This is a genomic window from Serratia sp. H402Y, assembly GCF_051172415.1.
GTDB classification, from domain to species: domain Bacteria; phylum Pseudomonadota; class Gammaproteobacteria; order Enterobacterales; family Enterobacteriaceae; genus Serratia; species Serratia ureilytica.
Window position 1 is genome coordinate 662,910 of record NZ_JBPIYZ010000001.1, and the last position, 57,671, is coordinate 720,580.

General features: G+C 51.9%; 43 protein-coding genes (2 of these 43 cut by a window edge). 27 read left to right on the plus strand and 16 right to left on the minus strand.

Translation table 11 applies throughout. From position 1 onward, the window contains the following. The 4 genes from galS to mglC all read left to right on the plus strand — a co-directional run. Nucleotides 1–887: the 3' portion of an HTH-type transcriptional regulator GalS gene (gene galS / locus ACSBQS_RS03420; RefSeq protein ID WP_042784038.1), read on the plus strand. The gene continues 151 nt to the left of window position 1, outside the view; 887 of the gene's 1,038 nt are visible here — the last part of the coding sequence; its start codon lies off the left edge, out of view; its stop codon occupies nucleotides 885–887. A gap of 265 nt (nucleotides 888–1,152) precedes the next feature. Beyond that, complete coding sequence (mglB, locus tag ACSBQS_RS03425) at nucleotides 1,153–2,145, plus strand: galactose/glucose ABC transporter substrate-binding protein MglB (RefSeq protein ID WP_033650594.1); 993 nt, start codon at nucleotides 1,153–1,155, stop codon at nucleotides 2,143–2,145. A gap of 99 nt (nucleotides 2,146–2,244) precedes the next feature. Then, on the plus strand, nucleotides 2,245–3,753 hold the full coding sequence (mglA, locus tag ACSBQS_RS03430; protein ID WP_004938959.1) for a galactose/methyl galactoside ABC transporter ATP-binding protein MglA: 1,509 nt from the start codon (nucleotides 2,245–2,247) through the stop codon (nucleotides 3,751–3,753). A gap of 11 nt (nucleotides 3,754–3,764) precedes the next feature. Next, entirely contained in the window at nucleotides 3,765–4,775 is a 1,011-nt protein-coding gene (gene mglC / locus ACSBQS_RS03435) for a galactose/methyl galactoside ABC transporter permease MglC (protein WP_033642445.1), read from the plus strand. 844 nt (nucleotides 4,776–5,619) lie between these two features. Here the strand turns inward: mglC and sanA are convergent. From sanA to metG, 14 genes are all read right to left on the minus strand, one after another. Beyond that, entirely contained in the window at nucleotides 5,620–6,363 is a 744-nt protein-coding gene (gene sanA, locus ACSBQS_RS03440; protein WP_004938948.1) for an outer membrane permeability protein SanA, read from the minus strand. Between the two features lie 169 nt (nucleotides 6,364–6,532). Beyond that, entirely contained in the window at nucleotides 6,533–8,230 is a 1,698-nt protein-coding gene (locus ACSBQS_RS03445; RefSeq protein ID WP_434989661.1) for an NAD-dependent malic enzyme, read from the minus strand. Nucleotides 8,231–8,451: 221 nt separating this feature from the next. Further along, complete coding sequence (gene cdd, locus ACSBQS_RS03450; protein ID WP_033650596.1) at nucleotides 8,452–9,336, minus strand: cytidine deaminase; 885 nt, start codon at nucleotides 9,334–9,336, stop codon at nucleotides 8,452–8,454. 137 nt (nucleotides 9,337–9,473) lie between these two features. Beyond that, nucleotides 9,474–10,169 (minus strand): CidB/LrgB family autolysis modulator, encoded by a 696-nt coding sequence (locus ACSBQS_RS03455; RefSeq protein ID WP_033642447.1) that lies wholly within the window; start codon nucleotides 10,167–10,169, stop codon nucleotides 9,474–9,476. Then, nucleotides 10,166–10,573 carry a CidA/LrgA family protein gene (locus ACSBQS_RS03460; RefSeq protein ID WP_033642448.1) on the minus strand — a complete coding sequence of 136 codons (408 nt, stop codon included), beginning with the start codon at nucleotides 10,571–10,573 and terminating at the stop codon, nucleotides 10,166–10,168. Before ACSBQS_RS03460 ends, ACSBQS_RS03455 begins: the two co-directional genes overlap by 4 nt. Nucleotides 10,574–10,767: 194 nt before the next feature. Then, complete coding sequence (locus ACSBQS_RS03465; protein WP_172698272.1) at nucleotides 10,768–11,961, minus strand: hypothetical protein; 1,194 nt, start codon at nucleotides 11,959–11,961, stop codon at nucleotides 10,768–10,770. A 186-nt stretch (nucleotides 11,962–12,147) separates the two neighbouring features. After that, nucleotides 12,148–13,311, minus strand: a complete 1,164-nt coding sequence (locus ACSBQS_RS03470; protein ID WP_047025003.1) for an acyltransferase family protein — start codon at nucleotides 13,309–13,311, stop codon at nucleotides 12,148–12,150. Nucleotides 13,312–13,421: 110 nt separating this feature from the next. Beyond that, nucleotides 13,422–15,587, minus strand: a complete 2,166-nt coding sequence (gene wzc / locus ACSBQS_RS03475; RefSeq protein ID WP_047025045.1) for a tyrosine-protein kinase Wzc — start codon at nucleotides 15,585–15,587, stop codon at nucleotides 13,422–13,424. 12 nt (nucleotides 15,588–15,599) lie between these two features. Continuing rightward, the gene (locus ACSBQS_RS03480) at nucleotides 15,600–16,034 is read right to left on the minus strand and encodes a protein-tyrosine-phosphatase (RefSeq protein WP_047025002.1); all 435 of its coding nucleotides are present in this window, start codon (nucleotides 16,032–16,034) and stop codon (nucleotides 15,600–15,602) included. Between the two features lie 8 nt (nucleotides 16,035–16,042). Continuing rightward, the gene (locus tag ACSBQS_RS03485; protein WP_047025001.1) at nucleotides 16,043–17,179 is read right to left on the minus strand and encodes a polysaccharide export protein; all 1,137 of its coding nucleotides are present in this window, start codon (nucleotides 17,177–17,179) and stop codon (nucleotides 16,043–16,045) included. A gap of 210 nt (nucleotides 17,180–17,389) precedes the next feature. Beyond that, nucleotides 17,390–18,292: a UTP--glucose-1-phosphate uridylyltransferase gene (locus ACSBQS_RS03490; protein WP_047025000.1), complete on the minus strand. Its 903-nt coding sequence runs from the start codon at nucleotides 18,290–18,292 to the stop codon at nucleotides 17,390–17,392. A 569-nt stretch (nucleotides 18,293–18,861) separates the two neighbouring features. Further along, a complete protein-coding gene (locus tag ACSBQS_RS03495) occupies nucleotides 18,862–20,073 on the minus strand; it encodes an MFS transporter (protein ID WP_047024999.1) in 1,212 nt (403 codons plus the stop codon). Between the two features lie 131 nt (nucleotides 20,074–20,204). Beyond that, nucleotides 20,205–21,272 carry a sugar ABC transporter substrate-binding protein gene (locus ACSBQS_RS03500; protein WP_434989665.1) on the minus strand — a complete coding sequence of 356 codons (1,068 nt, stop codon included), beginning with the start codon at nucleotides 21,270–21,272 and terminating at the stop codon, nucleotides 20,205–20,207. Nucleotides 21,273–21,496: 224 nt separating this feature from the next. Further along, entirely contained in the window at nucleotides 21,497–23,524 is a 2,028-nt protein-coding gene (metG, locus tag ACSBQS_RS03505; RefSeq protein ID WP_072628014.1) for a methionine--tRNA ligase, read from the minus strand. A gap of 159 nt (nucleotides 23,525–23,683) precedes the next feature. Here metG and apbC point away from each other — a divergent pair, with 159 nt between their 5' ends. Continuing rightward, nucleotides 23,684–24,796: an iron-sulfur cluster carrier protein ApbC gene (gene apbC / locus ACSBQS_RS03510; RefSeq protein ID WP_033650602.1), complete on the plus strand. Its 1,113-nt coding sequence runs from the start codon at nucleotides 23,684–23,686 to the stop codon at nucleotides 24,794–24,796. A 45-nt stretch (nucleotides 24,797–24,841) separates the two neighbouring features. Here the strand turns inward: apbC and ACSBQS_RS03515 are convergent, their stop codons facing one another. Further along, complete coding sequence (locus ACSBQS_RS03515; RefSeq protein ID WP_197666932.1) at nucleotides 24,842–25,471, minus strand: phosphatase PAP2 family protein; 630 nt, start codon at nucleotides 25,469–25,471, stop codon at nucleotides 24,842–24,844. Nucleotides 25,472–25,703: 232 nt separating this feature from the next. Between ACSBQS_RS03515 and udk the strand changes: the two genes are divergently transcribed. From udk to dcuC, 4 genes are all read left to right on the plus strand, one after another. Beyond that, nucleotides 25,704–26,345 carry a uridine kinase gene (gene udk / locus ACSBQS_RS03520; protein ID WP_033642454.1) on the plus strand — a complete coding sequence of 214 codons (642 nt, stop codon included), beginning with the start codon at nucleotides 25,704–25,706 and terminating at the stop codon, nucleotides 26,343–26,345. 125 nt (nucleotides 26,346–26,470) lie between these two features. After that, on the plus strand, nucleotides 26,471–27,052 hold the full coding sequence (gene dcd, locus ACSBQS_RS03525) for a dCTP deaminase (protein ID WP_019454407.1): 582 nt from the start codon (nucleotides 26,471–26,473) through the stop codon (nucleotides 27,050–27,052). A gap of 44 nt (nucleotides 27,053–27,096) precedes the next feature. Beyond that, nucleotides 27,097–28,929, plus strand: a complete 1,833-nt coding sequence (asmA, locus tag ACSBQS_RS03530) for an outer membrane assembly protein AsmA (protein WP_046686709.1) — start codon at nucleotides 27,097–27,099, stop codon at nucleotides 28,927–28,929. 173 nt (nucleotides 28,930–29,102) lie between these two features. Next, on the plus strand, nucleotides 29,103–30,455 hold the full coding sequence (gene dcuC / locus ACSBQS_RS03535; protein WP_033642456.1) for an anaerobic C4-dicarboxylate transporter DcuC: 1,353 nt from the start codon (nucleotides 29,103–29,105) through the stop codon (nucleotides 30,453–30,455). 31 nt (nucleotides 30,456–30,486) lie between these two features. On the opposite strand, the gene ACSBQS_RS03540 is transcribed toward dcuC, so the two are convergent. Further along, on the minus strand, nucleotides 30,487–32,070 hold the full coding sequence (locus ACSBQS_RS03540) for a TerC family protein (RefSeq protein ID WP_046686711.1): 1,584 nt from the start codon (nucleotides 32,068–32,070) through the stop codon (nucleotides 30,487–30,489). 637 nt (nucleotides 32,071–32,707) lie between these two features. Here ACSBQS_RS03540 and galU point away from each other — a divergent pair. The 18 genes from galU to rfbD form a co-directional block, all read left to right on the plus strand. Continuing rightward, nucleotides 32,708–33,610 carry a UTP--glucose-1-phosphate uridylyltransferase GalU gene (gene galU / locus ACSBQS_RS03545; RefSeq protein WP_047024994.1) on the plus strand — a complete coding sequence of 301 codons (903 nt, stop codon included), beginning with the start codon at nucleotides 32,708–32,710 and terminating at the stop codon, nucleotides 33,608–33,610. Between the two features lie 74 nt (nucleotides 33,611–33,684). Then, complete coding sequence (locus tag ACSBQS_RS03550; RefSeq protein WP_047024993.1) at nucleotides 33,685–34,797, plus strand: glycosyltransferase; 1,113 nt, start codon at nucleotides 33,685–33,687, stop codon at nucleotides 34,795–34,797. A 55-nt stretch (nucleotides 34,798–34,852) separates the two neighbouring features. Further along, complete coding sequence (locus tag ACSBQS_RS03555) at nucleotides 34,853–36,295, plus strand: lipopolysaccharide biosynthesis protein (protein WP_047024992.1); 1,443 nt, start codon at nucleotides 34,853–34,855, stop codon at nucleotides 36,293–36,295. 44 nt (nucleotides 36,296–36,339) lie between these two features. Then, a complete protein-coding gene (locus ACSBQS_RS03560) occupies nucleotides 36,340–37,404 on the plus strand; it encodes a glycosyltransferase (RefSeq protein WP_434989671.1) in 1,065 nt (354 codons plus the stop codon). Between the two features lie 58 nt (nucleotides 37,405–37,462). Next, nucleotides 37,463–38,512, plus strand: a complete 1,050-nt coding sequence (locus ACSBQS_RS03565) for a glycosyltransferase family 4 protein (protein ID WP_434990858.1) — start codon at nucleotides 37,463–37,465, stop codon at nucleotides 38,510–38,512. Nucleotides 38,513–38,538: 26 nt separating this feature from the next. Then, nucleotides 38,539–39,840: a cellulase family glycosylhydrolase gene (locus ACSBQS_RS03570; protein WP_047024991.1), complete on the plus strand. Its 1,302-nt coding sequence runs from the start codon at nucleotides 38,539–38,541 to the stop codon at nucleotides 39,838–39,840. Nucleotides 39,841–39,876: 36 nt separating this feature from the next. Then, on the plus strand, nucleotides 39,877–40,950 hold the full coding sequence (locus ACSBQS_RS03575; protein ID WP_232092649.1) for a glycosyltransferase: 1,074 nt from the start codon (nucleotides 39,877–39,879) through the stop codon (nucleotides 40,948–40,950). Between the two features lie 153 nt (nucleotides 40,951–41,103). Then, nucleotides 41,104–42,498: an undecaprenyl-phosphate glucose phosphotransferase gene (wcaJ, locus tag ACSBQS_RS03580; protein ID WP_047024989.1), complete on the plus strand. Its 1,395-nt coding sequence runs from the start codon at nucleotides 41,104–41,106 to the stop codon at nucleotides 42,496–42,498. Nucleotides 42,499–42,580: 82 nt separating this feature from the next. Further along, entirely contained in the window at nucleotides 42,581–43,591 is a 1,011-nt protein-coding gene (locus ACSBQS_RS03585) for an acyltransferase (RefSeq protein ID WP_047024988.1), read from the plus strand. Nucleotides 43,592–44,205: 614 nt separating this feature from the next. Continuing rightward, complete coding sequence (locus ACSBQS_RS03590; RefSeq protein WP_342163026.1) at nucleotides 44,206–47,208, plus strand: beta strand repeat-containing protein; 3,003 nt, start codon at nucleotides 44,206–44,208, stop codon at nucleotides 47,206–47,208. Nucleotides 47,209–47,588: 380 nt separating this feature from the next. Next, the gene (locus tag ACSBQS_RS03595) at nucleotides 47,589–49,355 is read left to right on the plus strand and encodes a type I secretion system permease/ATPase (protein WP_033650615.1); all 1,767 of its coding nucleotides are present in this window, start codon (nucleotides 47,589–47,591) and stop codon (nucleotides 49,353–49,355) included. A 54-nt stretch (nucleotides 49,356–49,409) separates the two neighbouring features. Continuing rightward, nucleotides 49,410–50,741: an HlyD family type I secretion periplasmic adaptor subunit gene (locus ACSBQS_RS03600; RefSeq protein ID WP_042784051.1), complete on the plus strand. Its 1,332-nt coding sequence runs from the start codon at nucleotides 49,410–49,412 to the stop codon at nucleotides 50,739–50,741. Between the two features lie 2 nt (nucleotides 50,742–50,743). Beyond that, on the plus strand, nucleotides 50,744–52,120 hold the full coding sequence (locus tag ACSBQS_RS03605; protein WP_033650617.1) for a TolC family outer membrane protein: 1,377 nt from the start codon (nucleotides 50,744–50,746) through the stop codon (nucleotides 52,118–52,120). Nucleotides 52,121–52,394: 274 nt separating this feature from the next. Continuing rightward, nucleotides 52,395–53,819, plus strand: a complete 1,425-nt coding sequence (locus ACSBQS_RS03610; RefSeq protein WP_047024986.1) for a mannose-1-phosphate guanylyltransferase/mannose-6-phosphate isomerase — start codon at nucleotides 52,395–52,397, stop codon at nucleotides 53,817–53,819. 14 nt (nucleotides 53,820–53,833) lie between these two features. Continuing rightward, entirely contained in the window at nucleotides 53,834–55,207 is a 1,374-nt protein-coding gene (cpsG, locus tag ACSBQS_RS03615) for a phosphomannomutase CpsG (RefSeq protein WP_047024985.1), read from the plus strand. A 190-nt stretch (nucleotides 55,208–55,397) separates the two neighbouring features. Then, entirely contained in the window at nucleotides 55,398–56,411 is a 1,014-nt protein-coding gene (gene galE / locus ACSBQS_RS03620) for a UDP-glucose 4-epimerase GalE (protein WP_033642475.1), read from the plus strand. A gap of 662 nt (nucleotides 56,412–57,073) precedes the next feature. Then, nucleotides 57,074–57,607, plus strand: a complete 534-nt coding sequence (gene rfbC, locus ACSBQS_RS03625) for a dTDP-4-dehydrorhamnose 3,5-epimerase (protein WP_033642476.1) — start codon at nucleotides 57,074–57,076, stop codon at nucleotides 57,605–57,607. Beyond that, nucleotides 57,607–57,671: the beginning of a dTDP-4-dehydrorhamnose reductase gene (rfbD, locus tag ACSBQS_RS03630; RefSeq protein ID WP_033642477.1), read on the plus strand. The gene runs 814 nt beyond the window's last position; only the first 65 of its 879 coding nucleotides appear in the window; the start codon lies at nucleotides 57,607–57,609; the stop codon falls past the right edge of the window. The genes rfbC and rfbD overlap by 1 nt, the downstream gene beginning before the upstream one ends.

Consider the following 57,671-nt stretch of genomic DNA (forward strand, 5'->3'; position numbering starts at 1 on the left):
GCCCCAACGCCAATGCACAGGCGCTGGCGACCCAAAGCAGCGATACGCTGGGCGTGGTGGTGATGGACGTGTCCGATCCGTTCTTCGGCGCGCTGGTGAAAGCGGTAGACACGGTGGCGCAGAAACACCACAAGTATCTGCTGATCGGCAACAGCTATCATCAGGCGGACAAAGAGCGCCATGCGATCGAAGTGCTGATCCGTCAGCGCTGTAACGCCCTGATTGTTCACGCCAAAGCCTTGAGCGACGCCGAACTGATCGGCTTTCTGGAGCAGGTGCCGGGCATGGTGCTGATCAATCGGATTATCCCCGGCTATGAGCCGCGCTGCGTTGGGCTGGACAACGTCAGTGGCGCTGACATGGCGATGCGTCTTCTGCTCTCGCAGGGCCATCGGCGCATCGGTTATCTGGGCTCCAATCACCCGATCGAAGACGGGCCGCTGCGTCAGCAAGGCTATGCGCAGGCGATGGCCGCCGCCGGGCTGGCGACGCCCGACAGCTGGCGCGCGTACGGTTCGCCGGATCTGCAGGGCGGCGAGGCGGCGATGGTCGAGCTGCTGGGGCGCAACTTACAGCTGAGCGCGGTGTTTGCCTACAACGACGCCATGGCCGCCGGCGCCATGGCGGTGCTGAAAGAAAACGGTATCACGGTGCCGCAGCATTTCTCGCTGATCGGCTTCGACGACATTCCCATCGCGCGCTACACCAGCCCCAAACTCACCACGGTGCGTTACCCGATCGTTTCGATGGCCACGTTGGCGACCGAGCTGGCATTACAGGGCGCAGCAGGCCTGGCGGAGCCGCAGGCGAGCCATCTGTTCATGCCGACGCTGGTGCGGCGCCATTCTGTCGCCCCCTGGCAAAGTGAGGCGACGGTCACTCTCTGACGATTTAATCTTGTGTAACCGTTTTCAATCTGTGAGAAAATTCACAGAATATTAACATCACGCCGTCTATGCTCTAGGCGTTTTCAGGCGCAAAGGCCCTTGCCGCTGTAACCGTTTATCTCGCGCTGACACAGCATTTCTCGGAAATAACAAGATCCACGGACGACAGGTGTTGAGTGGAAATCGCCTGGCCTGGGGTGCGCGCACTGCCGGTGACCATTGGCTCAAAGACGAGTAATACCCTACACAGAACCGGAGATTGACAATGAATAAGAAGGTTTTCACCCTGGCCGCCATGGCCGCTGCCATGATGTTTGGCGCCGCAGCCCATGCTGATACCCGTATTGGCGTCACGATTTACAAATACGACGACAACTTCATGTCGGTGGTGCGCAAAGCGATCGAGAAAGACGCCAAGGCTTCACCGGACGTTACCCTGTTGATGAATGACTCGCAGAACGACCAGTCCAAACAGAACGATCAGATCGACGTGCTGCTGGCCAAGGGCGTGAAAGCGCTGGCGATCAACCTGGTCGACCCGGCCGCGGCGCCGGTGGTTATCGATAAGGCGCGCGCAAACGATATCCCGGTGGTGTTCTACAACAAAGAACCTTCCCGCAAAGCGCTGGACAGCTATGACAAGGCGTATTACGTCGGCACCGATTCCAAAGAGTCCGGCGTGATCCAGGGCGAACTGATCGCCAAACACTGGAAAGCCAATCCGGCCTGGGATCTGAACAAAGACGGCCAGATCCAATTCGTGCTGCTGAAGGGCGAGCCGGGCCACCCGGATGCCGAAGCGCGCACCACCTACGTGGTGAAAACGCTGAACGAGAAAGGCATCAAGACCCAACAGCTGCAGTTGGATACCGCGATGTGGGATACCGCGCAGGCGAAAGACAAGATGGACGCCTGGCTCTCCGGCCCGAACGCCAACAAGATCGAAGTGGTGATCGCCAACAACGACGCCATGGCGATGGGCGCGGTGGAAGCGCTGAAAGCGCACAACAAGACCAGTATTCCGGTGTTCGGCGTGGATGCGCTGCCTGAAGCGCTGGCGCTGGTGAAATCCGGCGCGATGGCGGGCACGGTGCTGAATGACGCCGACAATCAGGCGAAGGCCACCTTCGAGCTGGCGAAAAACCTGGCGGCGGGCAAACCGGCCACCGAAGGCACCCAATATAAAATCGAAAATAAAGTCGTGCGTATCCCTTACGTCGGCGTAGATAAAGACAACCTGTCTCAGTTCATTAAATAAGAATTGAGATCCCGCTAAGACCCCGCCTGCGGCGCCAACACCAGGGATACCGCCGGCGGGGATGTTTACGACTGCAAGATCGTTAAGCCAGGTGTATTTATGGCCGATAGCTCACGCGAATTTTTGCTGGAAATGACGGATATTTGTAAGTCATTTCCCGGCGTCAAAGCCTTGGACAATGTCAATTTACGCGTCCGTCCGCACTCCATTCACGCCCTGATGGGGGAGAACGGCGCGGGGAAATCGACGTTGTTGAAATGCCTGTTCGGCATTTACAAAAAAGACAGCGGCAGCATTGTATTTCAGGGCCGGGAAATCGACTTCAAGAGCTCGAAGGAAGCGCTGGAGCACGGCGTTTCCATGGTGCATCAGGAGCTGAACCTGGTGCTGCAGCGCACCGTGATGGACAACATGTGGCTGGGACGCTACCCGACCAAAGGCCTGTTCGTCGATCAGGACAAGATGTTCAAAGACACTCAGGCGATCTTCGACGAGCTGGATATCGACATCAACCCACGCGAAAAGGTGGGAAACCTGTCGGTGTCGCAGATGCAGATGATCGAGATCGCCAAAGCGTTTTCCTATGACGCCAAGATCGTCATCATGGACGAACCGACCTCTTCGTTGACGGAGAAAGAGGTCAATCACCTGTTCACCATCATCCGCAAGCTGAAAGAGCGCGGCTGCGGCATCGTCTATATCTCGCACAAGATGGAAGAGATCTTCCAGCTGTGCGACGAGATAACGGTGCTGCGCGACGGCCAGTGGATCGCCACCCAGCCGCTGGAAGGGCTGGATATGGACAAGATCATCGCCATGATGGTCGGCCGCTCGCTGAGCCAGCGTTTCCCCGACAGGCAGAACACGCCGGGTGAGGTGATCCTCGAGGTGAAGAACCTGACGTCGCTGCGCCAGCCTTCGATCCGCGATGTGTCCTTCGATCTGCACCAGGGCGAGATCCTCGGCATCGCCGGGCTGGTGGGCGCCAAGCGCACCGACATCGTCGAGACGCTGTTCGGCATTCGCGAGAAGGTGGCGGGCACTATCAAGCTGCACGGCAAGGCGATCGACAACCACAGCGCCAACGAAGCGATTAACCACGGTTTCGCGCTGGTGACCGAAGAGCGGCGATCCACCGGGATTTACGCCTACCTCGACGTGGGTTTCAACTCGCTGATCTCCAACATCCGCAATTATAAAAACAAGCTCGGCCTGCTGGACAACGCGCGGATGAAGAGCGACACCCAGTGGGTGATCGACGCCATGCGGGTGAAAACGCCGGGGCATCACACCCATATCGGCTCGCTGTCCGGCGGCAATCAGCAAAAGGTGATCATCGGCCGCTGGCTGCTGACGCAACCGGAAATCCTGATGCTGGATGAACCGACGCGCGGCATCGACGTGGGCGCCAAGTTCGAGATCTATCAGCTGATGACCGAGCTGGCGAAGAAGGGCAAGGGGATTATTATCGTCTCGTCCGAAATGCCGGAGCTTTTGGGGATCACCGACCGTATTTTGGTGATGAGCAATGGTCAGGTTGCGGGCATCGTTAATACCAAGCAGACCTCGCAAAATGAAATCTTACGTCTCGCCTCCCTGCACCTTTAAGGATTCGAATTATGAACGCGCTAAATAAAAAAACCTTATTTACCTATTTCAAGGAAGGCGGCATTTACGTGGTGTTGCTGGTGCTGTTGGCCATCATCATCATTCAGGACCCCACTTTCCTCAGCCTGATGAACCTGAGCAATATCCTGACGCAGTCTTCGGTGCGCATCATCATCGCGCTGGGCGTGGCGGGATTGATCGTGACCCAGGGCACCGACCTGTCCGCCGGGCGGCAGGTGGGGCTGGCGGCGGTGGTGGCGGCCACGCTGCTGCAGTCGATGGATAACGTCAACAAAGTGTTCCCGCACATGGAAACCTGGTCGATTCCCGTGGTTATCCTGCTGGTGTGTGCGGTCGGCGCGGTGATCGGCCTGGTTAACGGCCTGATTATCGCCTACCTCAACGTGACGCCGTTCATCACCACGTTGGGCACCATGATCATCGTCTACGGCATCAACTCGCTGTATTACGATTCGGTCGGCGCGTCGCCGGTCGCCGGCTTCGATCCGAAGTTCTCCACTTTTGCCCAAGGCTTCTTGCGCTTCGGCGACTTCAAGCTGTCGTACATCACCTTCTATGCGCTGATTGCCATCATTTTCGTCTGGATCTTGTGGACCAAGACCCGCTTCGGCAAGAACATCTTCGCCATCGGCGGCAACCCGGAAGCGGCCAAAGTGTCCGGCGTGAATGTGCCGCTGAACCTGATCATGATCTATGCGCTGTCCGGCGTGTTCTATGCCTTCGGCGGCTTGCTGGAAGCGGGGCGCATCGGCAGCGCCACCAACAACCTCGGCTTTATGTATGAGCTGGACGCCATCGCCGCCTGCGTGGTGGGGGGGGTCTCGTTTGCCGGCGGGGTGGGTACGGTGTGGGGCGTGGTGACCGGGGTGATCATCTTTACCGTCATCAACTACGGCCTGACCTATATCGGCATCAACCCGTACTGGCAGTACATCATCAAGGGCAGCATCATCATCTTCGCCGTGGCGCTGGACTCGTTGAAATACGCCAAGAAGAAGTAGATCTACCGCAGCAGAGACGACAAGGCCGGCCTATTGCCTAATGCTGGTCAGTTAGCGTTTTTTTGAAATACTCGAGTCGTTTTCGGTCGATAAATGAGAGGTGCATCATGAGGCTCCAGCACCTCGACCGAGCCAGGGGCCGAAGGCGCGGCCCCTGGCAACCCGCGCCTTTGCCCTATCAGACGGTTGGCTTTGCCAACTGCCCTCTCTCCGCCATAGCGCATTGAGGCCGGTTGCGACAGGCGTCCCTGCCTGTCTCACCTGAAACCGCCGTCCATGGCGGTTTCGCCTAATGCGCTATGCCTGCGTTCGGCGTCTTCAAGGGCGTCCAATACCGTGCTCATCTCCGATTTCTCTTCTCTGTCATAACCTCATAAGGGACAGGTTGCCCGGTAGCTGCCAGTTCGGGTGTTGACCTTAGGCGCGCATCACCGGCTGCCGAGCAAGACGGCATTGTCAGGGGCAACCGGCCAGGGAAGGCCGGTTGAGGCGAGACTAACAGGGACGTTTGTCGCAGCCGACCCGCCCGACAATGCAGACGCGGCGAGGACAAATCTGCCGGGAGCATATTTGAACGTGCTTGCAGCGGCCCCGAAGGGGCGAGGCCCAGGGTGGGCCGAGTAATTTCCGCACAGCGGACAGACGGTGTTAAGCAAGGGCGCGGGTGGAGGGGCCGCGCCTTCGGCCCCTCCAATTGCCGTTCATTGTAGTAACAGAGAAATTCGGGGGATTTACGGCAATTCATCCTGCACGTCACGTAAAGAGACTGGATAAAAAATACCAGTCAGGCTTAAGTGACCGGTATTAGGCCTATTTTTCCGGCTTTTTTTGGGCGTTTGCCGCGTCAGGGCTGTTTGGCTTTCTGCTTCTCTTCTTTCAGCTTGTGCTCCAGCTCCACCAACTGTTCCGGCGAGACGGCGGGATAACCCTGGGCGTCTTCCGGCACGGTGTGCATGGCGGAGATCGGGATCAGCGGGCCGAGGAAGCGCGGCTCGCGCTTGAGGATGTACAGATCGGTCAGCGCGCCCAGACGGGCGAAGATCTCGCGGGCGCGCACCGTCATCATGTCCTTTGGCGACGGCACCGCGTAACACTGCGCCTGAATGCCCATGTGCAGGGCGATAAACAGCGCGCGTTCGCAGTGGAAGCGCTGGGTGATGATGATGAAATCGTTGGTGTCGAACACCTTGCGGGTGCGCACGATGGAATCCAGGGTGCGGAAGCCGGCGTAATCCAGCACGATATCGCTCGGCGCCACGCCGGCGGCGATCAGATCGCGGCGCATGGTCATCGGTTCGTTATAGCTTTGCTGGGCATTGTCGCCGCTCAGCAGCAGGTATTTCACCTTGCCGCTGTTATAAGCGTTGATCGCTCCCTGAATGCGGTAACGGTAATACTGGTTGATCACGCCGGTGCGATAATACTTGGCGGTGCCGAGCACTACGCCGACCTGGCGATGCGGCAATTCCTGCAGTTCGTCGTAGACGTAAGGCGCGGTTTTCCAGCTGATCCAGCGATCGAGCGCAATAGCCGAGCCCATCAACACCGCAATGATGATGAACAGGCTGATTATCAGGCGTTTCCACATGTTGTTGCCTTACGCGCGCCGGGCTGAAAAAGATGGATCAAGGCTACTTTACCTGACCGACCGACGCAAGACGCGAACCGCCTGAAGCACGCGCGTCGCCGCATTTTTCGGCGGTTTTGCCGCACAAAAAAGCCCGGCGAAGCCGGGCTGGGTCATTTCAGCGCGTCAATCAGAACGAGGTGCGCTTATAGCTGCGGTACTGCGGCCGCCAGAAGTTGTGCTCGATGGCTTTCGACAGTGCGTCTTCGGAGGTGACGATCGCCACACCCTGCAGCTGGGCGGCTTTGCCCACTTCCATGGCGATGCACTTGGATACGCCCTGAATATCGTCGATATTCGGCAGCAGCGCGCCGTGGCCGTCGGTCGCCAGCGGCGAACAATCCGCCAGCGCGCGGCTGGCGGCCATCAGCATGGCGTCGGTGACGCGGGTGGCGCCGGAGGCCAGCACGCCCAAACCGATGCCCGGGAAGATGTAGGAGTTGTTGCACTGAGCAATCGGGTACAACTGCTCTTTGAAGCTTACCGGCGCAAACGGGCTGCCGGTCGCGACCAGGGCGGCGCCGTCGGTCCAGTTGATGATGTCTTCCGGACGGGCTTCCACGCGTGAGGTCGGGTTGGACAGCGGCATCACGATAGGGCGTTCGCAGTGCTTGTGCATCTCGCGGATCAGCTCTTCGGTAAACAGCCCCGGCTGGCCGGAAACGCCGATCAGAATGGTCGGCTTGGCGTTGCGCACCACGTCCAGCAGCGAGATGGCGTCGCTGGCGGTTTCCCAACCGGCCAGGTTGTCGCTCTTCTGCACCAGCTTGCTCTGGAAGTCGAGCAGGTTCGGCAGTTTGTCGGTCAGCAGGCCGAAACGGTCAACCATGAATACGCGGGCGCGCGCTTCGTCTTCGCTCAACCCCTCGGACTTCATCTGCGCGATGATCTGCTCGGCGATGCCGCAGCCGGCGGAACCGGCGCCGAGGAAGGTGACGGTCTGATCGCGCAGCTGGCTGCCGGCGGCGCGGCTGGCGGCGATCAGGCTGCCGAGGGTGACCGCGGCGGTGCCCTGGATGTCGTCGTTAAAGCAGCAGATCTCGTCGCGGTAGCGGTTCAGCAGCGGGGTGGCGTTGTTCTGCGCGAAGTCTTCGAACTGCAGCAGCACGTTCGGCCAGCGGCGTTTAACCGCCTGAATAAACTCTTCGACGAAGGCGTGGTATTCCTCGCCGGAGATGCGCGGATGGCGCCAGCCCATGTACAGCGGATCGTTGAGGCGCTGCGGGTTGTTGGTGCCGACGTCCAACACTACCGGCAGGGTATAGGCCGGGCTGATGCCGCCGCAGGCGGTATACAGCGACAGCTTGCCGATGGGAATGCCCATGCCGCCGATGCCCTGGTCGCCCAGGCCGAGAATGCGTTCGCCGTCGGTCACCACGATCACCTTGACGTTCTGCTTGGTGGCGTTTTGCAGCATGTCATCGATGCGATCGCGGTTCGGGTAGGAGATGAACAGCCCGCGCGCGCGGCGGTAGATATCGGAGAAGTGCTCACAGGCCTCGCCGACGGTCGGGGTGTAGATGATTGGCATCATCTCGCTCAGGTGCGAGTCCAGCAGGCGATAGAACAGGGTTTCGTTGGTGTCCTGGATGTTGCGCAGGTAGATGTGCTTATCGTTATCGTTCTTGAAATCCTGATACTGACGGTAGGCGCGTTCCACCTGTTCTTCGATGGTCTCCACCGCTTCCGGCAGCAGGCCGTGCAGGTTGAAGTGGCTACGTTCTTCCTCGGTGAAAGCGCTGCCTTTGTTCAGCAGCGGAAATTCCAGCAGAATCGGGCCGGCGTAAGGGATGTAGAGCGGGCGTTTGCTTTCGTATTCTAGTTCCATCAGTTTTACTCTTCACGTATCAGATAACTGTATTGCCGACGATCCTAAAAGATAAAGAGAAGATGTACAGCATTTGTTGCCCGATGATGAACCAGGTTGGCGTAATTATCGACAATCAAATGATTTTTTAACTAAAGAAAGTGTCTCTGGCGGCGTCGGGGCATTGTATTTGGCGGGCGGTGCTGTTAACGGCGGAACCGGATGGCCCCGCCGTCGTGCGCTTAGAAGGCGGCGCGGCTGACGTTTTGGCAACCCAGCGCCGCCAGAGTGACGCGGGTGGCATCCCACTGGCTGATGCTCGCGTCCTGCGGTTCGGCCAGGACGGCGCGACGGATAGCCCGGCAGTCGCCGCCGGAGAGGTTCAGCAGGATCAGCGCGGCCTGCAGCGGTGGCAGACTCGGGTTAAAAGCGGCGTTTTCCGCATAGCGGCCGGCGTAGAGGCTGCCGTCTGCCGTTTCCAGCGCCACGCCGCTGTGGGCGTTGCTGTACGGCGCATGGCTCCGGTTGGCCGCCGCCAGCGCCGCTTGCGTCAGCGCATCGTTCAGCGGCAGTTGATGCCCGTGATTGACCTCGTCCATGAGCAGTGAAGCGACATCCAGATCTTTCGGGCCGAAGGCGTCCGGCAGATAGTCCGCCAGCGTGGCCGGCGCGCGGCCAGGCAAACGGATTTGCAGCGCGCCGCCGCTGTTCAGCTCATTCATAAACTGGCGGCAGTGGCCGCACGGCGTATAGTTGACGGTGATCGAGGCCAGCGCTTTTTCGCCGCGCAGCCAGGCGTGAGTCACTGCGCTTTGTTCCGCATGTACGGATTGCTGCAGCGGCGCGCCGCTGAATTCCATATTGGCGCCGAAATAGAGATTGCCGCTTTGCCCGCGCGCGATGGCGCCGACGTGGAAATGCGATATCGGGGTTAACGAGCAGGCCGCCGCCAGCGGCAGCAGCGCGAATGCCAGCGCGTCATCGTCCAACCCGCAACCTGAGCGGATCGCCGCCGCTTGCTCGGCCGTGAACATCGCCGGAAAGTCGGACGCGTCCAGATAGGGCTGCAGGGCGGATTGCAGTGTCGCGGGCAGTGCGCTGAAAGCGGTGTGAAAACGCGGATGCATGGAAGGTCTCTCTACAGGTTAACGGGATCACATTCTAGGCAGGCCAGAGACATTAAAGTGTGATCAATATCTCTTAAATGATGAAATCAATGCAATAAAAGGCGTAAATGCGAGATGTATCGCAAGTTTCATCCTGATCAACCGAACAGATGCAACAGCACCGGAAACACAAACGGCGCCAGCAGCGAGGTGATGATGCCGCAGATCACCAGCGCCAGCGAGCCGAAGGCGCCCTCCTGATAGTCCATCTCCGCGCAGCGCGCAGTACCCAGCGCGTGGGAAGCCGTGCCCATCGCCAGGCCACGCGCCGAGGGGGTCGTGATTTTCAACAGGTTGAACAGCGTGTGGCCGAACACGGCGCCGAGGATGCCGACGAAAATAACGCAAACCGCACTGATCGCCGGAATGCCGCCGAGCGAGTCCGCGACGGCCATCGCGATCGGCGTAGTGACCGATTTCGGCAAGATAGAGGCGGCGATTTCCGGCGTGGCGCCCAACCACAGGGCGATGGCGCCGCCGCTGATCATGGCGGTCAGGCTGCCGATGAAGCACACCGTGATAATCGACTTCCAGCGTGCGCGGATTTGGTGCAACTGCTCATACAGCGGGAAGGCCAGCGCGACGACCGCCGGCTGCAGCAGATCGTTGAGGATCCTGCTGCCCTGGAAGTAGCGCTCATAGGAAATGCCGCTGAGCAGCAGCAGCGGGATGATCACCGCCATGGACACCAGCAGCGGATTGAGCAGCGGCATGTTCAACTTGCGCGCCAGCCAGCGCGCGGCGAAATAGACCGCCAGCGTCAGCGGCAGCGACCACCAGATTTCGTGGATCATGAGTTGCCCTCCGTGTCGTCGGGCTTGCCGGCAATGCGCCGCTCGCGGTGAAAATAGTGTGAGGTATAGCCGACCACCACCAGCACCATCAGCGTGCTGATCAGGCAAGAAATGACCAGCGGGCCCAGATGCGCGACGATCTGGTCGTAATATTTCATCACGCCGACGCCGATCGGCACGAACAGCAGCACCATGTAGCGGATCAGCAAATGACAGCCGGGTTTAACCCATTTGGCCGGCAGGATCTGGGTGGAGAGCAGCGCGAACAGCAAGAGCATGCCGATGATGCTGCCGGGAATGGCGAAAGGCAGCAGCGCCGCCACTGCGTTGCCGACGAACAGACACAGGTAGATGAGGAGCAGGGCCCTGAGGTATTTCCAGCACAGTGTGAGCACGTTGGCCATTGTCTTTTCCCGTTTAACCGATGTATTCATCATACAATTAAGTTCGGCAGTGTGCTATAGCTCACAAAAAATCATGACATAGGGGCAGTGCAGCGTGCAGCGAGGGGGATAGGGAAGGATGGGAGCAAACCAGCAACCCTCTGCATGAATTATTCATAAAAAGAATGTTGCTGGTTTGTAAAAAAAAGACAATCTCAATAGGATAGATGTTCCGTATCTGCGGAATTATGGGTACGTTGCTCGTCCAAAGACTTTCTATGAAGTACAAATGGAATGGCGACGAACAGTATTAACAGGATGTTGTTCGGGAAGTTGCCAAGTCCAAGGTTATAGAACAGCTCAATAGTCAGCGTAAAGAACACAAAATACCTGGCGCCGAAAATGTCAAAACGCTTGATCTTGTACAATTTGAATTGCAAGTAGACCATCAGAGCAAGATAAGTGAAGAAGCCAACAAATCCATAGTTACTGACCATATAGATATAGGCGCTATCAATAGGTATTGCCTGTATTCCATAGAGTGACTTATCCAGACCGAAGGTACCATTCAGCCCCAAGCCTGCACCGAAAAGAATTTTTCCTGTTGAGTCCAGATCTGAGAGGATCTTTAAATGCTCCCAGACGCGCAGATAAATTGAGTTGTATGCCGCATTTTCATTATATTTTCTGACAATCTCATAGACATCATAGCTATGCGTTGAGTAACAGAACATTGAGAATATAACGAGCCCCATGAAGAATACGATAATGCCCGACGTTTTTCTGAATAGAAACTCAATCACTTTAGTCAGCAAATATACCAATGCAGCTAGAATGGCTGTTTTATATGTTGTGCAGATGATAGCAATCATAAATAGCGGTGAGAAGAACAATGGCCAACGCTTACCTGCGAATAACTTCCGTGCTTCGAATGACACGACCAGGCAGAAAAACATGAGCACGCCGGACATGGTGAAAGCAAGCTGGAACCCGATGGCCCGAATATTGCCTTCAGTCGAGTTTAACCGAACACCGCTGTCACTGCCCCATTCACCGGCACTTAAGCCAAGTAGCCCCATGAAAGAATCTGGGAAAAGTTGCTGAAGGATAATCGCAATGGCATTGAGCCCGCCCAGGAAAAACATCATCTTGGCAACGCTTATGCAAAGCGTTTCAAGATCCTGTAGGGATTGTTTAGATAAAATGATCAATACTGCGATTAAAAAAAGCATAGGCAGTACATCAAACTTCAACTGATAAAAAACAATAAAATTTTTACTGTTAAAATTTGTCGCAATAGTGAGAATCGCAAAGATGAGAATAGCTAGAAGTATTATTGTTGGTATGATTGATTTGGCACTAATTCGGCCACCAGAGTAGCAAATGGCAACGATCAACATTAAGGCCATGAACGCTTCCTTCCAAAGCTTCAGTATGGCCATGTTTAACATTACGGATGCTAAACTCACGACACCCGAAAAGAATGAGATAAATAAAAAAAGCAGTAAAAACCTGTTTGGAAGATATGTTCGCATTATTTTCATTGCAAAGCTCTGCGCATGAATATCTAATATTCTGTTTCAATTCAGTGAAAATTACTGAGTGGACTGCTCGTTAGTTTCATTTTGCACTGTGCGATTTATTTGGTATTTCTTTCCATATCGTATGGATCTTTTTTCGATGCTATCGTAAGACAGTTTCGATACGAATAGAATGACGGCGAGAGAACAAAGAACAAGGATATTGTTAATCGTAGTATTGCCTAAGTTTATATATCTTATTGGGTTTCCGTACGGGTTCGCCTGAGAGTAGCTTAGTTCAACACCCAATAGTTTTGATAGTATCATTGCGCTACTGACCATCAGGAAAATGATCGCTGCGTGAGTCATGTAAATGGAAAATGAGTGCTTCCCCAAATTTTGGAAGAATGTCGACTTTAATAATGACGAGAAAATGCCAAATTCACCAGAGAAAATAATAATAGCCAGACCATACAGTACACTGACGGTAACACCTTTGTTTTCGACAGGTAAAGTCATACAGAAGAAACAGGCAAGGACGATGGCCATTTCCAATAGAGATGCAACATATTTGTTGATATTTATGTTGGCTATTTTTGAATGAATAAAATAAATGAGCGAGCCAAAGAAGAAGCAAGAGATACCGCGGAATGCATCATCTTTAAGCAACAGGTTATGACTCAGCAAAGAGTAAAAACCCCATATTGACAGCAGTGCGAATAGCGCGATTGCGATAATTTTTCTGTCATTGCTGAAGAAGAGGATCCCACCAAAAACAAGATAAAGGTAATACTCTACACTGATACTCCATGACGGGTAATTAAAGGAGAGACTTTCGGCAGTAGGAATCCAAGATTGCAGCAGCAACAGATTAGGAATGAATTCTGTTGGCGCACTAAGTTCCGTAAATGCCGGCTTATTAAAGTAAAACCCATAGTTTTGAGCTGCTAGTTTCCCAAACTCGAAAAGAAGGAATACGAGTAGCATAATAATGTGCAGCGGAAAAAGTCTAAAACTGCGGCTGATGACGAAATTAGTCAGAGTGACTTTGTTGAAATCTCGGTTAAAATAACTGTGAGTTAATACAAAACCGCTAAGGATAAAGAAGAATTCAACCATATAGGTGGAATTTCTGAATATAGCCCATTCAGTAATGCTGCCCGTGACATTCAGATGATGTAGAGCCACACAAAGCGCGCATATACCCCTAAAACTATCCAAAACAGTATATCTTTTCATCAACACTCCGAAGTGAGCTGGGGCTCTATTAATAATTATCTATTTTGCTCTGTGCGGGATAAATGAAAATTGCACCCGGAATATGTAATTCACGGGTGCATAATAGACTATCAGCTATTGTTTTTGTAACTGTAGTTATAGTATCCGTAGCCGCCGTAATAGCTGCTGGCGCGCTTTTCGATGGCATTGAGAATGACGCCGCGAGTATCGATTCCATTCTGTTGGAAACGGTTGATACTGACTTCAATTTCTTTAGCGGTATTGACGCCAAAGCGCGCTACCATCAGGACAGTACCCGCCATGCGCCCGATAATCGAAGAGTCGGTTACGGCGAGCACTGGAGGCGTATCGATCAGCACGATATCATAATGTTCACTAGCCCATTTTAATAACGCACTGCAACGATCGTTCATCAACAATTCTGATGGGTTTGGCGGGATCTGACCACGTGGAATAAAGTCCATATTATCAACGCTGGTTTTTCGCACGGCTTTTTCAACGGTTGTCTGCCCAGACAGGATATCAGAGAGACCATTATTCCAATTGACGTTAAGCAGGGCGTGTGAGTAGCCTTTACGCATGTCGGCATCGATCACCAGTATACGCTGTCCTGATTGAGCAATAACGGCTGCCAGGTTTATGCTGACAAATGTTTTACCAATATTAGGGCTAGCACCGGAAATCATTAAGATATTGTTTTTTGACTCGAGCATGGCGAAGTGAAGGCTGGTTCGCAGGCTACGAATCGCTTCAATGGCCAGATCTGCAGGGTTGCCTATTGCCAACAGAGAATCTGAACGCGTGTTCTTCTTTTTGCCGCCCCGTAGTAATGTTTCACGGTCTGACTTCTGTTGCCACTCAGAGAGAGGAATACTGGCATACACGTTGATCCCGCGCTCTTCCAGCTCTTCTGAGTTTTCTACCCCGCGATGCAGCATATTTTTCAAGAGAACGAGTGCTGAAGAGATAATAAAACCGACGATCGTCACCAACAAGACAATCAGCGTTTTCTTAGGCGCGACAGGGCGTAATTGGGTCACTGCCGAGTCAACAATGCGGACGTTGCCCACAGTGCTCGCTTTGGTGATGCCGAGCTCCTGCTGTTTGTTCAGCAGCTGCATGTAGATCTCTTGTCCAGCCTGAACATCGCGGGTTAATTTCAGAATCTCTTGCTGCGTTTTAGGCATGCCTGAAACGCGTTTGTTCAGTTTCTCTTTCTCGTTTTGCAGTGTCTTGCGTTTTTCCATTAGTGCACGATAGGCAGGGTGTTCCTTCGTATAGAGCTTGGAAATCTCCGCTTCTTTGAAGGTCAACTCATTCAGCTGGGATTCAACGGAAACGATAGTATCGAGAACCGACTTGGCTTCCAAAGACAAGTCAACAGAGTCGTTGGCTTGGCGGAATTGGTTGAGCTTACTTTCTGCCGCATCGAGTGAACTGCGAACATCGGGAAGCTGTTTTTCGAGGAACTGCAGGCTTTTACCCGCTTCCTCAGACTTACGCTCGACGTTTTGCAGCAAGTAATTCTTGGTGATGCTGTCGAGAATTTTTCTTACCGAAGACGCATTTTCCCCTGTAAAGCTGAGGGCCAACACGCCGGTATCCTTGCCTTTATCTTCAACAACCAGTGATTTCAGCAGAGCGTTGATGGCGGAAAGCTGTGGTACCCGCGTTACAGTGAATACGGTGCCAGGTTTACCGAGATAGGAACTGACCAGCAGTGTGACGCCATGGGCTTGCGCAAACTGCCCGATCTGGCCTTTTAGAACCTCGGTGCCATCGAAATCCAGCACATATTCTTTGTCGTTGACAACGGTAAGTTCCAGAGGCTTATCCAGCATATATTCTGGTACAGTGAAACGAGACAAGGCGATCTGCGCAGGTTCTTCATTTGTCAGTCGAGCCCAGCCTCGGCCAAAGACCGGAAAATATTTTTGTTCTATCACCGTTTCCAGATCGAGATCGTCAACCGTTTTGCCTGTTACCAGTCGAGATTTGATCAACTCGATTTCAGTGCTGGACATCGGCTGACTGTTAGGAAGCATTTCAGACAAGTTGTTCAGAATGGAATTGCCAGCATTCTGTTCCACCTGAACCAATGCATCGGCCTGGTAGACCGGTGTTGAAAATAGTACATAAATAATACTGGCTACAGAAAATAATGCCGTGATTGCAATAATAAGCCAGCGATTATCTATCAATGTACCGAACAAACGACCGAGGTCGATCTCTTCACTTCTATTATCTGTGCTTCGGCTACGAATATTGTCTGTCATTGTCATCTCTGGTTATTTATTTAAAACAGTTGCCCATTTCTTTGCCGATTCGTCCAGTTGACGATAGACGAATTCAAACGCCTCGGTGCTTTTACCATAGGGATCGGGGATATCTTTTTGCGCAAGCCAGTGAGCAAAAAGCATGGTTTTCCCCCTTACTTCAGGCGCCAATCGGCATACGCCATCGATATGTTTCCTCTCCATGACCAAGATAAGAGAATATTCGCGGCAGAGTTCTTTAGTCAGTTGGGCACCTGAATGGTGCTCTAGCGATAGGCCGTTTTGTTCAGCAACAGCCATAGCTGAAGGATCCGCTGGGTGACCGACCATGGCCCCCAGACCGGCAGAGGCGATTTTTTTATGGGGCAGAAGGCGTTTTAACATCCGTTCGCCAGTCGGAGAACGGCAAATATTGCCCACACATACGACGAGAATCGAATCAAACATAGCTACCTCTACGGCCAGTTACGAATACGCAACGAACCTTCGCTCAGGTTGTTGAAGCTTTCTATGGTTGGGTAGAGCTGGCCAATCAGACGGTTCCATCTTGCGATAGGTGCGGCTGTCACATAGACCACGTCATAAGGCTGTAGACGGAATTCGGCGCCCATCACAAAGGCGGTTGCATCAGACAGGTTCAACTGATAGATATCCGCCAGCTTTTTCCCTTGCGTTCCGCGAAGAGGGCGGATGACAAAGATGCCGGTGGCGTCAGCGATATTTTGCTCCAAGCCGTTGCCGTTGCCTAAGGCTTCGGTCAAGGTCATACCGCTGCGATCCATCTTCAGCGTCGATTGATTTTTCACTTCACCCATCACGAAGACCTTAAGATCATCGTTGCGCGGGATGTAGAGAATATCGCCCGGATATAGCAACCGGTTTTGCATTAGATCGCCATTCTGCATGAGCTGTTGCAGAGAGATTCGTTCTTCTTTGCCATTGTGGGTGAGAATAACGTTACGCCAGTCGGCATTCTCGGTCAGGCCTTCTGCATTATTGATCGCGTCGAGAATCGTTAGTGGCACGTTAGTGATAGGCTGCTGGCCTGATTTAGCGACCTCGCCGGTCACGTAGGCTTTTTGCGAACGGAAGGCAGCGATGCTGACATCCACTTGCGGGCTCTCGATATATTGCGCCAGGCGGTTAGATATTTCAGTGCGGATTTGCGTCACTGTTTTGCCGACAACCCTGACTTTACCTATATAAGGATAGAAAATCGTGCCGTCTGAATGCACCCAGTTCCCTGTATCGCTGGCACTGCGATATTGGCCGGCAGGCGTTGTGAGCTCTGGGTGATCCCAAACTGTTACGTTGAGGACATCGCCAACACCAATTTTGTATTCGTAACTGCGTAGAGCGTTATCGAGAGAGGAGTTAGGTTGAGCGACGACGGGAATCGGCCGCATTTTCTCGATTAGTTTGGGGGTTAGTGGGTAGATATTGACCAGGTCATCGATTTTGTAATCAGCATCATCTTGTTTTACAACATTTTTTCCTGAAGTGGAAAGATGTGTACCCGGAATAATGGTACAGCCGCTGAGCATACTAAGCGAAACGAGTATGGAAATTAATTTAAGTTGTCGGTTAGCCATCTAGTTATCATCACTTTCAATGTAAATATCATTACAAATAATCTGGTAAGGCTTTCGGTTTTACAGAGAAATGCGTTCCCAGCCGAAGTAAACCCGAAAAGGACTATTTGTTCTATTTAGTTGCATTTAGTTCTCTATGCAGCGCCAGGCGTGACGTCAACAGCGTCTTTGGGTGTCGCCTGATCGCTTCTGGTATGAATTTTACACTAATCACCCAGCGCCAGAAGACCATTGTTTCAGCCAATGGCTGAACTCTTCTCCCTGATTGGGGTGTCGCATAGCATAAGTTAAAAAGGCCTGCATATAGCCGATTTTCTCACCGCAGTTGTAAGACTCACCCTTTAAGCAAAGGGCTTCGACAGAATGTTCATCAAGCAGCTTGGCAATTGCATCCGTCAGCTGTATCCGCCCCCAGGCGCCAGGTTCCGTTTTCTCAAGAATAGGCCAGATGGCGGAAGAGAGCACGTATCGACCGACGGCGGCATAATTGGCCTGCGAGATAGCTTCTTTTTCCGGTTTTTCGATCAGGGACAGGATGGCCGCACTTTCACCGGGTTTCAGGCACTGCCTATCGCATTCTACTGCAGAATAATTATGCAACATTTCAGCATCACCTTGCTTGATCAATACCTGGCTGACCCCGGAGTCATTAAATCTGGTTATCATTTTTGCGAGGTTATCCTGGCGTGGATCGGCCAACGAGTCATCGATAATCACATCTGGCAACAACACAACAAACGGCGAGTTGCCGACAATCGGTTTAGCGCAGAGTACCGCATGTCCCAGCCCCTTGGGCTGACCTTGACGAACATGCATCAACTTGACGCCTTTCGGGCAGATGGACTGAACTTCATCCAATAGCTGGCGTTTTACTCGAGATTCGAGCATTGCTTCAAGCTCGAACGAGGTATCAAAATGATTCTCTATCGCATTCTTTGATGAGTGGGTAACGAGGATAATTTCTTCAATACCTGCCTGGGCACATTCATTAACAATGAATTGAATGACAGGTTTATCGACAATGGGCAGCATTTCTTTAGGGATGGCTTTGGTCGCCGGTAACATTCGCATACCCAGTCCTGCCACCGGGATAATCGCCTTCAACTTGCTCATCTCAACTCCTGTCTTTAATTAATCCGGTTCAAACTCGCTATGATTTAGCCGATTTGTCGAACATGATTTTTAAAAGCCTACAGTGCATCTTATCTCTTGATATCGTGCAGAGGCGCTGACCAGAACGCTACTCGTTGACTAAATATATAGGTGAAACTGGGCATAGTAGTGAGAATGGTATCACTACAACCCCCTCCGCAGGGAAGCCGTACCGGTCTGAATTGATCCTGATGGGGCTGCTGACGAGCACCGAAACAGCTTAAGCACGCTACCGCCCTTGGTTCGCAGCTACCAAAACGCTGTGTGCTTCATATTGTGTTGCTAACAATGTACTTAATTGCAGCGTTTTAGGGCAAAATAACGACTAAGATTTTGATTTTAACTCGTTTTACTATATACGGGTATATTCTGATTTTGCCGTGGCAGATTTTCATATGAATGGGGCCATGTTACAAGCCTGAGCAGCTTGCTGCTGCCTTTTTAGGATTAAGACTACCATTGTTTCAACGTGGCTTATCACGTTCTTTTTCCCGTCATTGGGCTTTTTTCAGACCAACGTAGATGAGGGGCTAGCGTTTCGCCTGCCCTAGACAATTATCCGGTGGCGAACGATAACCCCAAAAGAAAAACAGCAGGCTGAGCAACGCGGCGACGATCAGCATCACGAACATCAGCGGCGGCGCGGCGTAGCTGAGCATGACCCCGCACAGCACCGGGTTGATGGCGCCGCCCAATGCACTGAGGTTCTGTACGCCATAGTAGCTGCCTTTCAGGTGCGGCGGCGCGATAAAGTCGATGAACATGTATTCCACCGGGATAACGATGATCTCGCCTAAGGTAAACACCGCCATCGCCGCCAGCCATAGCCAGATCGCCTGGCCGGCCACCATAAAGCCGAGCAGCCCGACGATGAAAAACAGCGTGCCCAGCGCCAGCCAGCGCAGCATATTCTCCTGGCGCATGCCGCGGCTGAGCAGGTATTGCAGGGCGATGACGATACCGGCGTTGACAATCATCACCAACCCGATGATTTTGTAGGCGAACTCGGCGCTGGAGACGGTGATCAGGTACTGCGACAGATAGCCCGTGAACTGACCGAACACCACCGCGCCCAGCGTGCTGCCGAGGGTGAAGTAGATCAGCCGCCGATCGCTGCGCAAGATGGCCAGCGTTTGGCGGAAGTTGGCCAGCGCGGCCGGTGCGGCGGCGCTTGGCGCCGGGCGCTGTTCACCACCGCGCAAGCGCAGGCTCAGCGCCGTCACCGTCGCCAGCGCCAGGCCGCCTGACAGGTAGAACGGCAGCAGCGGACTCAGCCCGGCCACCAGAACGCCGAGCGCAGAGCCGATCGCCCAGCCGACGTTGACCAGCGTGTAGTTGATTGAGAAAGCCTTGATGCGCTGCTCGACCGGCAGCCAATCGGCGAAACAGGCCTTAATGGTGATGCTCAGCACCGAATAACAGGTATGCAGGATCGCCAGCACCACGATCACGCCGCCGGGACGCGGGATCCAGGGAATGGCGAAGAAACTCAGCGCGAACAATAAAATCGACAGCAGGATCAGGCGGTTTTTGCTGAATTTGTCCACCAGATAGCCGCCGTACAGGCTGGCGATGATGCCGAGGGTGAGGCTGACGCCCAGGATCACGCCCACGCTTTTCGGCAACAGCTGGAAGTGCTCGGTGAGGTAGATGGTGATGAACGGCAGCGTGACGCCGCGGCCGATGGTCAACACCAGCGAACTGGCCAGCAGTACGTTGATCAGCGAGGGGAATCCCTTCATTTGAAACCTGTTTATGCATACAGTTATTGGGCGATGCAGATAACATAGCGCATTTTGGCGGGGACGGAAGGGGGCTGCCGATATTTATCTGAAAAACAGAGGCTGCGTCGGCAGCCTCGTGAAAAACAGCATTATTTACCGTGTTCGGCCTGCAGCGTGGCGAACCACGGCTGAACGAAATCGCTGCTGCTGCCCCAGCCGGGGATGATCTTCGCCAGGCCGGCGACGTTGACCGGCCCCGGTTGCGCCAGCAGCAGCGCCTGCGGAATGATCGCCGCTTTGAACTGATAGTTGTCCGGCGTGCTTTCCCCGGCGATCTTGTTGGCCACCAGGCGCAGGTTGACCGCGCCGATCAGCTTCGGATCCACCGCCACGCTGACCTGCCACGGGCTGCCGGCCTCGCGCATCAGCTGCAAATCCTGGTTGGAGATATCGATGCTGTACAGCTTGATTTCGGTGCGGCCGTTCTCTTTCAGCGCCTTGTAAGCCCCTTGGGTAAAGGCGTCCCACGTTCCCCAGATGGCGTCGATCTTGCCTTTCGGGTATTTCGCCAGCACCGCGCCCACCTTGTTGGCGGTATCGCCCTGTACGTCGGATGAGACCGCGCCGATCGATTCCAGCTCATGAATGCCCGGATGCTGTTTCAGCAACTGCTGATAAGCGGCCTGACGGCGCTCCATCGGCGGGAAGCCGGCCACCCACAGTTTGACAATATTGGCCTGGCCGTTGAAATCCTTCACCAACTGGCCGAACGAGGCGTTGGCCAGTGAAGCGTCATCCTGCTGCGAGACGGTGACGCCGGGAACGCCGCCGCTGACGTCGGTATCGAAAGCCGCGACGGCGATGCCGGCCGCCGCGATGCGCTTGACCAGGTCGGTGGAATAGGGGGCTCGCCCCTGCGAGAGAATGATGCCGTCATATTTCTGGCTGATAGCCTGATTGACGAAGTCCTGGAAGCGCGCGTCGTCGCCGTTGCTGAGGAAGGTATCCACCTTGAAGCCCAGCTTGCGCCCTTCCTGAATGGCGCCCGCCAAAAATTGCGTGGTGTTGTCGTCGGATCCGAGGTTGCGGATCACCGCGATGCGCACCGGCCCCTGATGCTGAGCGATGGCGGCGGGTACGGCGGCGTTTTCCGCCGCCTGCAGCGGCAGGGCGGACAACAGACTGAGGGCGAGCAGCGAAGTCTTGAGGTTTTTCATTATTATAGGCTCCAAAAAAGCAGGGAAACGATCCCGGTGAAGGTCTGTTATAGCAGTCTTTCTGTCTGGACGTCTATTTTGGGTTTCGGAGCATCATAGCCGGATGCGGCGGGCAGGGGAATCAGGGCGGTTATGACTTTTTCTTCATGCTTATAACGTGGGGGTTGGGGCAATAAAAAAGGGCCGAGCAAGCTCGACCCTCCCTACGCCGCGCATCTGCGCGATTACTTGACCTGCATGCCAGGCTGCGCGCCGCTGTCCGGGCTCAGCAGGAAGATCTCTTTCCCGCCTGGGCCCGCCGCCATCACCATGCCTTCTGACACGCCGAAGCGCATTTTACGCGGCGCCAGGTTGGCGACCATGATGGTCAGACGGCCTTCCAGCGCTTTCGGGTCCGGGTAAGCGGAGCGAATGCCGGAGAAGATTTGGCGCGATTCGCCGCCCAGATCCAGCTGCAGCTTCAGCAGCTTGTCGGAGCCCTCGACAAAGTCGGCGCTCTTGATCAGGGCGATACGCATGTCGACCTTGGCGAAGTCGTCGAAGGTGATGGTTTCCTGGATCGGATCGTCAGCCAGCGGGCCGGTCACCGGCTTGGCGGCGGCCATGTCTTCTTTCGAGGCGCTGACCATCTCGTTGACCTTGTCCAGATCGATGCGGTTGAACAGCGCTTTGAACGCGTTCACCTGATGGCCCAGCAGCGGCTGCGGGATCGCGTCCCAGCTCAGCTCGGCGTTGAGGAACGCTTCGGCGCGTTCGGTCAGCGAAGGCAGCACCGGCTTAAGGTAAGTCATCAGCACGCGGAACAGGTTGATGCCCATCGAGCAGATGGCCTGCAGATCGGCGTCGCGGCCTTCTTCTTTCGCCACCACCCACGGCGCCTGCTCATCCACATAGCGGTTGGCCAGATCGGCCAGCGCCATGATTTCGCGGATGGCGCGGCTGAACTCGCGGGCGGCGTAGGCTTCGGCGATGCTCTGGGCCGCGTCGACGAAGGTCTGGTACAGCGCCGGATCGGCCAGGGTGTCGGCCAGCTTGCCGCCGAAGCGCTTGTTGATAAAGCCGGCGTTGCGCGAAGCCAGGTTCACCACCTTGTTGACGATGTCGGCGTTGACGCGCTGCACGAAGTCTTCCAGATTGAGATCGATGTCGTCAATGCGGGAAGAGAGCTTGGCGGCGTAGTAATAGCGCAGGCAGTCGGCGTCCAGGTGCTGCAGGTAGGTGCCGGCCTTGATGAAGGTGCCGCGCGACTTGGACATCTTGGCGCCGTTCACCGTCACGTAACCGTGCACGAACAGGTTGGTCGGTTTGCGGAAGTTGCTGCCTTCCAGCATCGCCGGCCAGAACAGGCTGTGGAAGTAGACGATGTCCTTGCCGATAAAGTGGTACAGCTCGGTGGTGGAGTCTTTGCGCCAGAACTCGTCGAAGTCCAGATCGCCGCGCTTGTCGCACAGGTTCTTGAAGGAGCCCATGTAGCCGATCGGCGCGTCCAGCCAGACGTAGAAGTATTTGCCCGGCGCATCCGGAATTTCGAAGCCGAAGTAAGGCGCATCGCGGGAGATGTCCCACTGCTGCAGGCCGGATTCGAACCACTCCTGCATCTTGTTCGCCACCTGCTCTTGCAGCGCGCCGGAGCGCGTCCACGCCTGCAGCATTTCGCTGAAGGCCGGCAGGTCGAAGAAGAAGTGCTCGGAGTCGCGCATCACCGGCGTCGCGCCGGAAACCACGGACTTCGGATCGATCAGTTCCGTCGGGCTGTAGGTGGCGCCGCACACTTCGCAGTTGTCGCCGTACTGGTCTGGCGATTTGCATTTCGGGCAGGTGCCTTTCACGAAACGATCCGGCAGGAACATGCCTTTCTCCGGATCGTACAGCTGAGAAATGGTGCGGTTCTTGATAAAACCGTTTTCTTTCAAGCGGCTGTAAATCAGGGTGGACAGCTCACGGTTTTCATCGCTATGGGTCGAATGATAGTTGTCATAGCTGATGCCAAAGCCGGCGAAATCCTGTTGGTGCTCCTGGCTCATCTCCGCGATCATTTCTTCCGGTTTAACGCCCAGTTGCTGCGCTTTCAGCATGATCGGCGTGCCGTGCGCGTCGTCCGCGCAGATGAAATGCACTTCGTGGCCGCGCATTCGTTGGTAACGCACCCAGATATCCGCCTGGATGTGCTCGAGCATGTGGCCGAGATGGATGGAACCATTTGCGTACGGTAGCGCGCACGTCACCAATAATTTTTTCGCGACTTGAGCCATAGTGAGAACTTGCTTTCTGTGATGAATAAAAGGGCCTTCGATGTTAACCGATCGCGCCCTTCGCTGCTAGGGCGGTTTCTTACAGGTTATACGCGCCAGCCGCCGCGCAGTTCTGGTATGCTTAGCCGGAAGCTACCCATTCAAAATCAAGGAGCCGGGATGAACGCAAAATCCCCTGAGCAGACCAACCCCGAAGTTCTGCGCGCCCTGGTGACCGGTGTACTGGCCGCCTTTGAACACCCGACGTTGAAAAACAACCTGACCGCATTGAAGGCTATCCATCACTGCGCGTTGCTGGACGATGTACTGCATATCGAACTGACGATGCCCTTTGCCTGGCAGAGCGGTTTTGAAGCGCTGCAGGCGAGCGTCGGCCCCGAACTGCTGCGCGTGACCGGCGCCGGCGCCATCGATTGGAAGCTGAAACACGATATCACGACGCTGAAGCGCGCCAACGCGCAGGCCGGGATCAAAGGCGTGCGCAACATCATCGCCGTCAGCTCCGGCAAAGGCGGAGTGGGGAAATCCAGCACCGCCGTCAACCTGGCGCTGGCGCTGGCCGCCGAAGGGGCCAAGGTCGGCATTCTGGACGCCGACATTTACGGCCCGTCGATCCCCAACATGCTGGGCACCGAACACGAGCGGCCGACCTCGCCGGACGGTCAGCATATGGCGCCGATCATGGCGCACGGGCTGGCGACCAACTCCATCGGTTATCTGGTGACCGACGACAACGCCATGGTGTGGCGCGGCCCGATGGCCAGCAAGGCGTTGATGCAGCTGCTGCAGGATACGCTGTGGCCGGATCTGGATTACCTGGTGCTGGACATGCCGCCGGGCACCGGTGACATCCAACTGACGCTGTCGCAGAACATTCCGGTGACCGGCGCGCTGGTGGTCACCACGCCGCAGGATATCGCCTTGCTGGATGCCGCCAAAGGTATCGTAATGTTCGAGAAAGTGCATGTGCCGGTACTGGGCATTGTCGAGAACATGAGCGTGCATATCTGCAGCAACTGCGGCCACCATGAGCCGATCTTCGGTACCGGCGGCGCCGAGAAGCTGGTGCAGAAATATAACAGCCGTCTGCTGGGGCAGATGCCGCTGCATATCTCGCTGCGTGAAGATCTGGATCGCGGTACGCCGACGGTGATCAGCCGCCCGGACAGCGAATTCGCCGACATGTATCGTCAATTGGCCGGCCGCGTGGCGGCGCAGATGTATTGGCAGGGCGAGGCGATCCCGACGGAGATTGCGTTCCGCGCGCTGTAATCAGCCTATCGCAATGCAAGAACCCGGCTTAAACGCCGGGTTTTTTTATGGGGTAGGGGTAGGCTTGTGCAGGTCGGCACGGGTATAAGGGCGTTCGATCTGCGCCAGCGTTTTGGCGATATGTTCCAGCAATCCCTGGGTGGGGGCCGGCTGCCGCTGCCCCATCAGCGCCAACGGCAAGGCCAGCGCGATGGCCAAATGCGGCCAGGCCAGCTGTGGTCGCGCTTTCCCTCGCTGCAGCCATAAAAACAGCGCGCTGGCCAGGTAGCCTAAAATCAGCCCGCTGATGACCTCGGATACCGAATGCACGCGGATTTCCAGGCGCGACACGCCGATGGTGAAAGGCAATATCCATCCGGTCAACAACGCGATGCTGCGCACCGGATGGGAAAATCGACCGGTTAAAGCCCAAAGCAGCGGCGGCCAGATGCTCGCGGCGAGGGCCGAATGGCCGCTGAATCCGGTGAAGTCATAACTTGCGCTACCAATGCCCCAGCCCATAAAGGCCAACTTTGACAGGCAGACCAGCCCGCCGGTGAAACCGAAAATCAGCGCCCATTGCCAGCCTGCAACGCGGGTGGCGGGCGATGCGAGCAGCAATAAAAAAAGAATCAGCGCGCAGGGCAGCAGCAGCATGCTGTCGCCGAAAAAAGTCAAAAAATACCAATCCAGCACATCATTCTCCGATGAAAGACTACGGGGTCCCTAAGTCAGCGCAGGAGTGTAACCTGTTGCGGGGCATTGCCCTAGCCGTGAGATTCTTAAAATGTCATATCGCCGGTAGGGCGCGATCGCCTGAATTCGCCCGCCGTCGCGCAATATACAGTGGCGCAAACCCCGACGACTCCCTATAATTGTCGCGTTTTAGTTCCCTCCCTTCACATTACGAAATCAGGTCTTTAATTTTATGACTGACAATCCGCATCAGTGCGTCATTATTGGTATAGCTGGCGCATCTGCCTCCGGAAAAAGCCTTATTGCCAGCACGTTGTACCGCGAACTCCGCGAGCAGGTCGGCGATGAGCACATCGGCGTTATTCCAGAAGACAGTTACTATAAAGACCAGAGTCACCTGACCATGGAAGAACGGGTCAAAACCAACTATGACCACCCGAGCGCCATGGATCACAACCTGCTGTTCCAGCATTTGCAGATGCTGAAGGCGGGCAAAGCGATCGAACTGCCGCTGTACAGCTACACCGAGCACACGCGCAAGAAAGAAACCGTCCACCTGAAACCTAAAAAAGTCATTATTCTGGAAGGGATCTTGCTGCTGACGGATATCCGCTTGCGCCAGGAGATGAATTTCTCGATCTTCGTCGACACGCCGCTGGATATCTGCCTGATGCGCCGCATGAAGCGCGATGTCAACGAGCGCGGCCGCTCGATGGATTCGGTGATGGCGCAATACCAGAAGACCGTGCGCCCGATGTTCCTGCAGTTTATCGAACCTTCCAAACAATACGCCGATATCATTGTCCCGCGCGGCGGCAAAAACCGCATCGCGATCGATATTCTGAAAGCCAAAATCAGCCAATTCTTTGAATAATGCCGCTTAATGGCCGGAAATGTGTATTTCCGGCCGGTGGCCAACTATTTGCACCCCGGCGTAGACCTTTCGCCCGTTGTGTGGCAATTTTTGTTTAGTTACGCGTTTTGATGGAGAAGAGAGACATGAGACTGTGCGACCGCGATATAGAAGCCTGGCTGGATAGCGAGAAACTGGTGATTTCCCCGCGTCCGCCGCTCGAACGCATCAACGGGGCCACAGTAGATGTCCGTTTGGGCAACCAGTTCCGCGTATTCAGCGGCCATACCGCGCCTTTTATCGATCTCAGCGGGCCGAAAGACGAAGTCAGCGCCGCGTTGGATCGCGTGATGAGCGACGAGATTGTCCTGCCGGAAGGCGAGGCGTTTTTCCTTCATCCCGGCGAGCTGGCCCTGGCGGTGACGTTCGAATCCGTGACGCTGCCGGACGATCTGGTGGGTTGGCTCGACGGCCGTTCTTCTCTGGCGCGCCTGGGGTTGATGGTGCACGTCACTGCGCACCGTATCGATCCGGGCTGGCATGGACGCATCGTGCTGGAATTTTACAACTCCGGCAAGCTGCCGCTGGCGCTGCGGCCGGGCATGCTGATCGGGGCCTTGAGCTTTGAACCGTTGTCCGGCCCGGCGGCCCGGCCATACAACAGCCGGCAGGACGCAAAATATCGCGATCAGCAGGGCGCAGTAGCCAGTCGAATCGACAAGGACTAACGGCGCGGGATGCACCGTCGGTGTGGCGCTGACAAGAGGGTGGCATGAGAAGATTACTGACGACATTGGCGATTTTACTGGTGGTTGTGGTGGCGGGGATGTCCGCGCTGGTACTGCTGGTCAATCCGAATGATTTTCGCGGTTACATGGTCAAAAAGGTCGAGCAGAAGAGCGGCTATCAGCTGACGCTCGAAGGCGACCTGCGCTGGCATATCTGGCCGCAGCTCAGCATTTTGGCCGGGCGCATGACGCTGACCGCGCCGGGCGCGAAAGCGCCGGTAGTGAGCGCGGAAAATATGCGCCTCGATGTCAAACTGTTGCCTCTGCTGTCGCATCAGCTGTTTGTGAAACAGGTGATGCTGAAAAACGCCGTCATTCTCCTCACGCCCGATAGCGAAGAGCATTCGCAGATGGATGCCCCGATCGCGCCGGCCGGCACTGGCACAGACGCGGCAGATGCGGCCTGGAAGTTCGATATCGATAATCTGCGGGTCGTGGACAGTCTGCTGATTTGGCAGCGCGCCGACAATGAGCAAATTAATGTCCGGGATATCAATCTCACCCTGCAACAAACGCAGACGCGACAGGCGCAGCTGGAACTTTCCAGCCGGGTCAATCGCGATCAGCGCGACCTGACCTTCAGCATGGCGGCCGATGTCGACTTGCAGCAGTTCCCTCGCCAGATTGGCGCCAAAGTCACCCAGTTCAATTATCAACTGGCGGGTGCGGATATTCCGAACGGCGGTATTCAGGGAGAGGGCAATGCGCAGGTGGTCTATCAGCAGACGCCGGCGCAGATTGCCGTCAGCCAGCTGAGCGTCAGTGCCAATAACAGCCAATTGACCGGCGATATCAGCGCCACGCTGGGGGCGGTGCCCGGCTATGTGGTGAACCTCAATTCGGCTAACCTCGATCTCGATGCGCTCTCCGGCTGGCAATCCAGCACCAATACCGCCGAACAACCCGCCGTGACTTCCGCGCCGGTGATCGCCAGCCAGGTGGACGATCGGCAGCAGAATTTAGAGGCGCTGCGCGATTTCAATGCGCAGTTGAATCTGCAGGCCGCGCAGTTGACCTATCGCGGTATGAACGTCACTCAGTTGGCCGTCGTGGCGGACAACCAACGCGGACTGCTGACGCTGCATAAACTCGCCGGACAATTGGCCGGCGGTGATTTCTCCTTGCCGGGCTCGCTGGACGCGCGCGGCAATAAACCGGTGATCAGCGTGCAGCCGGCGCTGAACCAGGTTGAACTGGGCACGGTGCTCAAAGCCTTCGACATGCCGCAGATGTTGACCGGCAAATTCAGCATGAAAGGGGATTTGACCGGCGATCGCCTCTCTTCACAGTCATTTGAGCGCCGCTGGCGCGGTACGGCGCAGCTGGCGATGCAGGATGCGCAGCTGCATGGCCTGAACATTCAGCAGCTGATCCAGCAGGCTGTGGCGCGCAACGATAACAGCGTGCGTGGGCAAGACAGCTATCAGCGTTATACCGAGGTCAAAAACGTCTCGGCGCAGGCCAGTCTGAATCAGGGCACGATCAAGCTCAGCGGTCTGACGGCGGATTCTCCTTTGCTGGCGCTGACCGGTGCCGGCAGCATCGATATGCCGGGCAAACAGTGCGATATGGCGCTTAACGTGCGCGTCACCGGCGGATGGCAAGGGCGCGGCGAGCTGATCGAGCAACTGCAAAAAACGCCGATCCCGCTGCGGGTCTATGGGCCGTGGCAACAGCTCAACTATCAACTGCAGGTCGATCAGGTGTTGCGTAAAACGCTGCAGGATCGGGCTAAGGATGCGCTGAACAAATGGGCTGAAAAGAACAAGGATTCGCGCGAAGGTCAGGATCTGAAAAAGCTGCTCGACAAGCTGTAATCCCTCCGATGCGGGCCACAGTGTGGCCCGCGTCAATATCGAGGTTCCCGCGATAATTTCTCTCCGTTACCTTGATGAAGGTCATGAAGACCTCTGCTCAGTTTGTGCAGAGTAAGGGCCAGTTTTGCTATTACTGTGCGCTTGAGCGCGAAAAAATGACGAGTTGAGGAAACATGATAGAGCTCCTTATTGGCGCCGCAGTCGCGGCGGGCGTGGGCCGTTATATTATCAAGGGATATTCCGCTACCGGCGTCTTGTTGGTGGGAGGGCTGCTGCTGCTCGGCATCAGCGCGCTGATGGGGAAAACGCTGTTGCCGTCAGGCGCCGCCTCAACCGGCTGGCGCGCGACCGACATGATCGAATACGTCAAGATTTTGCTGATGAGCCGCGGCGGCGATCTCGGCATGATGATCATGATGCTGTGCGGCTTTGCCGCCTACATGACGCATATCGGCGCCAACGACGTGGTCGTCAAGCTGGCTTCGCGTCCGCTGCAGATGATCAATTCGCCTTATCTGCTGATGGTGGCGGCGTATTTTGTCGCTTGCCTGATGTCGCTGGCGGTCTCTTCCGCCACTGGCCTCGGCGTGCTGCTGATGGCGACGCTGTTCCCGTTGATGGTGAACGTGGGCATCAGCCGCGGCGCGGCGGCTGCCATTTGCGCTTCGCCGGCGGCGATTATTCTGGCGCCGACGTCCGGCGACGTGGTGCTGGCGGCCAAAGCGGCGGAGATGCCGCTGGTGGACTTCGCGTTCAAAACCACGCTGCCTATCTCGATTGCCGCCATTGTCTGCATGGCTGTGGCGCATTTTTTCTGGCAGCGTTATCTCGACAGAAAGAGCAATGAACAGCATCACATCATGGACGTCAGCGAAATCAAAACCCATGCGCCGGGATTTTACGCGATATTGCCGTTTACACCGATTCTCGGCGTGCTGATTTTCGACGGCAAATGGGGACCGGAGCTGCACATCATTACCGTGTTGGTGGGTTGCATACTGTTGGCGGCATTGATTGAGTTCGTGCGCAGTTTCAGCGCGAAACAGGTATTCAGCGGCCTGGAAGTGGCTTATCGCGGCATGGCGGACGCATTCGCCAGCGTGGTCATGCTGTTGGTGGCCGCCGGGGTCTTCGCGCAAGGGTTGAGCACCGTCGGCTTTATCAGCGGGTTGATCGGGCTGGCGCAGTCGTTCGGCACCGGCGGTTTGATCATGATGTTGGTGCTGGTGGTGATCACCATGCTGGCGGCCATGACCACCGGCTCCGGCAATGCGCCGTTCTATGCGTTTGTCGAACTGATCCCGAAACTGGCGGCGCAAATGGGCGTTAACCCGGCTTATCTGGTGATCCCGATGCTGCAGGCGTCTAACCTCGGCCGCACGCTGTCGCCGGTCTCCGGCGTGGTGGTGGCGGTCTCCGGCATGGCGAAAATCTCACCGTTCGACGTGGTGAAGCGCACTTCGGTGCCGGTGATTGTCGGGCTGGTGGTGGTGATCGTGGCGACGGAGTTGCTGGTTCCCCAGTAAAACCAAGGCCGGGCAATACCCGGCCTCAATGTTAAACCTCGTAGTCCTCCGGTGGGGGAGGCGGGGTGATTTTCACTTTCAGGATACGGTGGCTGTTGACCTCCAACGGCTCGAACAGGTAGTCACCGATCGTGATTTGTTCGCCTTCTTGCGGCACGCGCTGGCTGTGTTCCATCAGCAGCCCCGCCAGCGTGTGGTATTCGCGCTTTTCTTCCAGCGGCATCGGCAGGTACAACACCAGATCTTCCAGCGGCATATAGCCGTTGGCGATCCAGCTGCCGTCCTCGTTTTGCTGAATGTCGTGGCGTGCATCCACCTCTTCGCCGGCCTCCGGCAAGTTGCCGGCGATGGTTTCCATCACGTCCGTCAGGGTGACGATGCCTTCGACGGAACCGAACTCATCGACCACAAAGGCAAAGTGCGTCTGTGCCTGGCGGAATTGCTCAAGGGCGCTCAACAGCGTGAGCTGTTCCGGGAAGATCAACGGTTGGCGTATCAGCGCGCGCAGATCCAGCGGCGCCTGCGCCAGCTGCTGTTTGAGGACGTCGATAGTGTGGATAACGCCCAACGGCTCATCGCTGGCGCTGCTTTCTACCACCACGATGCGCGTGTGTTGATTGCGCTCCAGCAATTGCGTCAGCTTCTCCTGCGGATCGTTCAGCTCAAGGTATTCGACGTCGTGACGCGAGGTCATGATACTGCTGACCGTGCGCTGCGCCATGCCCAGCACGCGTTCGATCATGCGCCGCTCTTGCTGATTGAAGATCTCGCCGTTTTCGCTGTCGCTGTCGGCCAGCAGATTGGCGGAATGACTGTCGACCTCGGCTTCTTCATGTTTGCCGCTCAGCATGCGCAGCACCGCCTCGGCGGTACGCTCGCGCAGCGGCCGCACCTTCGACAGGAAACGACGGCGGTTGAACTGCGCCAGTTGGTTCAATGCTTCGATCATCACCGAGAAGCCGATCGCCGCGTAGAGATAGCCTTTCGGAATGTGGTAGCCGAAGCCCTCCGCCACCAGGCTGAAACCGATCATCAGCAGGAAGCTCAGGCACAGAATGACGATAGTCGGGTGAGCGTTGACGAAGCGCGTCAGCGGTTTGCTGGCTAGCAGCATCAGGCCGATGGCGATACAGACCGCGATCATCATCACCGCCAGGTGGTCGACCATGCCGACCGCGGTGATCACCGAGTCGAGCGAGAAGACGGCATCCAGCACCACGATCTGCGCCACCACCGGCCAGAAGCGCGCGCCTTTGCGTGTGCCATGCTGCTCTTCATCCTTGCCCTCCAGCCGCTCGTTCAGCTCCATGGTGGCTTTGAACAGCAGGAATATGCCGCCGACCAGCATGATCAGATCGCGGCCGCTGAAGGGGTGTTCTGCGACGATGAACATCGGTTTGGTCAGCGTCGCCAGCCACGAGATGGAGGCGAGCAACGCCAGACGCATCACCAGCGCCAGCAACAGACCGACGACACGAGCCTTATCTCTTTGTTGTTTTGGTAGTTTATCCGCCAGAATGGCGATGAAGACAAGGTTGTCTATACCCAGAACGATTTCCAGCACGACCAATGTGGCCAAGCCGGCCCAAATTGTTGGATCAGCGATCCATTCCATACGCCCAATTTCACCTGTAAGTTCTACGGCTTATGCCGCACGGGAATGATGGGCGCTGAGGCGGCAAAATTCAACTTTAAAAGACCATAAATATCTCACCGCGAATTCACTACCAACGCTGATAGCTTGAACATGACTCAAAAAACACCACAAAAGCGGGCAGTGAAGGACGCAAATTTTTCCAGTGGGCACTGCTTGCGCGTTACGATGGTGAAAAATGAGGAATAATTTTTTTTGAAAATCAGCTAATTGCCTATTGGCAATACGGCTACACTAGAGGCAGGCCACGGTGATGAGTAGTCTTATTCTGAAAAGGTCGGTGAGCGCCATCTTTGGCTTGTGTCGCTAAACCAATAGTATAAGAATCTTAGATAATATGTGGTGAGACGCATTAAGTTTTTCATTATAAGGCGTGTCTTCATGACGGTTGATATTCAATAAAAACAGGTGATTATGATCTCCTCCAGGGGATTTCTTCATCACTATAAGCATTGGTGTAGAGACAGTGGGTTGGTAACTGAGAGCCAAGGGCGGTAGCGTGCTTTTTTGGGGTGAATATGCCGCAGTGAACCCGGTGTGGTGACTGAATAATAACCCACGTATGAATCGACATGCACAGAGTTATATGGAAGGACAAATGTATAAACGAATGAAAGCAGTAATTCCGGTAGCTGGTTTGGGAACTCGAATGCTTCCAGCGACTAAGGCCATTCCAAAAGAAATGTTGCCTGTTGTCGATAAACCGTTGATTCAATACATTGTTAATGAATGCGTACTGGCGGGCATCAAAGATATCATTTTGGTCACTCATTCTTCAAAGAATGCGATAGAGAACCATTTCGATACCTCATTTGAACTGGAAGCCGTGCTTGAAGCGCGTGTGAAGCGTCAGCTACTCGCTGAAGTTAAGGGCATTTGCCCACCAGATGTCACTATTATGCAAGTGCGGCAGGGGCAGGCAAAAGGGTTGGGTCATGCTGTCCTTTGTGCAGAACCGATGGTGGGCGATGAACCGTTTGTCGTGATCTTGCCTGACGTTTTGCTCGACGAAGAATCTGCGGATCTCACCGCCGATAATTTGGCATCGATGCAACGCCGGTTTGCTGAAACGGGATGTAGCCAAATTATGGTCGAACCTGTGCCAGAACAAGATGTTTCAAAGTATGGCGTCGTTGATTGTGGCGGTGTCATCATCGAGGCCGGTGAAAGCGCGCGAATGAATGCGATAGTAGAAAAACCGTCGCGTGAAGAGGCACCGTCTAATTTAGCAGTCGTAGGACGCTACGTGCTTTCCTCTTCCATTTGGGATCTTTTGCGAAAAACGCCGGCAGGTGCGGGCGGTGAAATTCAGCTCACAGATGCGATTGCAATGCTAATGGAAAAAGAAAATGTTGAAGCTTTCCATATGAGCGGGAAGTCGCATGACTGCGGTGATAAGTTAGGTTATATGAAAGCCTTCGTTAAATATGCTGTCCGCCACCCATCTGAGGGGAAAGCATTTAAAGAATTATTGAATAAAATGCTCAAGCAAGGCGAGTAAGAGCTACCAGTAATAAAGCATAAAGTAAAAAGCATATCCTGAAAACAGAAGATATTTCAAAAGAGTCATCGAATATGCAAGCATTGCAAGGAAAGAAAATTTGTATCGTCGTGCCGACCTTCTTTGGTGGTGGGGCGGAAAGAATCGCTTTGAATTTGGCTGAGTATTATTCAAAAAACAACCAGGTTAAGATTCTGGCCTTTAATGCTGAAGGGCCTTATCGATCGCAGGTCTCTGACAATATTAAAGTTTATGATGCTGGTGTGAAGGTTGCCAGTAAAGGATTAAAAAAAATATATACAACATTCAAATCAATAGACTACGATGTTGTTATTTCAGTCATGCGTGACTCGAATATTTGGACCGGGCTTGCTCATCTCCTGATAGGGAAGAAGAAGATAATATTTTTAGAGGCAAGCACAATGCATGGCATCCAAAAAATGCCAACCTTAAAAAGAAACGTTTTCAAATGGTTAATGAGACTCGCTTATCTGCGAGCGAATAAAGTCATTTCCAACTCGTATGATACGGAAAGCGATCTGGTTAATAATAAGATCATCAGCAAGAACAGCAAAAAAAGTGTTGTCATAGGTAATCCCGTATTACCGGATAATGTTTCGGCACTGGCGAGTGAGTCAATCGATCACGAATGGTTCAATGATGCGAATTTAAAAGTCGTATTGAGCGTGGGGCGACTGCATGAGTTGAAAAACTTTCCCATGTTGATCAAGGCATTTTCTATCCTTCAAAAGGAGCAGAGCAATACACGTTTGGTGATACTCGGTGCGGGTGAAGACTCTGCTAAAGAGAAATTGATGACATTGGCCGATTCTTTACAAATATCTTCGTTCGTACAAATTCTTGGGTTTGAAAAAAATCCCTATCCTTTCTATCAGAAAGCCAGCGTATTCGCCTTGTGTTCAGAGTGGGAAGGATTCGGCAATGTGCTGGTTGAGGCCTTGAGCTGTGGTACGCCGGTCGTCAGCACTAATTGCCCTGGTGGCCCAAAGGAGATCCTGGAAAATGGCAAATTTGGCCGTCTGGTAACGCCGGGTGATGTCACCATGCTGGCTAAAGAATTGGATTATGTTCTGAGCGAGAATGTGTATTCAGAACAAGCGCTAAAGTCCAGGGCGGCGGATTTTGAAATTGGAAAGATAGCGGAACAGTATATAAGGCAAATTTGAACGGTAAATCTCTCCAAAGGTCATAAACTTTTAAAATATATAAATGCGAGAAGTGATGTCTAGTGACTCATTAAAAAAGAAAGCGATACTGGGTGTTATCTGGAACGTCGCGGAGAAGTTTCTTGTCCAAGGTGCTAAGTTTATCATCGGGATAATATTGGCACGAATCATTTCGCCAGAAGACTTCGGTCTCATCGGTATGATTCTTATCTTCATTGTGTTATCGGATATTATCACCGATGGTGGGTTTTCACAGGCACTAATACAAAAAAAGGACAGGAAAAACATCGATTTTTCCACGGTTTTTTATTTTAATATATTCATTAGCTTACTTCTTTATGCCTTGCTATATGTCTCTTCACCAAATATCGCTCATTTCTTTAATAATGATAAACTGATTGATGTCGTAAGGATATTGTCTTTAAATATTATCATAAAATCTTTTTATCTTATACATTTAACAAAGTTATCAATAGAATTAAACTTTAAATTAAGAACAAAGATAAATATCATTTCTGTTATAATGAGTGGTGCGCTTTCACTTTATCTCGCCTACAGCGGTTATGGCGTAATGGCGTTAGTCTACCAAACACTATCTAACTCGTTAATAACACTGCTCTTGATGTATTTTGCGGTGAAATGGTATCCAACACTTCAATTCTCCATGGAGAGCTTGAAAAAACTTTTTGGATTTGGCTCTAAGTTGTTACTGGCCAGTTCCATCGTCACAATTGTTGATAACTCCTATTCAATTTTGATTGGTCGGTATTTTAATAGTCGTGATGTTGGTTATTACACTCAGGGGAGAACAGTACCGGATCTTCTCTCCTCCAATCTGTACAGTGTGTTACAAGCGGTCATGTTCCCGGTAATGACATCGACACAAGATGATCGGGAGCGTTTAGTAAGAATCTATAAAAAAAGTCTAAACATGACCGCATTTATAATTATCCCAACGATGGTTGGATTTAGCTTTATTGCTGAGCCATTTGTTCGCGTTTTCTTGACTGAAAAATGGCTGCCGGCAGTTGTCGTCATTCAGTGGCTATGCTTGGCTCGAATGGTTACGCCAATCAGCGCACTGAACTGCAGCATACTCAATGCTACCGGGCGTTCCGATATCTATCTTAAAGTCGATCTCATGAAACTGCCATTGACTTTTGGTGTTCTGTTCATTACCGCTCCTTATGGGTTACGCGCTGTTGTCATCGGGTATTTCGCGGTTTCTGCTATATCTTTTTTCATCCATGCGTATTATCCCGGGAAGTTATTTGGTTATGGGGCCTGGAAGCAGCTGAAAGATATGACGCCGATATTCATCGCGACGGCAGCAATGTCTGCCGCGTTGTATTTTATACACATTGACGGTGGTATCTATGAACTCATGGTCAAAATCGTAGTTGGCATTGTGGTTTATGTCCTTGCGAGCCTAATAACCAAATCTGACTCATGTTTGGAAATCATCAGGATACTTAGAAGCAAGTTACTGAAAAGTTGACTAATGCTAAGATTTATTTGTTTTTATATCACTTGGGGTTTTCAGTGAAGAATATTCTTTTTGTTATGCCTGTGTTGGGACGAACCGGCGCGGATCGCGTCATTTTCACGTTGTTGAATAACATCGATAGAGCAAGATTCAAGCCATTCCTTCTACTCTATAAAAACGATCCGGAAATAAATACGTTGGTGAAGGACCTTTGCTCTGACGTTACGGTGCACTATTTAAATATTCAAGGGCGGGCACGCTCTTCTTTCCCAAAAATAATAAGTGGAATTAGTAGCTTTACTAAATCTAATGCGATTGACACTATCCTAATCAGTTCCGGCACATCGAATGCAGTACTGTCACCGTTTTTATTTCTGTTTGGGCGTAAGGTTAAGAAAATTGCTAGAGAGTCCAACCTTCCCAGTCTGTTCGAGAAAAGTCGAATTGCGAACATTCTTTATAAGACAACATACAATAACTACGATGCAATCATTGCGCAGAGTGATGATATGTTTAACGACTTGGTCAATAACTTAGGTATCGATAAGCAAAAGATCGTCAAAATAAATAATCCATTAGATTACAGGTCCATTGTTAAACTTTCTGTAGATGAAAACCTGAGTAATCTTTACGATAAAAGTAAAACGAATCTCCTTAGTATTGGTCGATTAACTTATCAAAAAGGGTTTGATCTTCTGCTAAAAGCGGTGTCTATGCTCGACGATGATCGTTTCCATCTAACCATAATCGGTGACGGTGAAGACAAGGACGAACTGATTGCCTTAAGACGACAGCTGAATTTGGAGACTAGAGTGACATTCGTCTCCGGTGTCGACAATCCTTACCCCTACATGAGACAGGCCGATGTATTCGTTTCGAGTTCTCGTTGGGAAGGGTACCCCAATGTTGTTATTGAGTCTTTGCTATGTGGTACGCCGGTGTTAGCCAATAACTATCCTGGCGGCATAGCTGAAATAATTAACGATCACAATGGTATGATATGTGATATAGAAAATGAATTTGTATCGTCTTTGCTGAAAGTCGTTGAGATAAGAAATGTTGATTTCGATACTGCAAAAATTGACAGCATCTTTGAAAAATACAATCAAATTCTGAGTTGAAGCTTTCGTTGGTATTCTAAGGCGTTCTGTAGATAAAGTGAATATATAAAGGTGAATGATGATATATGTAAACGCCCGATTCTTGACTCAGGAAATGACAGGTGTACAGCGTTTTGCAGAGGAAATATCCCTGAGCTTGCGCTCAATCAGAGATGATGTGGTATTTGTTTCTCCTCCTGGGATTTTGCGAGAGGATGTTGCGAAAAAATTGGGAGTCGAGATTATTGGTCATAGAGCGGGGCATGCTTGGGAGCAAGTGGATTTACCTCGGTATTTAAAGAAGAAAGGTTCGCCGTTGCTGATAAATTTGTGCAGCACTGCCCCTATTTTTTATACTAACAAAGTAGTTACCCACCACGATGTAATTTATAAGCGTTATCCGCAGAGTTACAGTAAAAGTTTTAGAGTTTTCTATAATACTCTCGTCCCGCTGATGCTGAAGTCGAGCAAAAAATTGATTACCGTTAGTGAATTCTCAAAGAAAGAAATTAGTGAAGCATTTAACTACAATGCAAATAATATTGTTGTGGTCAGCAATGCTGTTAATTCATCGTTTACACCTTCGAGAGATCACGGTTCAAAAGAACGCTATCTGCTTTTAGTCTCATCAAAAAACTATCATAAGAATTTCCATGGTGCTATTGCTGCTTTTTCGCAATTGGCGGGATATGGGAATTTGTCATTAAAAATAATTGGTGCTGCAAACGGCAGTTTTTCTGAGATGAATTTAACTAATGAACACGTTGACAATATCGAATTTATGGGGCGTGTTGACGACGCTGCCTTGATAAAATTGTATCAAGGAGCATTGGGTTTTGTATTCCCTTCATATTATGAAGGCTTTGGTATCCCTCCATTAGAGGCACAAGCCTGTGGTTGTCCAGTTATTTCCTCGAATAAGGCCTCGATGCCGGAGGTTTTGCTGGATAGCGCTTTGTACTTCGATCCCTATAATATCGATGATATAGCATTGCATATGAAAGAGTTGATCGATGATGAGAACTTGCGAAGCGAATTGAGAGAGAAGGGGTATCTTAATGTTAAACGCTTTTCTTGGTATTCCTCGGCTAGCAAAGTTAACGAAATTATCAATGAGTTAATTCCTTAGCCGTATCGCAGAATAGGAAATGTACTATGGATATTGCTTGGCGTAGTGCCCTAACTTTTTTGTTTGTGATTTCGTCCTTGCTGTCAACCCAAGTCAATGGCTTTGAAGTGGGTATCGGTATGCACGTGAGAACTTATCCTAATGATCCGGGATACTATCTGGATAAGATAAAGAGTGCTGGATTTACCTCTTTTCGTGAGGATTACCCTTGGCAACTCGTTGAATTACAAAAAGGAACATACAGCAACAACAGTTACCTCCAAAAAGTCGATACTGCATTTAATGATGGCGAAAAGTATGGTTTATCTTCAGTTCTAATTCTGGATTATAGTAATAAAAACTATGATTCATACGGATATCCAAACACTGATGCTGCCATTGAGGGCTTTGCCAACTATGCTTATTGGACCGCAAAACGGTTTAGTGGGAAAGTTAAGTATTTCGAAATTTGGAACGAGTGGTTATATAAAACAGGTATTCAAGTGAGAGGGGCCGTTCCTCCGCCCCCTGAAGTCTATGCAAAATTGGTTATTGCGACTGCAAAAGCGGTCAAAAAGGCCAATCCAGATGCAATTATCATAACCGGCTCATTCAGTCCGTTTTCTACCAGAGATGTTGCTTGGTTTGACAAGGTCATTGATGCTGGCGTATTAAACTATATTGATGGTATTTCATTGCATGCATACACGCCTTCGGGATCTTCGGGTGACATAATAACAGCAGAGGGGAATTTACAACTCATTGATGCATATGAAAAACATGTCACGCAAAAAACCGGTAAAAAAAATGTACCGCTGTATATTACAGAGTTAGGTTTTCCGACCTACAGTGGTAAGGACGGTCTTCGAGCTGATAAAGTTGCTCAGTACGTGATGAAGTATACTCTCCTGGCACAAACCAGGAGTTATATTAAAGGTGTTTGGTGGTATGATCTTATCGATGACGGAACTTCTACGAATAATAAAGAGCATAATTTTGGCTTCTTTACTCGCATGGAGTCGCCTAAAGAGTCGGTATCAGCGATTGAAAAAATCACACAACTAACAAGAAATTATTCTATTCAAGATATTAAAAAATCCAGCGATGGTACAAATATAGTTACCTTGAAGAATAAAGGCGAAAATAAATTCGCTACTATTTACTGGAAAGAAGATAAGCCTGCTAAAAACAAAAGTGGCATTCAAAAGCTAATGCAAAGCTTTAGCGCAAAAGACAATAGCGATAAAGTTAATTTCTTAAATGCCCCAAGTGTAAATAGTACTACGCCGAAAGCATCATCAACGCCTACAATTATTTACTCTGATAATGAGCCGGCAGTGATTAATTAAGCTATATTAAAATAAATTGATAGGGAAGGGGATATTTTGAAAGTACTGCATGTTGCAGAAACAATAAAGGGTGGTGTAGCCACTGTATTGCGTCAGTTATTATCTGATCGATCTGGAGAGCGAGAATTATATTGCCTGGTTCCTGACGCTCATCGCAAGGAGTTACACGAGTTTGATAATGAGAATGCGTTTTTTTTTAAACGGTCTGGAAGAGATGTTAAATCCCTTTTCTCCTTGCTTATTAACTACATTCGATTTATAAAGAAATATCGCCCAGAGATCATTCATATACATAGTTCATTTGCTGGGGTCGTTTGCCGCAGTGTCTTGCCATTTGTCTATTTATGGTATAAGCCGAAAGTTGTGTATTGCCCCCACGCATTTTCTTTTATTATGAATGTAGCTGAAAAGAAAAAGAAAATGTACTCATTGATTGAACGCGCTTTACTTACCTTAACTGACCGAGTGGTTTGTACAAGCTATTATGAGATGAATGAAGCTATAAGGTGGGGAATCAAAGAAAGTAAGTGCAGGGTTGTCTATAACGGCATACCTGCGCCAAAAGCTAGTGATAGCGAGACGAATGAAACAGTGCACGGGGACGAGATTAAAATCCTTTACGTTGGTCGGTTTGACTATCAAAAAGGATTTGATGTTTTGCTTCAGGTTGCCAATCGTCTTCCTACAGGCATGCATATCACTGCTATTGGTGATGTTGTTCATGCTGATGAATCTCCGCCATCGCATGAGAAGATCTCCTATCTTGGTTGGCTTGATTATCATTTGATTGTTCCATATTTTAACAACTCAACATTACTGTTAATGCCCAGTCGTTGGGAGTCTTTTGGATTAGTTGCGGTTGAAGCTCAAAGTTTTGGTCTACCTGTAGTGGCTTCTCGATGCAGCTCTTTACCTGAGGTGGTCGACGAAGGCAGAACCGGGTTTTTGTTTGAAACTGAAAATGTTGATGAGATTATGTCGATTCTAAACTCCAAAACCAAAAGTGATTGGAAATCAATGCATCAAAATTGTATTAATTATTATAGTGGGAAATTTACTTCAGAGATAATGCTGAAAGAAGTTAACAGACTATATAAAGAGTTGATGTAGTGATTTTGGTGTTGCTGTCGAAGATAGATGTACTTATTAATACTGTCTATGCGCACAGAAAATATTATGCTTTTTTTAATGTTAATGGCTTGGTAAGTAAGCTTAACTATTATTAGAGGTAGCTGGCTTATGATCGCGGAAAGGCAAAAGAATATGATGAGTTTTCGTCGGGGGACATTGCAATCCAACGCCTCTGTCACTTCAATGGTTCAAAGATTTTCAGATATATTTATTATATTTTCTGGTCTTTATATTGCACGTTTTTTCTTTCATGAAACGTTCCAGTCGCAAGATTTAATTATTGTTTTGACTTCTATCGTCATGTTCCAGATGATTGGTGGAATAACGGATTTTTACCGTTCATGGCGAGGTGTCCGCATTGGTGTAGAATTACGTGTTATCTTGCAAAACTGGACGTTAAGCGTTCTCCTGACCTTAGGTGTGTTATCTGTAATTAGTATATCTGATAATGATGTGGCTCTGTATGCCCGATGGTTTGTTATTGTTGGTATAGGGTTTATAATCTCACGGTTAATTATTCGTTTGGCAATTGGTTATCTTCGCAATCTTGGTTTTAATACCCGAAATGTGGCTATCATGGGCGCAGTCCCTGTTGGCATCAGGTTGGCAGAAACGCTGCGAGATGCACATTGGATGGGGTTCCGTGTATTGGGGATCTACGATGATAATGCCATGCCTGACGGTTCCAGCATCAATAAATGTGGCGATCTGAAGAAAATGATCGCTGATGCAAAGGAAGGGAAAATTGATCGAGTATATATCGCTTTACCCATGTCACAGGAGAAACTTATTAAGGATGTTGTGACTGAGTTGTCTGACTCCACGTGCTCCGTAATGCTCATCCCGGATATTTTCACCTTTAACCTCTTGCATTCTCGCAGTGAAGAAATAAATGGTGTTCCAGTCGTTTCTCTTTTTGATACGCCAATGAGTGGGGTTAACAAGGTCATTAAACGTTTAGAAGATATTATTCTCTCTATTCTTATTTTGGCTTTTATCTCCCCCGTATTAATCTTGATCTCCCTTTTTGTGAAATTGAGTTCACCAGGACCCGTTATTTTTAAGCAGAAGCGGTACGGTATTGACGGGAAGGGCATTGCAGTATGGAAGTTTCGCTCTATGGTTGTAATGGAGAACGACGATAAAGTCGTTCAGGCGAAGAAAGGCGATGCGCGCGTTACAACCTTAGGCGGTTTTTTACGACGTACCTCTCTTGATGAGTTGCCCCAATTTATCAACGTGTTGAAGGGGGATATGTCAATTGTTGGTCCAAGGCCTCATGCGGTTGTCCATAATGAGCAGTATCGAAAGATGATTAGCGGCTACATGCTGCGGCACAAAATGAAGCCGGGGATTACTGGCTGGGCTCAGATAAACGGCTGGCGTGGAGAAACCGATACGTTGGAAAAAATGGAAAAACGTGTTGAGTTTGATTTAGAGTATATCCATAACTGGACTCTTTGGTTAGATATAAAGATAATTTTCCTTACAATCTTCAAAGGTTTTGTTAATAAATCCGCCTATTAATAAAATGGCCGCATTAGCGGCCTTATTTATATCTGATTTGCAATTTTTGTGTTTGGATAGTTTTTAATGGAGAGACATAAGAATGCGTTGGTTCAATAATGCAAGGGTTATTGCCATACTTGCTGTTGTTTTATTGCATGTATCATCGCGTGTCGTAATGTGGAGTGAGCTTGGTTCAAACGATTGGTGGTATGCTAATCTCTACGATTCCCTGGTTCGCTGGTGTGTCCCGGTCTTTGTGATGATTTCAGGTGCTCTTTTGCTTTCACCAGAGAAAGCAGAGCCTTTAGGTCTCTTCTATAAAAAACGCGCATCCCGAATACTTTTTCCTCTCGTGTTTTGGTCACTTTTCTACATGCTTTGGGATTTTTTAAGAAATTTGTTAAAAGGTGAATCTAAATCTATTCAGGAGATTTTTTTTGCTTTGTTATCGGGAAAACCCTATTTTCATATGTGGTTCCTCTTTATGATTTTGGGTCTCTATTTTGTAACGCCTTTTATCAGACAGATCGTGGCGGCATCTGGTCGGAAAGAGCTATGGTTGCTAAGTTTTGCATTACTGGCAATGTCCTGTCTAAATTCGTATTTCAGCAATCCACATGATATGGTTAATAGCTCTATTTTCATTGTATGGTTTATACCTTACGTTCCCTACTTTATCCTCGGCTATCTCTTGAAAGATCAGATGCTATTCTCTTCTTTTGTCTGGTTATTTTTATTCATTGTGTCGGTTGCCGTAACAGCTTTATGGTATTACTACTGCGCCATCAACGTAGGTAATGTGCCAGGGCTATACCCCTACACTTATCTATCGATCACTGTGATTATTATGTCGATTTCTACTTTCCAACTGTTAAAGAAAATTAATATACCACTTCTCAGTGACAGCCAGCTTAAAACGGTGGCTAACCTGACTCTTGGCGTTTACTTGATTCACCCGATTCTCTTGGATATCTCAAACGCATTGGGTCTGAAACCGGTATCCTACTTACCGTTGATCACTATTCCTCTAGCGACAATCGTTGTTTTCTTCCTCTCTTTAGGATGCGCTTTTGTCTGCAGTAAGCTCCCCCTCTTGAAGCGAACTATCTGATATCTGTTGTGTTGACCGGGTCTAAGGGCCCGGTTTTCATCATTCGCCACACCCCTTCTTTTCCGCTCAAACTCATCCATCTCGATTGAAATTCTACCTATTTGATCCGCGATTCTTTCGAATTTCCTTTCCTTCTAATAAAAATCCCATATCAATCTTTAACCTATGTTCTTTAAAATCTATGATGTTTAAATTTTGATTTGATTATTAATTATTTCATGATTATAACTATTTCGTACGTGATTATTATATTTTATACTAAACACCTGGTGTGTATTTGATTGAAAATAAAGAGTTTTAATTTTTCATAGCGGCGTGATGGTTATCTTTGTCGCTAAGCTCTTATTTTTTTAGCAATGACTGGCCTTACCTGTTCTTTTTGTGTGGTCTATTTTGTCATGCTGATACGTTTCGATATAAAAATTATCCTAGCGCCTTGATTAAATTGTGTATGGGTACTTTACTTATTTTTACCAGTAACCGACGTAAGGGTGGGGTTGGCGAAAATTCTTTGTTTAGCGTTTGAAATTTAAGCTTTTAATAACATTTCCCGCTTTCTTTTTGAATTCGCGGGGTGTTCCCATGTTATTTATATAATAATTTGGAGTTTATGTATGGCTTCTCTAGCAGCGCAATATAAAGTAGCATCAATCACATACGCGATTTTGGGTAAGAGCGCAGTGGCTTCGGCTTTGGACTATTACGGTCAGCAGTTCATGACCAATACTCTGACTGCTGATGCCTTTGCAAATAGCTTACTCAACGGCGCCGATGGTCAGGCCAGATTTGCCGGTAAAACGACCAGCGAAATCATCCAAACAATTTACACCAACGTTCACGGTTTGGCACCAACGCCGGCACAGCTTTCTACACTGCTGGGGTCGGGGCAGACCGTCCCGCAAATGATCAACTCTATCGTCAGCGATTTGCTGAACTATACAGGCAGCGACGCAACGACGGTGACGCAAGCAAGTGCATTTGATAATACGGTCAAGGGAGCGCTATTCCCGTCGGTTATCACCGCGGCCGCCTCAGGCACCGGTGCAGCCGATTATCTGGCCATCTGCCAGGTGCTGGGGACGACCAAGGATGCAAATGCCATTAACTACTGGGGTTCGCATATTAATAATGGTTCGTTGAGCGCATTGACGGCTGCCCAGGTTAGCATCAGTGATCGAAGCTACATCTCCAGCCTGAGCGACGCGGATTTTGTTGCTCGTTTGTTCCAGTTCGGTTATGAACGTGCGCCAACCTCAGCGGAAAGTGCTACTTATTTAGCCGAACTGAGTGGGGGGACCAGCCGCGCTCAGGTTGTGCTTAACATCATCAATACGCTGAAAGGTACTGTGGCTGCCGGCGATTTGGTTGCGCAGCAACATTTCCAGGCTGGGACGACGGTTTACGCAGTCGGGAAATTGCCTGCGTTGTCGTATCAGGAGCAAACCTCTGCAATCTACCTGGCCATTCCTGATCGTCTGATTGACTCCAGTGCGCTCGATACCTGGAGCAAGGCGCTGGCTTCCGGCACCTCTTATAGCTCGCTGATTTCATCGCTACTGAATTCCACCGAATTCGTTAAAAAAGTTGCTGGGATGACCAACGATTCTTACATTCAGAGCGTCTTTACGGCTGTGCATGGGGTTGCCGCCACGGCGGCTCAGATTGCCAACTACAGTGCGCTGAGTTCTGACCGCGGTGTGATTACGCAAGCAATTATTAACGACTTGCGTAATTCCGTGGCGACGGATGCCACCACGGTAACGCAGCAGCATGCCTTTGAATTCGATATCGGTTCAAGTTTGCTGTATAAAACGGTTGCTAATCTTTCTGTTACTGCTGCAGGCGGCAACGCGACAGGTATCGTGAATACGGGAACCAGTCATGTACTGAGTAATGCGGAGACAGCGGTGTTGACTACGGCCGTGCTTAATGCCGGTGCTGCCGCGACGGTCAACCTGAAGTTCGCCGATCACTTAGCCAACCTGACCATCAACGGCACCAGCGCGGCTACGGTTAACCTGTCTGATAACGGCGTTAACCCAGGGGTTGCGGTAACGGTCAATAACGGCAACGTGATCCTGAATGCCAGCTCCGGCGCAGATAACGTGGTCGTCACTTCGACGGCAAACATCGCGACAGGTACCGCGCAGTTTAACCTCGGCGCCGGCAACGACAGCCTGCACTGGGCGGGTAACGCCGTCGCCGGCGCGGCGAACACCGTCGCCAATACCGTCAAGGCTGACGGTGGCGCAGGGACGGACTCCATCTCCGCCAACTTCATCACCAAAACCGTGGTGACCAACCAGAACGCCTTGGGCGTTCGTACCAGCACCGTAACCAGTAACGCCAACAACTTCTCGAACTTCGAGCAGATTGATCTGACCGGCTATATCGGCAAGTCTGTCGGTACGCTGATTACGACACCGCTGGTTGGTTCACCGACTACCACTACCGTCACAACACCGACCAACACCTTCGACTTTGGCCTGACCAACGGCACGTCCACGGTGGAAGGCACCACGGGGGGCACTGTCACCCAGAACGCGGCGGCGACCAACCTGGGTGCGCAAGGGTTTGTGATCTCCGGCCTGGCTAACGTCAACGTCATCAACGCCGCCGGCGGCAACGCCGCGCAGCTGGAAGTGAAAGGGGACGCGACCTCCGCCAGTACGCTGAACTTCACCTTCGTGCAGAATGCTACCGATCACTTCAACATCAACTTTGATGCGGTGAGCTCTGCCAACGTGAATGCTGGCGCCATCAGCCTGAACAGCAGCAGCAGCGTTCTGTTGGGGACGGCATTGACGACGGTGAACGTGGCTTCCGGCGGGACCGGTGCGTTCAGCAATATTCTGTCTCTGGCAGGCACCAACGCGCAGGTTCAGAATATCAACGTGACCGGCGACCATGCGTTGAACCTGACCGTGGGCGCGGGCTACAGCAACGTGCGCGACATCAATGCCTCTGCCAATACCGGTGGTTTGAACCTGGATTCAAGCCATGCGGGTACCGGTGACGGTATTATCGTGCAACTGCTGAAAGCCTTGCCGTTGAGTGCGGCTACTACGGCGCTGCTGACTCCGCTGCTGAACACGCTGGGTCTGAACGGTTACCAATTGACGGTGGAAGGGACGTCGACGACTGACAGCTTCAACGTGCTGGGTAACACCACGCTGACTGGCGGTAACGGAGCGAATACTTACGATCTGAAATCCAGTAACTCGCAGGCGGGGGTCACCATCACCGACTTCAGCACCGCGAAAGACAAGATCGTCGATACCGCTTCCGGCCTGACCTTGTCCAATACCGGCACTGCGGTATCAGACTACGGTACTCGCGCTGCAGATACGCTGGATGCGCTGTTGGGATCGTTGGTTGGCGGTCTGACCACCGGCGTCGTCGGCCTGTTGGGCGGCATCCTGGGGCTGAGCAATCCAAACTCGCTGACCGGGAAAGTGGGTGTGGCCTCTGTGGTGTTCAGCGGGACAGGTAACAATGCTGACTCCTATGTGATTATTGACAATAACAATAACCACACGCTGGATGCCAACGATACGGTCATTTACCTGACTGGCCAGAACCACCAGCAATTGGTGGATACTCTGCACTACGCCTAAGGGTAAAGTTGCAATAACAAATAATTCCATGTGGAACTATTTGGGGTTAAATAATGCGGGGGCGTAATCCCCCGCATGTTTAATTTTGTGAGCGGCGTCATCCTCTCTAAGTTATTCCATTTCGTTCTCTTCCCTCCCTGCTTTTATTTTCTCATATCGCATTGTTTTTTTTGGGCTTTTGTCAGGCGCGTTGACCGGCTTTTTTTTATGACCCACCTTGCCGGTTTTCACTTTCTCTACCTATAGTTAACGAAAGTATCTGCAGTCTCGGGCATTTCTTTGGGGTGAGCCTTCTCGGGATAATTCTTTTTTTAGGAATTTCTTTAGGGAGGGGGTCAATGCGGATTGGACTGACAGTGCACATGATGTAAGGGCAGAACGTGAATCAATTTATCCCGCGCAACGAAATTGCGGATGTTATACGTACACGCAGCAAAGTCTTCTGGACCGTTGGTATATTTACTGCGTTTATTAACCTGTTAATGCTGGTTCCTTCCATTTACATGCTCCAGGTTTACGACCGGGTGCTGCCTTCGCGCAATGAAATCACGCTGTTAATGCTGACGCTGATCATGCTGGGGATGTTCGGCATGATGTCCTTGCTGGAATACGTACGCAGCATGGTGGTGATCCGCATCGGCAGCCAGCTGGACATGCGCCTCAATACGCGCATTTATACGGCGGCTTACGAGGCGAATTTAAAGAACGGCTCGTCCGATGCCGGCCAGATGCTGAGCGATCTGACCAACGTGCGCCAATTCCTGACCGGTAGTGCGCTGTTTGCCTTCTTCGATGCGCCCTGGTTCCCCATCTATCTGCTGGTGATTTTCCTGTTTAACCCTTGGTTGGGGTTGTTCGCCCTGGTGGGCTCCTTGCTGTTGATCGCCCTGGCGGTGATCAACGAAGTGGTGTCGAAGAAGCCGCTGGCGGATGCCAGCCGGCTTTCAATCATGTCAGGCAATCTGGCCAGCACGAATTTGCGCAATGCCGAAGTGATCGAAGCACTGGGGATGCTGCCTAACCTGAAGGGACGCTGGTTCGGTTTACACCAGCGCTTCCTGAATAGTCAGCGTATCGCCAGCGAGAGGGCATCGCGGGTGACATCGATCACCAAGTTTGTGCGTTTGTCGCTCCAGTCGCTGGTTTTGGGGCTGGGGGGCTGGCTGGCGATCGATGGGCACATCACGCCGGGCATGATGATCGCCGGTTCCATCTTGATGGGGCGCACGCTGGCGCCGATCGAGCAAGTGATTAACGTATGGAAAAGCTGGAGCTCCGCCAAGCTGGCTTATCAGCGTCTGGTGCGCCTGCTGGAACAGCATCCGCCTCGCGGTACCGGCATGTCGTTGCCGCGTCCGGAAGGGGTGGTTTCCGTTGAAGGGGTTACCGCTACGCCGCCGGGCTCGAAGGGGAGCGCGGTATTGCATAACGTCAGTTTCGCCGTTCAGCCGGGAGACGTGCTGGGGATTATTGGGCCAAGCGCCTCCGGCAAATCGACGCTGGCGCGTCTATTGGTCGGCATCTGGCCGGTCAGTGAAGGCATCGTGCGACTGGACAATGCCGACATCTACCAGTGGAACAAGGACGAGTTGGGGCCCTATATCGGTTATCTGCCGCAGGATATTGAACTGTTCGCCGGCAGCATCGCGGAGAACATCGCCCGCTTCAACGAGCTGGACTCGGAGAAAGTGATTGAGGCCGCCAAGTTGGCCGGCGTGCATGAGCTGATTCTGCGCTTCCCCAATGGCTATGATTCGGTGATCGGCAGCGGTGGCGCCGGGCTTTCCGGCGGCCAGAAACAGCGTATCGGTTTGGCGCGTGCGCTGTATGGCGATCCGTCTCTTATCGTGCTGGATGAACCCAACTCCAATCTGGACGATGCCGGTGAGCGGGCGTTGAACCAGGCCATTACGTTCCTTAAACAGCGCAATAAAACGGTGATCCTGATTACTCACCGCACCAATCTGCTGGCGATGACCAACAAGCTGTTGCTGCTGGTTAACGGGAACGTCAATGCATTTGGCCCAACGCAGCAGGTATTGCAGGCCCTGGCGAATGCGCAAAAAGCGCAGGTGCCTCCGCAGGCGGTGCGTGCGGTGAACTCCGAGCCGGATGAAGGCGATATCCCTAAAACTCAAACTAATTAAGCCGTGAACTCGCCTGGCGGCGCCGTTGCGTCGCCGGCAGTCAAAGGAGTTGGTATGTCTACGCATATTGGCGAGCCGCATGACTCGTACTCAGAACAGATCCCGTTGGATGAGCGTCGTTATACCCGCCTGGGGTGGTTGGCGCTGGGAGTGGGCGTGTTCGGCTTCTTGGCCTGGGCGGCGTTTGCGCCTCTGGATAAAGGGGTGGCGTCGCCGGGCTCGGTAACCGTTTCCGGCAATCGTAAAACGGTGCAGGCTCCGGCCAGTGGCATCATCAAAAATATCGCGGTGAAAGACGGCGATAAGGTGAAAGCCGGCGAGGTGCTGGTGCAACTGAGCCAGGTGCAGGCACAAGCGCAGGTCGATTCGCTGCGCGATCAGTACTACACCACCTTGGCTACCGAAGGGCGCCTGCTTGCTGAACGGGACGGGCTGGGCAATGTCACGTTTTCCCCGATCTTCGCCAAGATCAAGGATCAGCCGCGCGTCGCGGAGATTATTGCGCTGCAAACGCAGCTGTTCGCTTCCCGCCGCCAGGGGCTGCAAAGTGAAATCGACGGCTATAAGCAGTCGATGGACGGGATCCGCTTCCAGTTGAAAGGCCTGCAGGATTCGCGTGCCAATAAACAGATCCAGCTTTCCAGTTTGCGTGAACAGATGAACAGCATGAAGCAGTTGGCCGCGGATGGATACCTGCCGCGCAACCGCTACCTGGAAATTCAACGCCAGTTCGCCGAGGTGAACAGCAGTATCGACGAAACCGTCGGGCGGATTGGCCAATTGCAAAAGCAACTGCAGGAATCTCAGCAACGCATCGATCAGCGCTTTGCTGATTATCAGCGTGAGGTCAGAACGCAGCTGGCGCAAACCCAAATGGACGCCAGCGAGTTCCGCAACAAGCTGCAAATGGCCGATTTCGATCTGGGCAACACCGCCATCACCTCACCGGTGGACGGCACCGTGGTCGGATTGAATATCTTCACTCAGGGGGGCGTCGTGGGAGCGGGTGACCACCTGATGGACGTTGTGCCCAGCCAGGCGACTTTGGTGGTGGATTCTCGCCTCAAAGTCGACCTGATCGATAAGGTGTACAACGGGTTGCCGGTGGATCTGATGTTTACCGCCTTCAACCAAAACAAAACCCCGAAAATTCCGGGAACGGTCACGTTGGTTTCCGCCGACCGTCTGGTCGACAAAACCAATGGCGAACCCTACTACCAGATGCAGGTCACGGTCTCGCCGGAAGGCATGAAAATGCTCAGTGGCGAGGACATCAAGCCGGGGATGCCGGTGGAGGTGTTCGTGAAAACGGGGTCGCGCTCGCTGCTGAGCTATCTGTTTAAACCTATTTTGGATCGCGCTCATACTTCATTAACCGAGGAATAATTTTGATTCATTCAAAACGACAGGCTGCCGGTCTGGTTATCGGCACCCTTTTGTTTGCGATGTCTGCGCCGGTTTATTCGATAGGGATTTTAGACGCATATTCGCTGGCATTAGAAAAGGACCCGACCTTCCGGGCGGCTATAAAAGAGAAAGAAGCGGGGGATGAAAACGAAAACATCGGCAGGGCGGGGCTGCTGCCGAAGGTATCGCTGAATTACCAGAATTCGCCGCGTAACTGGCAAACCCAGAAATATCCGCAAAGCGACTTCTTTGGCAACATAACGGAAGCGACGCGGCGCCAGCAGTACCGCAGCTACTCCAGCTCGGTGACGCTGACGCAGCCGCTGTTCGATTATGAGGCCTATGCGCGTTATAAAGGCGGCGTGGCGCAGACGATGATGTCGGATGAGCGCTATCGCGGCAAACTGCTCGATCTGGCGGTGAGGGTGATCAGCGCGTATGTCGAAGTGGCCTATGCCAAAGATCAAATCGCCTTGGCCGAGGCGCAGAAAGCAGCCTATAAAGAACAGTTGGCGTTGAACGATCGTCTGATGAGCGCGGGTGAGGGGACCCTGACCGACGTCTCCGAAACGCAGGCGCGCTACAGCCTGGCAGAGGCGCAGGTGATAGAAGCGCGCGACGCGCTGGACGCTGCGCAGCGTGAGCTGGAGGTGATCATCGGCGTGCCGTTGAATCAATTGGATGAGCTGCAGAGCTTACGGCCAGGGCAATTCAAGGTGGCGCCCCTGATCCCGTCGAAGTTTGAAGAGTGGCAAAAGATCGCCCTGGAAAACAACCCAGTGCTGGCCGCCTCGCGCCATGGCGTCGATGCGGCGAAATACGAAGTGGAGAGAAACCGCGCCGGCTTTATGCCGAACGTGCAACTTTACGCTTCGCATTCGGAAAACGACTCCAGCAGCGATAACACGGTTAACCAGAAATATCGTACCGACAGCATCGGCGTGCAGGTGAGCCTGCCGATTTACTCCGGCGGCGGCGTGGCGGCCTCCACCCGGCAGGCCGCGGCGCGCTACGGCCAGGCGATGGCCGAAATGGACACGCAAGTCGGCACGACGCTGAACGATCTGCGCAAGCAGTTCAATCTGTGCATCAGCAGTCGTGCCAAACTGGCGGCCTACGAATTGGCGGTGAAGTCGGCGACTACGCAGGTGACGGCGACCCGGCAGAGCGTGTTGGCGGGGCAGCGCGTCAACGTTGATGTGCTCAACGCCGAACAGCAGCTCTACAGCGCCCAGCGTGACTTGGCCTCCGCCAAATACACCTATATCAAGTCTTGGATTACCCTGTTGAGCGATTCCGGCACCTTGGACGAGAAGGATGTGCTGCGCGTCGCGCAGTATTTTGCCCGTAATCGCTAGAGGTTATTCCACTATAAGCATTAATCTGAAAGAGCAGCGTTAAGCTGCTCTTTTTTTCGTTAATACGTTATGTTATCGACTGGTTGTTCCTCCTGTGTTTTTACTCGCCGGGTTTATTTCTGAACATAATTCCTGTAAAGGGCGGTAGGTTAGAGGAATTTATACTTTTAGCAAAACGTAGCGATTGGTTGACGATCGTATGAGTTTTAGAATGATGATGTCAGTGAACTGTGGCGTCTTCGTTTAGGAAAGATGGCTGAGTAAAGGGTAGATAATGTCCAAACTAATTCCTGTGGTTATGGCCGGCGGTACTGGGAGTCGTCTGTGGCCGATGTCGCGAGAATCGTTCCCTAAACAGTTTTTGTCTATTGATGACAGTGGTATGAGCTTGCTGCAACAGACGTTACAGCGCTTGTTCGGCCTGGTCGGTATTGATGTTACCGCGCCTCTGGTCATCTGCAACGAGGAACACCGTTTTCTGGTTGCGGAGCAATTACGTGAAATTGGACAATTAGCGACCAATATTATTTTAGAGCCCGTGGGGCGTAATACCGCGCCGGCAGTGGCGCTAGCCGCTCATCTTGCAGCTGAAGAAGACGAAGACAGCATACTTTTGGTGCTGGCCGCCGATCATTTGATCACTAAAGTGGATAATTTTCATGCGGCGATTCAGACTGCTGTGCCGTTTGCAGATAACAACCATCTGGTCACGTTTGGTATCATTCCAGAGCATCCGGAAACAGGATACGGCTATATCAAACGTGGTGGTCACCTGTCCAATACGTGTTTCAAAGTTGATTCATTTGTAGAAAAACCTCGTCTGGAAAAGGCAAGAGAATACCTCGCCAGCGGTGAGTATAGCTGGAACAGCGGTATGTTTATGTTTAAGACTGCCAAGTTCTTGCAGGAATTGCGGCAGTTCAGCCCCGATATCTTCAGCACAACTCAGCAGTCTGTGGCTAAAAGCCAACGCGACATGAATTTTATCCGGGTTGAACAAGACATCTTCAAGCATTGCCCAAGTGACTCCATCGATTATGCGGTGATGGAAAAGACACATGATGCTGTTGTGATCCCTATTGATGCGGGATGGAGCGACGTCGGCTCTTGGTCCTCATTGTGGGAGGTGTCTGAAAAAGACCCGTTGGGCAATGTCAACGTGGGTGAGGTTATCTCGATCGACTCCAGTGACAACTACATTTTGTCTGAATCTGCGTTGGTCGCGACCATTGGATTGGAAAACCTTATCGTGGTTAATACCAATGATGCGCTGCTGATTGCTCACAAAGACAAAGTGCAGGATGTTAAGAAAGTCGTCGATGAGCTTAAAAAGCGTAATCTTCATCATTTTCGCCAGCACTCCACCGCCTACCGTCCCTGGGGAAAGATTTGCGATATTGACAGCGGTACGCACTTTCAGGTGAAGAAAATCATTGTACGGCCGGGGGAAGGACTTTCCGTGCAGAGACATCTCCATCGTGCTGAACATTGGGTAGTTGTGAGTGGGACAGCGAAAGTTAGCGTTGATGATAAAACGTTCTTCTTGTCGGAAAACCAGTCCACTTTTATTCCCGCGGGTAGTGTCCATACGTTGGAGAATCCGGGAAAAATCGATTTGGAAATGATCGAAGTCAGGTCGGGACGCTATCTGGAAGAAGATGATATTGAACGTTTGCAAGATCGCTATGGCAGAGTTTGAGAAAGGGTTTGGCAATGCAAAAGTTAACGTGTTTTAAGGCGTACGATATTCGGGGAAAATTGGGCGAAGAGCTGAATGAGGACATCGCGTATCGTATCGGACGCGCCTACGGCGAGCTTTTGATGCCTAAGAATATCGTGTTGGGCAGCGATGTGCGGTTAACCAGTGAAAGCCTGAAGCTGGCGTTGGCGAAAGGCTTGCAGGATGCGGGTACCGATGTTATCGACATCGGCTTAACCGGCACCGAAGAAATCTATTTTGCCACGACTTATTTGAAAACGGATGGTGGCGTGGAAGTGACCGCCAGCCATAACCCTATTGATTACAACGGCATGAAGTTGGTGCGTGAAGGATCCCGCCCAATTAGCGGCGATACCGGATTACGAGCGATCCAAGAACTGGCGGAGAAAAATCAGTTTCAGGCGCCGGCTGCAACGCGCGGTAGCTATGTTCGCCAGGACGTATTAGGGGCTTATGTAGAGCACATTCTGTCCTACGTCGACGTGAACAACTTCAAGCCATTGAAGCTAGTGATCAACTCGGGCAACGGTGCGGCAGGGCATGTGATCGATGCTATTGAGGCGCAATTGAAGGCGCGGGGTGTGCCGCTGGAGTTTATCAAGGTGCATCACCAGCCGGACGGCTCTTTCCCTAACGGTATTCCCAACCCATTGCTGCCTGAGTGTCGTGCGGATACCGCCGATGCGGTGCGTGAGCATGGCGCTGATATGGGCATTGCGTTCGACGGCGATTTCGATCGCTGCTTCCTGTTCGATGAAAAAGGCGATTTCATTGAGGGCTATTATATCGTCGGCTTGCTGGCGGAGGCCTTCTTGCAGAAACAGCCGGGCGCGAAGATCATCCACGATCCACGCCTGAGTTGGAACACCGTCGATGTGGTCACCGATGCCGGGGGCGTACCTGTGATGTCGAAAACCGGCCATGCTTTCATTAAAGAACGCATGCGTGCGGAAGACGCCATTTATGGTGGAGAGATGAGCGCTCACCACTATTTCCGTGATTTTGCTTATTGTGACAGTGGCATGATCCCATGGCTGCTGGTCGCTGAGCTGGTCAGTGTGAAGGGACAAACGCTGGGACAACTGGTACAGGATCGCATTGCCGCCTACCCGTCTTCCGGTGAGATCAATATCAAGCTGGCTCAGCCTGCCGTGTCCATTGAAAGCGTTAAACAACACTATTTACCGCATGCCGATGAGGTGGACTACACCGATGGCATCAGCATGGCGTTCGCAGGCTGGCGTTTCAATCTGCGTTCTTCTAATACGGAACCGGTGGTGCGTCTTAATGTCGAATCGCGTGCCGATGTTGCGCTGATGCAAGAGAAAACTGACGAAATTTTGGCGCTGCTGGCCGCAGGAGCGTAATGTTTGTTTTGAAGGGTTGTGATAAGTCAGTGACGAGAGCGGTTTTACCGCTCTCGCTTCATGCCGTATTCAGAGAGCGGTATGATGTCTTTAGGGGAGACGATGCAAGCCTGTTTAGGCGGCTTGGTAAGAGGCTTTCTTACAGAACGAAGAGATATTTTTCGGTACATCCGGAGTATAAGGGGTTGGAATGACAATTTTAGTCACCGGCGGCACGGGTTACATTGGTTCTCACACCGTTTTATCTCTGTTGGAACGAGGCGAAGATGTGGTGGTGTTGGACAATCTGTCGAACTCGTCTGCGGAATCGTTGCACCGTGTGGAAAAGCTGACGGGGAAAGCGGCGGTGTTCTATCAAGGCGATGTCCAGGATGAGGAATGCCTGCATCGGATCTTTGAAGCGCACCCGATTACGGCCGTCATTCACTTCGCTGGTCTTAAGGCGGTAGGGGAATCTACGCGTAAGCCGCTGGAATACTACCAGAATAACGTCACCGGAACACTGGTGTTGCTGGACGCTATGCGCCGTGCCCGCGTTCATGCGTTTATCTTCAGTTCGTCCGCCACCGTTTATGGTGCCAACTCGCCGGTGCCCTACGTCGAGACTACGCCAATCGGTGGCACGACCAGCCCTTATGGCACGTCTAAGCTGATGGTGGAGCAGATTCTGCAGGATTTTGCTAAGGCTGAGCCGCAATTTTCGATTATTGCTTTACGCTACTTTAACCCGGTTGGAGCCCATGAATCGGGCTTGATCGGCGAAGATCCGAACGGTATTCCCAATAACCTGCTGCCTTACATCTCGCAGGTAGCGATCGGTAAGTTAGATAAACTGGGGATTTTCGGTGGGGATTATCCGACGAAAGACGGTACAGGTGAGCGTGACTACATTCATGTCATGGATCTGGCCGAAGGCCATCTGAAAGCGATGGATCATCTGCCGAAGATCAATGGGTTTAAGGCCTACAACCTGGGGGCTGGCGTAGGGCATTCTGTACTGGCGATGGTTCAGGCGTTTGAGAAAGCGTCAGGCGTAACGATCCCCTATCAAATTTTGCCACGTCGCGAAGGTGATCTACCCGCGTTTTGGGCGAATGCCGATCTGGCTTACCAAGAGTTGGGGTGGAAAGTTAACCGGGGTCTCGATGACATGATGCGTGACACCTGGAATTGGCAGAAGAAAAACCCGCAGGGCTACCGTTAAGCATATCTGTTACCGGCGCTCAGAGAGGCGTTAGGCCAGCTGCAAGACAATCGAAAGCCAAGAGTGTGAGACTACCTATCGACGAGGGCTGATCACCCTCGTTTTTATGGGCTTTATCTGATAATAATCAGTACTTCCTTATGAAAAATCCGTGCTATCAGATTATACTGGTGCCATTGAAGATACTTTGTTGGGACGATATGTCGTTATGGCATAAAACCGCAGGGTATTGATGGTCACGGTATCTGGTGTGTGAATATGAGATGTTCCCTCCTGGAAATGCCTTGTTGAAGATCTGTTGAGAGAGACAAGAGCAGCGAGTATGTTAGCCTATCAGGCTTGTGAAGCGATAAACTCCACCATTTCTCTTACTTTGCATCAGTAAGGTACACTGAAGTTTTGCGCTAATGGTAGTGAGTATCAAGCCGTTGAGAGGAAGACGCTGTGGTTGGTCACGGATTTTATCAATCGTTTACCTCAAAATGATGCTTCCTGGCTCCCTTGTTTGCCTCTGTTCTCATGTTGTTAACAGGTGGCGATAAGGAGGATTAGGCTTTGTTTACGTTTTTCGCCATCGCGCCAATAAAGCTAAGATGTTGTAAGTGACTGTATTTTGCGAGAATTTTTGAGCACAAATTCTCGCGTCTTATGAGGTACGCAGAATGCAGGTTATCGATACTAAAATCGATGGAGTCAAAGTCATTCAACCAACGGTATTTAGTGATACTCGCGGTTTTTTTATGGAAACGTTCGAGAAGCGTCGCTTTCAAGACATGCTGGATATTGATTTGGACTTCGTCCAAGACAATTATTCACGCTCTTCTCGGGGGGTTTTGCGCGGACTGCACTATCAAGATATCAAGCCGCAAGGCAAGTTGGTTCGTGTGGTGCGAGGCGAAGTTTATGATGTTGCTGTAGATATTCGCCCAGACTCACCCACATTTGGCAAGTGGGAAGGCATTGTGCTATCGGAAGAGAACAAAACTCAGCTTTGGATCCCGCCAGGTTTGGCCCACGGTTTTGTCGTGCTCTCTGAGATCGCGGATTTTGAATATAAGTGCACGGATTACTATTCGCCAGAACATGAAAGGTGCCTGATGTGGAATGATCCCGATGTCGGCGTGGCCTGGCCTGTTCGGCACCCTGTTTTGTCGGAAAAGGACAAGAACGGCAAATTTCTCAGAGAACTGATTTAATGAGAGTTCTTTTAACCGGGGCTAAAGGGCAGGTCGGGCGCTGTTTTATCGATCGGGTACCCGC

Bases quoted from the DNA above. Each gene is read 5' to 3' on its own strand.
- ACSBQS_RS03600 (WP_042784051.1), top strand. From the start codon at position 49,410: ATGTCTACGCATATTGGCGAGCCGCATGACTCGTACTCAGAACAGATC.
- sanA (WP_004938948.1), bottom strand. From the start codon at position 6,363: ATGTGGAAACGCCTGATAATCAGCCTGTTCATCATCATTGCGGTGTTG.
- ACSBQS_RS03495 (WP_047024999.1), bottom strand. From the start codon at position 20,073: ATGAAGGGATTCCCCTCGCTGATCAACGTACTGCTGGCCAGTTCGCTG.
- asmA (WP_046686709.1), top strand. From the start codon at position 27,097: ATGAGAAGATTACTGACGACATTGGCGATTTTACTGGTGGTTGTGGTG.
- ACSBQS_RS03590 (WP_342163026.1), top strand. From the start codon at position 44,206: ATGGCTTCTCTAGCAGCGCAATATAAAGTAGCATCAATCACATACGCG.
- mglA (WP_004938959.1), top strand. From the start codon at position 2,245: ATGGCCGATAGCTCACGCGAATTTTTGCTGGAAATGACGGATATTTGT.
- ACSBQS_RS03455 (WP_033642447.1), bottom strand. From the start codon at position 10,169: ATGATCCACGAAATCTGGTGGTCGCTGCCGCTGACGCTGGCGGTCTAT.
- ACSBQS_RS03470 (WP_047025003.1), bottom strand. From the start codon at position 13,311: ATGAAAAGATATACTGTTTTGGATAGTTTTAGGGGTATATGCGCGCTT.
- galE (WP_033642475.1), top strand. From the start codon at position 55,398: ATGACAATTTTAGTCACCGGCGGCACGGGTTACATTGGTTCTCACACC.
- ACSBQS_RS03570 (WP_047024991.1), top strand. From the start codon at position 38,539: ATGGATATTGCTTGGCGTAGTGCCCTAACTTTTTTGTTTGTGATTTCG.
- mglC (WP_033642445.1), top strand. From the start codon at position 3,765: ATGAACGCGCTAAATAAAAAAACCTTATTTACCTATTTCAAGGAAGGC.
- ACSBQS_RS03550 (WP_047024993.1), top strand. From the start codon at position 33,685: ATGCAAGCATTGCAAGGAAAGAAAATTTGTATCGTCGTGCCGACCTTC.
- ACSBQS_RS03540 (WP_046686711.1), bottom strand. From the start codon at position 32,070: ATGGAATGGATCGCTGATCCAACAATTTGGGCCGGCTTGGCCACATTG.
- wcaJ (WP_047024989.1), top strand. From the start codon at position 41,104: ATGATGAGTTTTCGTCGGGGGACATTGCAATCCAACGCCTCTGTCACT.
- cpsG (WP_047024985.1), top strand. From the start codon at position 53,834: ATGCAAAAGTTAACGTGTTTTAAGGCGTACGATATTCGGGGAAAATTG.
- ACSBQS_RS03555 (WP_047024992.1), top strand. From the start codon at position 34,853: ATGTCTAGTGACTCATTAAAAAAGAAAGCGATACTGGGTGTTATCTGG.
- mglB (WP_033650594.1), top strand. From the start codon at position 1,153: ATGAATAAGAAGGTTTTCACCCTGGCCGCCATGGCCGCTGCCATGATG.
- ACSBQS_RS03485 (WP_047025001.1), bottom strand. From the start codon at position 17,179: ATGGCTAACCGACAACTTAAATTAATTTCCATACTCGTTTCGCTTAGT.
- ACSBQS_RS03585 (WP_047024988.1), top strand. From the start codon at position 42,581: ATGCGTTGGTTCAATAATGCAAGGGTTATTGCCATACTTGCTGTTGTT.
- dcuC (WP_033642456.1), top strand. From the start codon at position 29,103: ATGATAGAGCTCCTTATTGGCGCCGCAGTCGCGGCGGGCGTGGGCCGT.
- dcd (WP_019454407.1), top strand. From the start codon at position 26,471: ATGAGACTGTGCGACCGCGATATAGAAGCCTGGCTGGATAGCGAGAAA.
- ACSBQS_RS03610 (WP_047024986.1), top strand. From the start codon at position 52,395: ATGTCCAAACTAATTCCTGTGGTTATGGCCGGCGGTACTGGGAGTCGT.
- ACSBQS_RS03500 (WP_434989665.1), bottom strand. From the start codon at position 21,272: ATGAAAAACCTCAAGACTTCGCTGCTCGCCCTCAGTCTGTTGTCCGCC.
- apbC (WP_033650602.1), top strand. From the start codon at position 23,684: ATGAACGCAAAATCCCCTGAGCAGACCAACCCCGAAGTTCTGCGCGCC.
- ACSBQS_RS03465 (WP_172698272.1), bottom strand. From the start codon at position 11,961: ATGGCCTTAATGTTGATCGTTGCCATTTGCTACTCTGGTGGCCGAATT.
- cdd (WP_033650596.1), bottom strand. From the start codon at position 9,336: ATGCATCCGCGTTTTCACACCGCTTTCAGCGCACTGCCCGCGACACTG.
- metG (WP_072628014.1), bottom strand. From the start codon at position 23,524: ATGGCTCAAGTCGCGAAAAAATTATTGGTGACGTGCGCGCTACCGTAC.
- ACSBQS_RS03490 (WP_047025000.1), bottom strand. From the start codon at position 18,292: ATGAGCAAGTTGAAGGCGATTATCCCGGTGGCAGGACTGGGTATGCGA.
- udk (WP_033642454.1), top strand. From the start codon at position 25,704: ATGACTGACAATCCGCATCAGTGCGTCATTATTGGTATAGCTGGCGCA.
- ACSBQS_RS03565 (WP_434990858.1), top strand. From the start codon at position 37,463: ATGATATATGTAAACGCCCGATTCTTGACTCAGGAAATGACAGGTGTA.
- ACSBQS_RS03460 (WP_033642448.1), bottom strand. From the start codon at position 10,573: ATGGCCAACGTGCTCACACTGTGCTGGAAATACCTCAGGGCCCTGCTC.
- wzc (WP_047025045.1), bottom strand. From the start codon at position 15,587: ATGACAGACAATATTCGTAGCCGAAGCACAGATAATAGAAGTGAAGAG.
- rfbC (WP_033642476.1), top strand. From the start codon at position 57,074: ATGCAGGTTATCGATACTAAAATCGATGGAGTCAAAGTCATTCAACCA.
- galU (WP_047024994.1), top strand. From the start codon at position 32,708: ATGTATAAACGAATGAAAGCAGTAATTCCGGTAGCTGGTTTGGGAACT.
- ACSBQS_RS03480 (WP_047025002.1), bottom strand. From the start codon at position 16,034: ATGTTTGATTCGATTCTCGTCGTATGTGTGGGCAATATTTGCCGTTCT.
- ACSBQS_RS03445 (WP_434989661.1), bottom strand. From the start codon at position 8,230: ATGGAACTAGAATACGAAAGCAAACGCCCGCTCTACATCCCTTACGCC.